Raw genomic sequence first — 57,671 nt, 5'->3', positions numbered from 1 at the left:
AACTGAATAAACGCTTATAGTTCTTCAAATGGTCATCCATACTTTCCTGCTGAATCATAATCGTCCCTGTCAGCTTCCCTCTCATACCAATCATCGTTTTCATCAACGTCGATTTGCCTGCTCCATTATGACCGACCAGAGCAAGGATTTCTCCGCGTCCGGCCTGGAGACTTACGTGTTGTAAGATCGGATTTCCGGCGATTTCCACTGAACAATTCTCTACACGAAGTACCAAGTATATCCCTCCTCGTATAATGGTTTACGTAATTTTCCAGTAAAAAGTTTCAAAAAAATAAGCCCTCTCCTGTGTTAAGAGCGGGCTTACGATTATTGATTCATCCTTGAAAGAAAATCTCCGAGCAGGTCATCATCCTCTTCCTCGGCTTCCCCCGACGACTCCGCATCACGGAGGTCGTCCTGGAAATGGCCAAGGTCCAGTCCATCCAAATCATCGTCTCCGGTTGTATCCAACACCGGCTCCTTCAGCTCTTCTCCTTCTTCCTCTTCATCAGGAATAACAGGAACTTGAGGCTCATCGGATGCAGCGGTTTCTTCCTGAAGATACAGGGCGTCGTCTATATCATAGGCGCGGCTGTTCAGGGAAGCCAGTAGTGTTGTAGCACGGACGGGATCCATAATGAGTTGATGGAGGATACTGCCGATCAATGCTTCGGAATGTTCATGCTTCATCCAGTTTCTCTGCTCTTTCGACAAGGCTTTCGGAAGGGGGACTGTAATCGTTTCTTTATCCTTGGAAAGAGATTCATTCACTCCGTCCATAACGAACTGAGCAATACGGCTGGAAAAATTGCGCCGTTCTGTCTCTTTCAAGTGCGACAATTGTTTCAATAAATGATCCGGAGTGTCCGAGGGGACACGAAATGTAATGGACTGCCCCCGTTCGACACTTTTTCTAGATGAACTCATGAATGATCACCTTACTTGGAAGATCCGGTCTGTTGTTCCACTTTTTTATTCGCCGGTTCGGCTGGTTTTTTGTTCGTTTTACGGATAAAGTCGGAAATCAGCTTGTAATAAGCGTTTGCCATCATCCAGATGCTTTCTTCCTCATCCTCGAAGAATTCAATATTAAATCCGTCCAGTTTATTGTTCAACATCTTGATGTATTCCTTAAGAACGGCAGAGCCTCCACCAACAAAATAGCAGATTTCCGTCTGGGAATTTTTCTGCCACACGTTGCGCAGGTATCGGTATTGTTTCTTAGCCAGTTCAAGGAGAATACGATCGGTTATGTCATGGACACTTGTACGGCTCCCGCGAACCATAATGTGGTGACGGTCGTTCTTCCTCGTAATAATATCGACTACGTCCCGGCGGCTGTCGAGTTCCACTCCATGCTTCGTCAAAATTTCATCACGAATCATTTCCAGCGATTCAGAAACACCGAGGTTGAATCCCTGTGCCTTGTCATCATCCACATTACGGTTGCGGATGACCGCGATATCTGTGGATAATCCACCAATATCCTGAATAAGAATCTGCTTGTCCACAAGCTCCTTGTTGATAATGTTCAAATCATTATCCATAACAAGGTTGACATAGGCGGCGAAGCCTTCCGGATAAACTTTCACTTCGTCAAACTTAAGGTTGACTTTCATCCCCTGATATTTAGGGGTTACTAAAAATTCAATCTGGTGGACAGATCCGAGGAGCTGGGAACGGTATCCTACGTCCTTCCCTTCTTTGACTTCACGCAGGGGAAGACCCGTACCGAGCGTATAGTTGGCTTCTACTACATTATTTTTAGCTTGCTGAGATCCTTTTCCAGAAACCGCATCAAGGGCAAGGGACGCAAACAGCATAATCAGGGTCTGATCTTCTTCCGATTTATAGCTTCCTGGATCAAGCTCGGTGGAGTTTGTTGTTTTTGTCGCCAGATTACCTACGCGGTAAATCGCATTATTTTCCCTGAGGGCAGGGGAATGCACCCGAATATGTAGATTATCGAGTGGATTTTTATCATCCAGATCCTCAATCCCGATAACCGGGCGGTCCTCCAAATCTCTCGCTACTACGTTAGGAATATAAAGGGAAGATTCCAGTTTCCCGAAGTTTGCTTTCAAAGCATCATTACCAACATCAATGGCTGCAATTCTTGAATGTGTCATAAACAGTTCTCCTTTTATAAGTTATTTAAATAACCTCTCCTTAGTTAGAATCTATTAAACTATCAGAGAATAGTCAATCCTCCTTTTTTCGTGTTCATTTATGCACACAAGTAAACAATACTGTGTACTTGCACACATAATTGCACACTTCCTTTTATGACGGCATGTACACGCTTTTGCACGCATGCAATCATAAACGCAAACGAAACGTTTTCTTTTTGTACACTTGCAAACATTTTTGTATACATAAGATCATTTTTACGTTTTTTACATTTTTCTACACAAAATCACGGACTGAGTTTTCATCACTGTTTCTATTACATGGACTGAGATCCATAAAAAGAAGACGATGCTATCTGCATCGTCTTCTTTTTACTGCTTCATATAAGTACTGAACAAATCCTCCAACTTCTTCGTTAAAGCCAAAGTCATCAACCCATTGCCCTCTGCTGTTTTTGAATATCCAAGAGGAGTCGTACGTTTGATAAGCTGGGAGAATATTTCTGATTCTGTCATCGATCGATTGAATTGCTTCTCAACTAATGGAATAAGGAGAGCGAGTCCCCCGGAGACGTGAGGCGTGGCCATTGATGTACCAGAGAGCCTCGCGTATTTTCCTTCTAAATAGGTGGAAAGGACATCCACTCCGGGAGCCACAAGATCAAGCTGGGTGTTCGTATTCGTAAAATCAGCCAGTTCCCGCCGTTCATCTACGGCTCCTACTTGAATGACTTCATTATATGCTCCAGGGTAACCGTACTCCATCGTGTCTTCCCTGCCATCTCCCTCGTTACCAGCAGCACAAACGACGGATACATTATGGCTGACAGCGTTTTTAACAGCTTCTCTCAAGGCTTTTGTATCTTGAGGACCTCCAAGTGACATGGATATGACTCTCACCCGTTCCTGATTGGGTCCTCTCCAGTTAACGGCGTAATGAATGGCATCAATAATCCATTCATACTCCCCTCCCCCATCCTCTGATAAGACCTTTAAGATGAGAAGTTTTGACTTGGGTGCCGTTCCTATGACACCTTCCCCATTCTCTACGGCAGCAATGGTCCCTGCTACATGTGTCCCATGGCCATTGTTATCTGAGTAATTATCAGGATCCCCTCCATAATCATCCGTAAAGTTATGTCCACCCAGGATGTTTTCTTCAAGATCAGGATGATCAAGCTGACAACCTGTATCAATGATCGCTGTAACGCTTCCATTTCCTTGATCCGATTCTTCCCAGAGGCTTTCAGCTTCCACCATCTGTATACCTTTCGGCCGCTCGTTTGTTGTTTCTATAATCGCTTCTGTACGGTACGGAATCAATTTCATCCGACTCATGGACATCCTCCTCCATTATGGTAAAGGGTGTTGGTGTACAATCTTGGAGTCATTCTTCCTTTCATTATAACATCCAGATATACCCACCTCGGACAGGTTTTTGAAATAAGGACCTTAGAATCACAAATGATATAAAGAACATATGTATTTTATATTGAATCCAACGCGCAATGGAGTATAATGAAAGAAAGTTCTTTATAAAGAACAACTATTCAAGGAGTGACCTTGCCTTATGTACAGGAAAATATGTCATCATTGCCACAGGGCATCCTACAGCTGTCAGAACGAACATTGGACCTGCCCCTTATGTGGCAGAGATTTAAGCCGTCAGGCACGCTTACCAGTTCCATTACATACATCAGGCCACCGAGGCATCAAGCAGTATAAGAAGCAGGCAGCAATGACAGGGTCATCACCGGTTTGAAAAGTATAAAAAAGAGCTGCACCGATTCATATCGATACAGCTCCTCTCACTTATGGGAGATACTTTCTAGGGTTTACAGAGTTTGAACGGCTTCCATTCCAGGAACCTTCGTGAATTTCGAAGTGAAGGTGCTGTCCTGTAGAATCACCGGTACTCCCCATATTACCTAGGAATTGGCCTTGAGAGACCGTTTGACCGGCAGATACAGCCGGTGTACTTCTCAAGTGTGCATAAACAGTTGTGAACGTCTGACCGTTCATATAGTGGGAAATCATAACCACGTTTCCGTAACTGGATGAATAGTTTGCCCGGATAACTGTACCTGATGCGGATGCATGAATCGGAATCGTGCCTCCGGCAGCTAAATCAATCCCTGAGTGAAGACGAGGCGTTCCGTAAATCGGGTGGATTCGGTTACGGTCATATTCAGATACGGCCGGTGCGTTAGCAGGCCAGATGAATCCTGAGCTGTTGCTGCTGGATGACGAACTGGACGTGCTTTCAGACTCACTTGAATCAGATGAGCTGGATTTATCCGAAGATGAAGAATTGGAAGAGGCACTGCTTACAGTCTCCTCTGCTTTTTCTTCCTCAGCCGCTTTTTCTGCAGCGGCTTCTTCAGCTGCGGCTTTTTCAGCTGCAGCCTTCTTTCTGGCTTCTTCTTCAGCTTTACGCTTCCGTTCAAGTTCGAGCTGGCGCTGACGCTCGATTTCCTTTTCAATAGCGGCTTCCTGTGCAGCAAGCGTTTCCTGTTCTTCTTCCACGCTGACCATGTGGTTATGAGCATCTGCTTCTTCCTGCTCAAGTGTGGACATCAAGGCTTCCTTTTCTTCTTTCTTACTTTCAAGCTCCTGCTTTAATGTTTCAAGCTCGGACAATTTACTTTCAAGGGAAGATAATTCCTCTTCCACCTGGGCTTTTTTTTCTTCCACAGCCTGCTTATCAGCAAGATGCTCTTCCAGAATTTCCTTATCCTGTGTAGCAATCGTATTCAGGCTCATGACACGCTCCAGGAAGTTTCCGAAGCTTTCAGCGCCCATGAGAACATCAAGGTAATCCACGCTTCCACCATTTTGATGCATGGATTTCACCCGTTCTTTAAGAAGTTCATCACGCTCTTCAATCCGCTTTTCAAGCTCCGCAATTTCTTCTTTCAGCTGATCGATGTTCTCTCTTGTCTGTGCGATTTCATTTTCCTTCGTCTGGATCTTATCCAGTGTATCCATCGTCTGCTCGTCCAGACGTGCAATCTCAGCATCTACTTCATCCTGATCTTCCTGAAGCTCAGCGATTGTATCTTCTTTTTCTTGAATTTCCTGCTCATTTTCAGACTGCTGTTGTCTATTCTCTTCCAGTTTCTCCTGATTTGTTTCAGCATTCACCGTTGTTGAAACAGGTAAACCGGATAGAATCAGACCGGCAGTAAGAGCGGCAGTTATGATTTTTGATTTCACTCTTCTTCCTCCCCCGATTCCTCACCTGTGTGTATGATTCATCTATTTTTTAAACCTTCAAATACTTACGGATGGACGTAAAGCTTCCCCAAAGTCCAATGGTGACCCCCATCAGGACAAGCAGGGCAGATACTTCAAAAACAAACGGATAAACCGGCAGTAAGTCTATAAATAAAGTAGGATATCTGGCCGTAATCTCATTGTAGAGAGCCTCATAACCAAAGATCACAAAGGCGATAGGTAAAATCGACCCGAGAATTCCGATTAGGATACCTTCGAATAAGAAAGGCCAGCGTATGAACCAATTGGTCGCTCCTACCATTTTCATAATCTCGATTTCACGTCCCCTGGCTACGATAGTGATCCTGATTGTATTCGCAATCAAAAACATCGCTGTAAACAAAAGTCCTGCGATAATCGCCAGTCCGACGTTTCTGGCTACATCCATAACGCTGAACAAACGTTCTACGGTCTCTTTGGCATACTCGACTTTGTCCACGTTTTCAAAGCTTTCAATCGATTCAGCTACCTGAATCGTATCCTGTGGATCTGCCGTTTTTACTACGTAAACGTCATTCAATGGATTTTCATCTTTGAGAGATTCAAAGGCTTCCCCTTCATCTCCCATGCTGTTGATCAGGTTATCCAGGCCTTCATCCTTCGACTGGAAATTCACACTGGATACACCCGATACGTCTTCCAATTGACCCTGCAGGTTCTCACGGCTTTCCTCATCTGCGGTACGGTCGATGAAAACACGGACTTCGACGTCTTCCTCGATTTGTTCTCCCATATCATTCAAGTTCAGGAGAAGTGTCGCGAAAACTCCTACAAGCAGAAGGGTTACGGTTACCGCTGAAATGGAGGCTACCGACATCCACTTGTTTCTCGTTATGTTTTTGACGCCTTCTTTTCCGTGCCGGCCGAACGTTTTAAATTTCATAATTCCTGTCACCCCGGCACTTCTGATTTATAACGGTTTGAAAGTCCCTCATCCTGCCTGCGTCTTCGGTTATACGGTGATGTGTTTCAAACAATTTCTATCACTTCCTACCAATCTTTCATATTTGTTGATCTATGTTGTAAAAAATTATGTAGTCTCAGTCGTCTCGTTCAATTACCCTACTAATTATATCAAATATATTCGCTAAATAAAGACAAATTATTATTACATTTGTGTTTCATAAGTTTACAGAACCCTGTAATATCAGGGTTTCTTTTCGACATCATCCGTCATATTCACGAGTCTTTACAGGTAAATATAATCAGGTCCATAGACCCTGAATAAGCATAAAAAAATAAGCTGTCCTTGTAGAAAGACAGCTTATTTTTTCAGGTGATGATTCTTTAATTTTTCAATTTCCCTCTTGAGCCGGAGGTTTTCCAGTACAACGGAATCGTACGACTTCCTCGTCCGGGCGTCCGGATCCAGGTTTACTTCGTACCATGATTTTCGGAGCACGGCATCCACCGGGCTCGTCTGTTTAATCTCAGCCGAAGGGTAGAGTTTCTTGAGACGTGTCACCTCTTTTTCAGACAAGCGGAGTTCCCTGAAGAAGATACCTTCTTGAAATGACTCGAACAAGAATCGCTCAAACGCTTTTTTTGCCAATGCCTTTCCCCCTCGAGTGAATCGTCTTAGTTATATATAAGACGAAACGGGAAGGTTCATGACTTCTGGAATACAGATTCTTTTACTACGGCATGGGCTACGACTTCCATGGGATCAAGCAGCGGCACAGGAAGATGGTAGGGTTTTAGAACCAGACCGATTTCTGTGCAGCCGGAGATGATCACTTCTGCGCCCTGATCGAGCAGTTCCTCAGCAGCAGCTTTTAAAAGGGAGAGCGGTTCTGCATCCGTGTTGCCGCTTTTAATGCCATTGCTTCCATAGATGGATTCCATCACTTTCTCGTTCTGTGTCACCGGGCGCGGTTCAATAACATCAAGGTGCCCAAGGTGCTTTTTGAACAATCCGGTCTGCAGTGTGCCGGACGTTGCCAGCACCCCGATTTTACGAACCGCGGGATAATGATCCTCGATGTATTTTTTCAACTCTTCAAAAGCATTCATAAGTGGGAAGGATACGGCTTTTTGAACATCTTCGATAAAATAATGGGCTGTCATACACGGAATACAAGCCACATCCACATTTACTTTTTCCAGATTTTTAGCGGCATCGATCATTTGCGGGACAGGATTTTCCCCGCGCCCGGATATGGCCGCAGTACGGTCCGGGATTTTAGCATTGCTGTCAATAATCACACGGTAATGATCCTGATCCTTTTCGGCCTGTGTCGCGCGGATAATCTTCATATAATATTCAGCCGTAGCCTCAGGTCCCATCCCCCCGAGTATGCCGATAATTTTGTCGTTCATCGTCTGCCTCCTTACAAAAGACCCGATACGTGGCTGAGAAGCCATTCACAGAACACCGGCCACCCGGTTTTTCAACGGTTTGAACAGCTGATCTTCGTCGATGTCTGGTCTTTTTGTACTTAACTGTTCTAAAGCAATCTTTGCGCCGGGATCCATGCCCTGACATCCTGCAAGCAGCAGCACATCGTTTTCCTTCACTTCAGATATAGCGTGGTTCACAGCGTCATCAAGCTCTTTATAAAGATGGACTTTGATGCCGGCTGCATCCATTGCTTCTTGGAACACACGGACCTCTTCGTCCGTCACAACATCCTTCTCAGTCACATGAGAATGGCTCACTGTAGCAATGATTTCCGTCAAGCCAAGACGCGGAGCCCATTCAACAATGGCATTCGCGTTCTCTTTGTTCACTGTGACCCCGCGGCTTCCACGGATAGCATAAACAAGTTTCAAGTCTGAGTAGTCCATCTGCTGCAGCGTACTCAGTGTAACGTTGATATTTCCATAGTTGGCGAAGTGATCATCCAGCATTTTGAAGTCATCTTCAAAAACCATTTCAAAGCGGCGCTCCACCCCGCCAAAGCCTTTAATCCCGGACTGGATCGTTGGAATCGGTACCTCATTCAGAAGTGCAGCTGCAATGGCCACCATGGAATTGTAAACGGAATGATAGCCCGGCGTGGACAATTCAATATCGAATTCCTGTGGAGCGTACCCGGTATTCCCGACAGAGAACGGGCGGCGGATTTCCACTGTGAACTTAGCTCGTCCCGTTGAAAGATCAAGATTCTTACAGACGAGATCCCCATCGGCGGTTTCCACACTGAATGTAAGGACATTGGCTTTCGTTTCTTCAACTAAGGATGCCGAATAGGAATCATCCAGGTTCAGGACTGCCCAGCTCCCTTCAGAAGCGTTCCGGATCAAGCTGGCTTTACTGTTAAAGTATTCCTCAAAAGATCCGTGAAGATCAATATGCTCTCTGCTGATATTGTTCAATGAGACGATATCAAAATCGACACTGCCCACCCGGCTTAAATCAAGGGCGGAGGATGAAACCTCCATCGTTACGTGGGAAACATCCTGGTTTCTCATTTCTGCAAAATATCTGTGCAGATCCAGCGATTCAGGTGTCGTCAGCTTGGTCGGTTCGGAATAGTCGCCGTATTTCACGACTACGGTCCCGATCAATCCTGTTTTCAAGCCGTGCTCTTCCAAAATGGCATCAGTCATAAAGGAAGTGGATGTCTTTCCATTCGTGGCTGTAATCCCGATGGTTTTCATAGCCTGGGAAGGGTGGTTGTAGTAGGCATCGCTTAACGCAGCCAGAGCCTGACGGCTGTCCGCGACGCGGTATTGAGGAAGATCGCCCCATCCGTCCTGGTAATCTTCTACAACTATTGCTGCTGCACCACTCTGGACCGCATCTTTCACGTAGCGGTGCCCATCCGTCTTAAAGCCTTTAATGCAGACGAAGACGTCCCCTTCGTTTACGTTTTTAGAATTGTAGGCAAGTCCCTGGACATATATGTCTTTATCATTCCAGGCTTCCAACACTTCAATCGATGATAATAACTGATTAAGCATAGCCATTGTTATCTACCTTCCCTGCTCATTTTTGACTGATTTCCATTTCGATGATCATCCGCATATATGTTTCGTACACCGCAGAACGTTTCCTGCTGTCCCCCGGCATATATTTCCTGTTTTTCTACGCTTTTTTCGTCACACGTCCAGCGACGAGGCGTGCCAGCTTCTTCCCGAAAGCAAAGGCCGGTTTCGGGTCTTTCGGGTCCCAGATTGCATGGGCTTTCGGTCTGAAATAGGATTTCATCACACTTTTCGGGGAAAGCTGACCCGTCTTGATATATTCCCTTACGGCAAGAAGATCCTCATAGGCATACCAAAATACGATGTTTTTATCCTCACGTACAGCTTTCGGCTCAAGTGGACGGCCTGTAAGCTCCCGGTAGGTGATATAAGGAATATTGATTCCTGTCTTCTGCAGCAGGTGGTTTAAGTTTGTAATCCTCACATTGATTTCAATCAAATAATACTGCCCTGTTTCGGCATCTTTTTTGAACTCGATTTCGGCAAATCCTTTGTACTGGATCCCTTCGAGGAATTTCGTTCCAAGCTCGTACAATTCCGGAACGTATTTCTGCTGAGTGTAGACAGAGGCCCCATAATTCACAGGAAACTGCCGAAGCTTCTGGCAGGTCACCCAGTGGGTCACTTTCGAATCCTGATCCAGATAAGCATCAAATGTGTACATATGATCGTCAAAACCAGGAATGATGCGCTGTACAATCACTTCGATATCTGCCGCTTTCGCCTCGTTGACTTTCTCCAGCAGTTCCTCCTGATTGTGTACCGTGAAGAGCTTTCTTCGGAACTTGGCCACAAATGCCGGTGAATCCACCGGTTTGACAAGGCACGGATACTGAATGTCCTTTTCCACACGCTCTACGAAATTCTCTTCATCGACATTGACGGTCTCAGGAACCGCCACCCCATGTTCAGAAGCCAGGGTATGAAGCGTTCCTTTGTCCATTATCTTAGTATATAACCCCTGTTCCTTTTGAGGAATAAGGAAATGTTCCCGTAATTCCGGCAGATGTTCATCGACGAACTCCACGTACGGATCGGCTGTCGGAATGAGAACAGGAGGACTGTCCTGTTTCTTAGCATAATCCACGAGGAAAGCAGCAAGTCCAGCCGGATCTTCTTTATAGTGAGGTCCGATCAGCGCTTCCGAACAATATTTAGATTCCAGCCCGTAAGCCCCTTCCCACGCGTAATCCACAGCAGCAACATGGACACCATGAATACCCAGACACCGGATTGTACTCAGTCCAATATAATAATTCGCACCTAAAACGACCGCTTTATTCGTCATGAGATATCCCCTTTTACCTTTTTATTAACTATACACGACCCGTAATCTAAGGCGTGAATCTTCCGATATGTAAACATATATATTTTACCACAATCCACGGGGGAACAAAACGCAAACCGGTTCCCGGCATAGAAAAGGCGGCCCGGACACGGGACGCCTTCAATCTTTCTATCTATTTGGCAGATGGCGGCTGAACATCCAATGGATTGGACGGAGCAGCGGCTGTTTCCTGTCCGCTTTTGCGAAAACGGCGCACCCACGTATCAGCTGCATACATCACTAAGAACAGAAGCAGGACGGTCAGTGACAACATCGCAAATGATGTAACCATTGTTTTTCCCCTTTATTCGTTAAATTTCCTCAAATCACTACAAATCCTTATATATAATACCAAATATACGGCTGTTGTAAATGTTTATTTCTATTTTCTCCAATATTCTATGGATTCTTCAAAAAAGCCGCCTTCCATGTAAAGGAAAGGCGGCCTGGAATCAGGACCATTCAAACTCCCAGTCTTCTTTTAAAATCAGGTAGGAGGCAAAAAGGCGGTCCTCTCTGTCCAGATGGTCTGCAAGGTCTTCCAGCTGCAGTTTCGGTAAAAGAATTGCTGCAACATCTTCCGTTAACTCTTCCTGTTCCACGGCATTCAAACCAGGGTAGCGGTGAACATACGTCCGAAGCAGTTTCCAATCTTCTTTTGAAAACCGCTGGCGTTCCCAATCTCCTATGTGCACCGTCTGCGCCGTAATGTTCCTTTCCCTGAGAAGCTTGTTCAGCTTTTTATCCGAACTCTTCTCTGCCTTTTTCTTCTTCTCATGGATGACAATCGTTCCAGCTACCACATCACCAAGACGTTTGTGGGACGGATGGAAAAAGACCATCAGCATACCAAGCAGGTAATAGAAAGGAAGCATATCAATAATCCGGAGCAGATTTCGAATGAGAACAGAAAGAGCGGTCGGACGTCCGCCATTCTCCCTGACCACTCGCAGTCCCAGAAGCATCTTGCCCGGCGTCCTTCCGTTTGCAAGCCATTCAAATAAAAAGAAGTACCCCCAGTTAATAATAAAAACGATCACAATGATGACAGCAACGATCACGCTCTCTGCCTGCCAGAAGTAAACACCCATGTAGTTATCCATCAGCAGGATGACTGTCAGCAGACCGGCATTCATCAGCGTAGTAATCAACGTATCTGTAATCTGTGCCGCTCCCCGGCTGCCCAGTCCAGCCAGTCTGAAATTAAGAGTCACATGCTCCGGTGTTTTCACTTGTACATTTTCCTGCATACGCCATCTCCTCTCCCGGGTTTCCATTAAAGGCAATCTTGCTTATAATTAAACTACGTTGTAAAAAATTTCCGAGCGGCAGGTGACCCTATGAATTATCGTACATTTATCTCGCAGAACCGCCAGGATTGGAAGCGGCTGGAGAATCTGATCCATACGCTGCAGCAGAATAAGAAAAAATGGACAGCCGGGCAAGTGGAGGATTTCCAGCGGACATATCAGAAGGTTACCCAGCACCTGGCCTTCAGTCAGACGTACTTCCCTGAAGAAGAGAGCACGGATTACTTGAATACGCTGACATCAAAAGCCCACAACACCCTGTATCAGGAGCAGACCTCCAACTGGAAACAGGTGAAGCATCTGTTCGGCCACACCTTCATCCATCTTCTTCGTGAGCAGTGGGCGTTTGTCATCATCAGCATGTGCCTGTTTCTTCTTGGAGGAACGGCTGCGTTTACAGCCGTCTACCAGGACCCAATGAGCCTGTACACGATACTGCCCGCCAACATCGCTCAAAACGTGGACCCGTCACAGATCGGCAGTGACGGTGGGGTGAATTCACCAGTGATGTCGGCTGAAATTCTGACCAACAATATACAGGTGGCCTTCCTTGCGTTTGCCGGTGGTGTAACCTTTGGTCTGGTCACCGTCTATGTGCTTATTTTTAACGGCATCATCGTCGGCGCGCTGGCCGCTCTTTTCTTCACCTACGGAAAATCCTATGATTTCTGGGCCTATATCGTCCCTCACGGAATCATCGAGCTGACAGCCATTTTCATTGCCGGCGGAGCCGGACTTCTGATGGGCTTTAAATTATGGGTCCCCGGCTCACGAACCCGTGCCTATCAATTGAAAACGAACGCCTACCGCTCCGTGCTGCTGTTAATCGGAACGCTGCCCTTGTTTATCATCGCCGGGATTATTGAAGGATACATCACGCCTTCTGCACTGCCGCTTGAAGCTAAGTATGCTTTTGCTGCACTGACTGTGATCGGACTACTCGTCTATATCGTTCTTGGAAGCCGACCGCTTAAAGCAGCCCGCGGTTCATAATATCAATGTAATAGGATACCGAGGCGGATGCGAGAGCCTCTTCCGGAGCTTCAACCATCGGAAGCCCACGGCTCTCCCAGCGTCTCATTTCCTCCTTTTTATCCATCAACTGCTTCTGTGCCATACTTTTCACCATTGTGGATGCAACATCTTCCGGGATGCGCCTCGCAGCCTCATCCACTGTCCTGTCCTCAATACCAACCATAAGAAATAAATGGGAACGCCTTAACCTCATCAAGTAATGCAGCGCTGTTTCTTCATATAGAAACGTGGTGACATCGCTGAACAAAAGATAAAGGCTGCGCTTATTTTGGACGGATTGTAAATATTGAAAAGCGGAGGCGTAGTTCGATTCATAACCTTCCACCTCCAAATGATAGACTTCCTGTAGAATGGTCTGCATATGGGCCATTCCTTTTCCAGGAGGCACATAGACATGAACACGCTTTGAAAAAGCAGCCAGAGAAACATAGTCGCCTCGCTTTAAAGCCGCCGTTGTTACAGTAAGAGCCGCTTCCAAGGCTTTTTCGAGGCGGTTATTTTCTTCAAGCTCCACTCCCATCATTCTTCCGCAGTCAATAAGGATCGTCACATACTTCCCATGTTCCGGCTCATATTCATTCATCATGAGCTCCTGCTGTTTCGCCGTCTGGCGCCAGTTAATCTTTCGAATGTCATCGCCTGTCACGTACGACCGGATCTGACTGAACTCTCCTGAGCCGACCCGGTCTTTCCTAATGCGGGTTCCTTCATAAAGCAGAAAACGCTGGGCATCTTTCAGAAAGTGCCGGCTGCCGCTTAAGTCCGGGATGACACGCACCTTCATTTCCTGATCGACACGTCCCTGTCTCGCCCACAGGCCGATGGATGAACACCAGCGATAGGAAATGGACGGAAGTCTATAATCGCCCCGTTGTCCGGCCGTAAACGAAAACGGGAGGTCTTTTCTTTCTCCTCCCTTGATCCATCCTTCCAGTGGAAAAGGTCTGGAGAACGATGGAGGAAAATGATCGATCACTTCTACAAACATCCGGTGATCCGAGTTGTTTTTTATGACAAGGGCAGCTTCACTCTCTAACCCACGTTCAATCTCCTCCTCCATTGAACGATGGAAGTGAATTTGTTTTTTCCCTGGCATCAGCATCAAATCCAGAAGGCTGAGGAGAAAAACGACAGCATTTAAGGAAAGCAGATACGGCCAGGGAACACCCAGGGCCGCCAGTCCTGTCACTAAAACCAACAGCACAGCTGCAAGAAGGAGCAGCCTTCGCGTTGGTACGATCCCCCTATCGCGGAACAGGAACAGATCCCACCAGCTCCTGAATGATCTGGTCATAGGTGGCTCCCTCCAATTCCATATGAGGCGCAAGTAAAATCCGGTGCCTCAGTGCAGGTACGGCTACTTTTTTCACATCGTCCGGTGTCACATAATCCCGCGACCCTAAATAGGCCCAGGCTTTTGCCGCACGTGCCATCGCTATAGCCGCCCGTGTACTCGCCCCGTTCCGGATCGTATCCGTCTCTCTTGTTTTCCTTACCAGCTGTGTGATGTACTCATAGACGTCATCCGTTACGGTAATCGCTGCAATCTCCCTGCTTACCTCCTGGAAGATATCCATAGACAGAACGGAAGTGGTCTCAGCATCAGCTGTCCCACCACTGACGATACTCTTTATAACATTCACTTCTTCTTCGAGAGCAGGGAAATCGACAGTCAATTTAAACATAAAGCGGTCCTGCTGCGCTTCCGGGAGTGGGTACGTGCCTTCAAACTCGACCGGATTCTGTGTAGCCACAACAAAAAACGGAGCAGGAAGCGTATAGGTATCCCCCTGGATGGTCAGCTGTTTTTCCTCCATCGCCTCAAGCAGTGCCGCCTGTGTTTTAGCGGGCGTACGATTGATTTCATCTGCCAGAAGAACGTTTGTAAAAACCGGTCCCTTCAATGTTTCAAACATGCCGGACTTCATGTTGTAGATCATGCTCCCTGTGATATCACTCGGAAGCAGATCGGGTGTGAACTGAATGCGTTTGAAATCGCCGCCAAGCAGGTCAGCGAGCGTCCGGATCATTTTCGTCTTCCCTGTACCCGGCACACCTTCCAAAAGGACATGGCCTCCGGAAAATACCGCTGCCAGCATCAGGCGGAGATTTTCCGACTGTCCGATGACTTTACTTTCGTAGGATTCGATTAATTGATGGATCTGCTCTTTCATCTGTCCTGCACCTCTTTCCTCATCTGTTCAAGTACACCTGACCATTCCAGGTAGGATTTTTTATCGACATGACTTTGATGTTCCAGCGGTTCAATCCGGCGGGACATCGTCGTCCACCTTTCCAACGAATCCGGGTCGATCCGTCCGTCCAGACGCTCTCTCGTTTCTTCCCATGATATGTGGACCGGTACACCGAAGCGCTCCTGCAGCAGCTGGCGGATATAGGATTCCTGGATCGCCAGCGACTCCCGGTAAAACTCCCCTTTTTTATACCAGCTTGCAACGGCCTGAAGACGTTCATCCCCAAAGCGGACGACATCCTCCCGCGGTGTGAAGAATGGGCCGAAACGCTTCCCTTTCCACCACAGCCAGGCCAGCGTCAACAAGGCCAGCTGAAAAGTGAAAAACAAGAGCCAGGAAGGGTAAACACCTGCTTTATCAGCGAACCCGTTCCGGGTATGTATGTATTCATCAAACCAAAGACTTCCGCCGCTGCCCGCTGTATCCATAAGTTTCGTGACAAGGGTAAAGTGATCCTTTTCTATTATCCGGTCGTTAACAAGCCAGGAGGGCGTTAAACCGACAATCAGCCTCCCCTCGCCGTAAGATCGTTCAATGGCAACCGCTCCACTTTCGTCCTTCAGCAGTATTTTATCTGCTTCCCCGGTCCGCAGCCGGTGGGGAGCAGGGATATCTGCCTCATACTGATTTCCGCCGGCATCTGTGATGAGCGAAGATCCCTGGTCGGAATCCGGATACTCAACAGCCACATCAAAATAACCGGCCGGATGTTGTTTCATCAGCCAGATGGTGTTGCCTGCCTCCATCCACTCCTTGTACCGCTGCATCTCCTCCCCACTCACCGTCGTCACAGGCTCCGCCATCAAGAGGGTCTGGGAGGTACCGGCCGCCGGAAGCTGTCCAGGGGCTGCATTCCAGCGCGCGGCATCCTGATCCCGCTCTTCCAACAGCGTGTAGAACCCCTTCAATCCGTTTGGTGCCGGAGATTCGGATGTGTACGGAGGATAGACTTCCGGTTCTTCTTTTGAGCTCCAGTAAATGACCCCGGCAAACAGAAGGAGAGCCGCTCCGATTCCCAGCCATGTTTTCCTTTGGTTCATCAGGCCTCCTCCTTTCTTCCTTCCTTCACATACCATGCTGCATCAGAACGGAAGGTATGGTAGTCCTTTTCATTCAGCAGCCGCTCTCCGTAGGTCATCTGGTCATACATTAAGGCCAGACGGCGGAACGCTTCCACATAATCCGCTCCGGTATGAGCTTTCAATTCCTTTTCATAATCCCCATTGGTTTTCCATGACTGCACATCTACAAACCCTTGATCATCAAAATGAAGCAGGAGCCCCAGAAAAACCTGACGGGCCGCAGCAGTCCATTGTTGCTGTTCCGCCCATTCATCTGCCTGCCGCCAATGACTATCGAGCGAAAGCGGTCCTTCTTCACCTGGAAGAAACGTCCGGTTTCTACGGGCATGCTTTTCGCCCGAGAGTCTGCTGAACAGCCGGAAAGCCAAAAACACGAGAACACCGAGGCCGATGGCTCCAATGAAATACAGCACACCATCCACCGCAGATCCTGTGATTTCCGCCCCGGGAAAAAGAGTTTCCAACAAGTCTCTGACCCATTCGGAAAGCAGTTCGCCGATCCGGCTGCCTGCACGCTCCGGCTGTTCTTCATACGCTTCATATTCCGTCCTGCTCAAAATATCGCTCAAGTATTCCTTTTCCTGCTGTATTGCGCTCATACTGCCACCCACCTTCAGCCCTTCGCAGATTACATGTTTTTATAGGAAGCAATCATATCCTTCAAGTCTCCGCCCTCATTCCGGGTCTTCAAATCGTACAACAGGACCGTGTAACCAACCATTAAAAACAATGTTCCGAGGAGTGTAGACAGGTCGGTCAAAAGTTTGCCGGCTACACTTCCTCCAAGAAGAATAATGGAAACCGCATCAAATATAGAAGTTAGCAGGAATATGATGATGCCGAAGACAACAAATAACCCGAGCGTCGCCCAGAATCTTCCTTTCGTTAATTTCCAGCTTTCTGTGAACCCAGGCGCTGCTTTTTTGTAAACAACCGATCCGAAGAACATACTCAGTCGTGTTCCAAAAAAAGCGAGCAGCGCGATAAAACCGAGGACGAGGAGAATGATCGGAATAAATCCAGCTCCGTCTCCAGCCGCAAGGGTCAGTCCGATCCCGCCAAATCCAATGACAATAAAGAAAACGAAAAAGACTCCAAAGACGATGACCCCAAGCAGCAAAGAGCTTCCAATCAACGGCCAGAACCTTGAAAAGGCCCCTTTTACTGCTGTTTTTTTCGTCCAGCTTTCTCCTTTGATGACTTTGCCGGCTGCAATGATGACCGCAGCCTGAGCCATTGTATAGAGCACGAGATTCAAGATGGTGTTCAACCCCAGGTACACCATTTCCATTCCAATTCCCAGGTTAGCAGCAACCGAAGCTTGTATGTTTCCCGCACTGTCCAGGTTGTTCATCAGCTGCTCTCCGAATCCTCCGCCGGATGTTTCGCGGAAAAGATCAATACCGCTTACAATCATGAACAAGTAATCGACTATGAAAATCGGGCCGATTAAAAATAACAGCATAAGAAATAAAGACGGGAAATGCTTCTTCGATATGCTGAACGATGTATCAAGAATTTCCCCAAATGATTTAGGTTTCAGCTGTGTTGGTTCCATAACCTTCCTCCTCTATAAGCATTTACTATTAGTTTAACACGGAGAAAGGGTTATTTTGACAAAAAAAGACAATGATCTCGTGATAGAATCATAGGAACGTACCCGTAAAGGAGGAAAAGGATGGGCGATATCCAGCTGCACAACTACCAGCACGTATGGCCTGAGATATTTGCTGAAGAAAAGGCTGAAATCTTGAGCTTTCTTGATCAGGACTACCCTGTCGAGCATATAGGGAGCACAGCTGTCCCCGGGATGAAAGCAAAGCCGGTGATTGACCTGATGCTCGGTCTTCCCCGCCTTGATCTAAATGGTTCCTTCATCCATGCTCTGCAGAAAGCCGGCTATACATATGTGCCAAAGCTCGAATGGAAGGAGCGGTACTTTTTTCGTAAAGGAGAGCCGGGGAACGGAACGTGTCACCTTCACATCACAGCGTATGAAGGAAACGAGTGGCGGGATAAGCTTGCCTTTCGCGACTATCTCATGAAACATCCGGAAAAAGCCATGGACTATCAGAGGTTGAAAAGCCGCCTTGCCGTCACACACAAAAAGAACCGCTCCCGCTATACCGCAGCGAAGGAACCGTTCATTCAGCACATCCTCCATCTCGCTGAAAAAGAAAGCTGACACCCGTGTGGGTGCCAGCTTTCTTTCATGATAACTTCTGAAGATATTGGGCGGCCGTTTCGATTCCTTTTGTGAAATTATCCAGATGGAAGTGTTCATTAGGGGCATGGAGATTCTCTGTCGGAAGACCAAAACCCATCAATACGACAGGGGCATCCAGGACACGTCCAAATACTTCCACGATGGGAATGGACCCGCCTTCTTTCGGAAACAGCGGACGCACCTTGTAGACATCCTCATAAGCCTCTGCCGCAGCCTGGATAAAGGAGTTTTGAGAATCCATGGCGACAGGGTCCGCTTGAATGAATTTCTCCAGACTGACTTTGGTCCCGGCAGGCTTATGCTGCTTCACATGGCGTTCTATTGATTCATAAACCGCCTGTGGATTTTGATCACCAACGAGACGGCAGCTGATTTTGGCGGAGGCTTCCTTTGGAACAATCGTCTTCAGTCCCTCGCCCTGGAAACCGCCTGTCATGCCATTGATCTCGAGCGTCGGGCGGATGCCTGTTCTTTCTTTAAATGAAAACCCGGCTTCTCCGTAAAGGTCGTCTATATCCAGTGCGCGTTTCGTTTCTTCTTCGTCAAAAGGAACGGCAGCGACTTCCCGGCGGAGTTCTTCGGTCGGTTCCGGAACGCCTTGATAAAAGCCCTCTACAGAGACTCTCCCCTCTGAATCATGAAGGGAATCCAACAGGTTGACGAGCGAATGAACCGCATTCGGTACGCCGCCTCCATATGTACCAGAGTGAAGATCAGAGTTTGCGGTCCGGACCGTCATTTCCATCGCCAGCGCCCCACGAAGGGAGGTGCAGATCGCCGGCTGGTCTTTGCCGCTGAAGGAAGTATCACTAATCACGACAGAATCACAGGATAAACGCTCTTGATTTTCCTCAATGAAAGGACCGAGATGCGGACTGGCCACTTCTTCCTCCCCTTCGATGATAAACTTCACGTTCACAGGCAGCGCTCCATGCTCTTTCATCAGAAGCTCGGCCGCCTTGATATGAATGAACAGCTGGCCCTTGTCGTCGGTCGCTCCACGTGCATAAATCCTGCCGTCTTTGATGACCGGCTCAAACGGCGGTGTGTCCCAAAGGTCAACAGGGTCTTCCGGCTGGACGTCATAGTGACCGTACACCAGCACGGTCGGCTTATCAGGGGCATGGAGCCAGTCACCATAAACAAGTGGATGACCATTCGTTTCGATGACTTCCACATGCTCCATTCCGGCCTTTTCCAAAGCTTCGGCGGTCCATTCCGCCGCCCGGCGAACCTCTCCTTTATATGCAGACAGCGACGAAATACTCGGTATACGCAGATACTGCTTGAGTTCTTCGATAAATTGTTCCTTATGTTGTTCCACAGCTTCTCTCACTTTATTACCTCCCTTTTTCAAACCATATCCTCATTATACATGATGCAGACGGCTGTCCTTCTTTCTCCCATTGTCATCCTGCAGAAGAAAACGGACGGTGCAAGTCGAATGCACCGTCCGGATGTACTTCCTATATAAGAGAGATAATAAAGCTGATTACTACTATTAAGCCGATAATCATCAGGATCGTACGAATCATGCGATCACCTCATTGTGTTTGGATTTTCTTTTACTATTCCCTTAATCCTGCATTTTTGAAACAACGAAGAAAAAAAAGCTGCCGGAAAAATTCCCCGGCAGCCTGAGAACGGACAAATCCATCCTCCATTTTATTTTTTTACATGACTTCACGATCCCAGAAGCGGTGGGCGGCAACAGCTTCACCAAACTGTTTGGCGAACTGCTCTGCGTTGTCTCCTGTAATGACGCCGCTTTGGCCGTCCATATCGTTCTGCTGCACATATTCCACACCTTCGTGAGTCGCTCCAATTGGTTTGAAGTGCATGAACGCTTCAGACAGGAAGTTACCGGACTGCTTGGCGAACGTTTGATCCGCATCAGCACCTCCGACAGCATAAATCGCATCATAAAGAACGGAATCCACCGTGAGGAACGTATGGTCCACTTTCAGTTCTGAATTATCATCACCTTTCAGCATCCCTTGACGGTTACTGATAATGTTTGTGATGATCCCTTGGGATTCCAGCTGCTCCAATGTCTGTCTCACATCCTGACCATTAAAACCGTCAGCAAGAATGACACCGACCGTCCTCGTTGCCGGAGAGTGAACCGTATTCGCCTGGCTGAGCGCCGGGGAAGATTTCGTCACGTTCGAACCACCGGATTCCGGAGGGGTTACACCGATGTTCTTCGCAAAAGACTGGGCGAGCTCAAGGCTTACGTTGGAGAACATCTCTACGATTTTCTCACGCACATCCTCACTCTGTACTTTTCCAAGTTCAAAGCTGAATGCATTGATGATGTGATTCTTTTCATGATCACTCATGCTGTTCCAGAACAGGGTCGCCTGGGAGAAGTGATCCTTAAAGCTTTCACTTCGTGCACGGACTTTATGGCCGTCCACTTTTTCCTGATAATGCTCAAAGCCGCCTTCTGCTTTGCTCGCAGGTGCCGGCGTGTTGCCAGCCAGACCATTTTTGTGATAAGCCACAGGTCCTTTATTGATCGTCTGACGTCCATAGCCGTCACGCTGATTGTTAAAGAACGGGCAGACCGGACGGTTGATCGGCAGTTCGTGGAAGTTCGGGCCGCCGAGGCGGATCAGCTGCGTATCCGTGTAGGAGTGAAGACGCCCCTGTAGCAGCGGGTCATTCGTAAAGTCGATGCCTGGTACAAGATGGCCCGGGTGGAAGGCGACCTGTTCGTTTTCAGCAAAGACGTTATCGACGTTGCGGTTCATCGTCAGTTTACCGACGATTTCGACAGGTACGTCTTCTTCCGGCCAAAGCTTCGTCGGATCAAGAAGGTCGAAGTCAAACTTATATTCATCTTCTTCCGCAATCACCTGGAAGCCAAGTTCATATTCCGGATAATCCCCGTTTTCAATAGAGGTCCAAAGGTCACCCCGGTGGAAGTCCGGGTCTTTTCCATTAATTTTCTGAGCCTCGTCCCAAACGAGGGAATGCGTTCCAAGAACAGGTTTCCAATGGAACTTCACAAAGTGTGCGACGCCTTCTTTGTTCACAAGGCGGAAGGTATGTACACCGAAACCTTCCATCATACGCAGACTGCGTGGAATGGCACGATCGGACATTGTCCACATCACCATATGCGCAGATTCCTGGTTATGGGCAACAAAATCCCAGAACGTATCATGGGCGGATGCCCCCTGCGGCATACCGTTATGCGGTTCAGGCTTAACAGCGTGAACTAAATCGGGGAATTTGATTGCGTCCTGGATGAAGAAAACGGGAATGTTGTTTCCTACAAGATCAAAATTCCCTTCCTGCGTATAGAATTTCGTAGCAAAACCTCGGGCGTCACGAACAGTCTCCGCAGAGCCCTTGGACCCCTGCACGGTAGAAAAACGTGTAAACGTCGGGGTTGTCTTCGATGTATCCGTCAAAAAGTCAGCACTCGTGTATTTTTCAAGTGATTTATATAATTGAAATTCTCCATGAGCAGAAAAACCTCGGGCGTGCACAATACGCTCAGGGATACGTTCATGGTCAAAGTGGGTCATTTTTTCGCGAAAGTGAAAATCCTCCATAAGAGTAGGGCCGCGCTCACCAGCTTTGAGGGAGAATTCATCCTCAGATACTTTCACTCCCTGGTTGGTGGTCATATGTTTACCAGAATCATCTACTCTGTACTGATCCAGCTGCTCATCCTTTTTTGTACGCTTGTCGCTCATTGTGCTCCTCCTCTGATTATGTTTAGAATGGTAAGTAAAAAATAACCATTACAATCTAAAAGTACCCGAGGGTTCGACAACTTAAACGACATTATTATTATTTTTAGAAAACAAAAACAATGAATCAGGTAGACCATAAAAAAAGGGGGACATCGTTGTCCCCCCTTTTTTGATAGTTAAGGCAGCTGCGTCGTACCCATCAAGTAACGATCACATTCACGGGCTGCTTCACGGCCTTCATTGATTGCCCACACAATCAAGCTTTGTCCGCGTCGCATGTCGCCCGCTGCAAACACGCCATCTACATTGGTCGTGTATCTGCCATATTGTGCAGCTACATTGGAGCGGACGGTCGTTTCTATGCCCAGCTTCTCAATGAGATCCTGCTCCGGCCCGCTGAATCCAATCGCAAGCAGGACAAGGTCCGCCTTCCACACTTTTTCCGTCCCCGGAATTTCCGTACGTACTTTGTTCCCTTTTTCATCATAGGAAAGAGCGACATCAATGGTATGCACTTCCTTGATGCGGTTGTTCTCGTCACCGACGAATTTTTTCGTCATGACTGCATAAGCTTTCGGATCTTTACCGAATTCAGCTTCCGCTTCTTTCTGCCCATATTCCACACGGTGGATAATTGGATACTGCGGCCACGGGTTTGTTTCATTATCGCGGACGCTGCTCTTCTTATCGTAGATATCAAATTGGGTCAGACTTTTACATTCATGGCGCATGGATGTGGCCATACAGTCTGTTCCTGTATCTCCCCCGCCGATCACGATCACATTCTTACCCTTGGCACTGATATAGTTGCCGTCTTCATGGTCCGAATCCAAAAGACTTTTCGTATTGGAATGAAGGAAATCCATCGCATAGTGAACGCCTTTCAAGCTTCTTCCACTTACGTCGATGTTCCTCGGTGTCGTAGCACCGCCGCATAGAATGACCGAATCATATTCTTCATTCAAGCGGGAAACAGGGTAGTTACGCCCTACCTCTGTGTTGGTCAGGAATTGAATGCCTTCCTGCTTCAGAATGTTCACACGGCGTTCCACGACGGAGTACGGAAGCTTCATTTCCGGAATGCCGTAGGTCAGCAGTCCGCCGACACGGTCATTCCGCTCGTATACCGTCACCCAGTGCCCGGCTTTGTTCAACTGCGCAGCGGCAGCAAGGCCGGCCGGACCGGAACCGACAACCGCCACTTTTTTACCTGTGCGGGAGGCCGGCGGCTGAGGAGTTACCCAGCCTTCCGAAAAACCTTTTTCAATGATTGAACGCTCTACACTACGAATCGCAACAGGCGGCTCATTTATGCCAAGCACACAGGCGCCTTCACATGGAGCCGGACAGGCAAATCCGGTAAACTCCGGGAAATTGTTCATTTCATGTTCTTTCTCAAGAGCTTCCTTCCATTTCCCTCGATAGACGAGGTCGTTCCACTCGGGAATCAAGTGATAGACCGGGCATCCAGTCGTAATGCCGTTGATTTCCATTCCGGAATGACACGTCGGAACGCCGCAGTCCATGCAGCGGGCCCCCTGCTTTTGTACTTCTTCATCTGAAAGGGGAAGCGTGTAATCTTCCCAGTCTTTCGTTCGAACTTCAGGATCACGCTCAGGTATAGCCTGGCGCGTATATTCCATAAATCCAGTTGACTTTCCCATCAGGTCTCCCCCTCCGCTGTTATTTGACGGTTTCCACCGGTTTGTTTCTCTCTTCAAAAGCTGTCATTTCTGCGTCAAATTTGTCCAGTCCGCTCTCTTTCAGGCGCTGAATGCGTTCCTGCATGTGCAGGTAATCTCTTGGAATCACTTTGACAAATCGGCTCACGTACTGCGGCCACTCCGCAAGGATCTTCTGTCCCAACGGGCTGTTTGTATACGATACGTGACGATCGATCATATCATAAAGCTCCTGGATTTCCTGTGAATCCTGCAATTGCTGCAGAAGCACAAGCTCCTTGTTGCACTTCGTTTCAAAACGGTGGGCTGTTTCATCAAGAACGTAGGCGACGCCTCCGGACATACCAGCAGCAAAGTTACGTCCGGTACCTCCAAGGACGACGACCCTTCCACCCGTCATATATTCACAGGCGTGGTCCCCGACACCTTCGACGACGACATCCGCCCCACTGTTCCGTACACAGAAGCGCTCCCCGGCAAGACCGTTGATATAGGCTTCTCCAGCGGATGCTCCATAGAAAGACACGTTTCCGATAATCGTGTTTTCTTCCGGACGGAACGAAGACTTGGATGAAGGGTGGACGATGATCTTCCCTCCGGACAGTCCTTTACCGACATAGTCATTGGAATCTCCGATCAGGCGCAGTGACATCCCTTTAGGAATGAAAGCTCCGAAGCTCTGTCCTGCTGAACCTTTGAATGTCAGGTTGATCGTATCTTCAGGCAGGCCTTCTGCGCCGTAGCGGCGGGTAATCTCACTGCCCAAAATCGTCCCTGTCACCCGGTGGATGTTGCGGATCGACCCGGTATATTTCATCGGTTTACCCGTTTCGATCGCATCTTTACATAACGGGAGCAGTTCTTCCATATCGAGGGTCTTATCCAGACCGTGATCCTGCTTACGCACAGCAAATAAACCATAGTTGTCCGGTACATCGGGCTGGTAAAGAAGCGCAGACAAGTCCACACCCTTCGCTTTCCAATGATCGATGGCTTCGTTTGTTTCAAGCACATCCGTCCGTCCGATCATTTCGTTGATCGTACGGAAGCCGAGTTCTGCCATGATCTCCCTCGCTTCCTGGGCAATGAAGCGCATAAAGTTTTCAAGGTGATCGGCTTCACCGGTGAATTTCTTCCGAAGTTCAGGATCCTGGGTGGCTACACCAACAGGACATGTGTTCAAATGGCAGACACGCATCATGACACAGCCTAGGACAACAAGAGGGGCTGTGGAAAATCCATACTCCTCCGCTCCAAGAAGAGAGGCGACAACGACATCTCGGCCGGTCATCATCTTACCGTCTGTTTCAACGACAATGCGGTCACGAAGCCGGTCGAGCACAAGTGTCTGGTGGGTTTCAGCCAGACCGATTTCCCACGGAAGACCGGTATGCTTAATACTTGTACGCGGCGCAGCCCCTGTTCCACCGTCATAACCACTAATCAGAACGAGATCGGCACGGCCTTTCGCTACACCAGCAGCAATGGTTCCTACACCGACAGCCGATACAAGTTTCACGCTGACACGAGCCTTTGGATTGGCATTTTTTAAGTTGTAGATCAACTCAGCCAGATCCTCGATGGAATAAATATCATGGTGCGGAGGCGGTGAAATCAACTCAACGCCTGGCGTGGAGCCGCGGACTTCGGCTACCCACGGGTACACTTTCTTACCAGGAAGGTGTCCACCTTCCCCGGGCTTCGCCCCTTGGGCGACCTTGATCTGGATTTCATCGGCATTCACTAAATAGTGACTATTTACGCCAAATCGTCCGGAAGCTACCTGTTTAATAGCGCTTCGTTTCAGGTCACCATTTTCTTCCGGTTCAAAACGGGCCGGGTTCTCCCCGCCCTCTCCGGAGTTACTGCGGCCTCCGATCCGGTTCATCGCGACAGCAAGCGCCTCGTGGGCTTCCTGACTGATGGAACCGAAGGACATCGCACCGGTTTTAAAGCGCCGGGTAATGTCTTCAACCGATTCCACTTCATCCAACGGAATGGACGGCCGTTTTTTAAAGGATAAAAGTCCACGCAGGGATTGAAGGTTATGCTTTTCATCCGTCAGCATCTGCGAGTACTGCTTGAAAAGATCATAATCATTGGCACGGCAGGCGTGCTGCAGTGTCGCGATCGTCTGCGGATTGTACTGGTGATCCTCACCATTTTTGCGGTATTGATAATCATCACCCGCATCAAGCGTACGGTTTCCGCCACGGTCCTCACTGAAGGCTGTTTCATGACGCATCAATACTTCTTTTTCAATGATGTCCAGACCGATTCCGCCGAGACGGGAAGCCGTCCGGGTAAAGTATTGATCGATCACATCCATCCGAATACCGACAGCCTCAAAAATCTGGGCTCCCCGGTAACTTTGGATGGTTGAAATCCCCATTTTGGAGAGGACTTTAATAATACCGTCTGTTGCCGCTTTAATGTACGTCTGTACAGCTTCGTTATGGGAAACGGCTTCAAACTGACCGGTTTCAAGAAGGTCACGCAGCGATTCATAGGCAAGGTAGGGGTTGATCCCTTCTGCCCCGTAGCCCAGAAGTGTTGCAAAATGATGGACTTCACGCGCTTCCCCTGTTTCCACAAGCAGACTGACTTTCGTTCTCGTCCCTTCGCGGATCAGATGGTGGTGGAGACCTGAAACAGCAAGCAGCGTCGGGATGGCTGCATACTCACCATTCACACCGCGGTCAGAAAGGATAATCAGTGTCGCTCCGTCTTCCACCGCTTGATCGGCCTCTTCAAATAAACGGTCGAGCGAAGCTTTCATTTCATTTTCTTCCGCTTTAAATAACGTCGACAGTGTGACCGGTTTGAATCCTTCCACCGTCTGCTGGCGAAGCTGTTCGAGCTCTTTATTCGTCAGAATCGGTGTCTTCAGACGAATTTGACGGCAGCTGTCGGGTTTAGGATCCACCAGGTTCCCTTCGGCACCAATGGTCGTTTCCACCATCGTAATCAGTTTTTCACGAATGGCATCGATCGGTGGGTTGGTCACCTGGGCAAACAGCTGCTTGAAATAGCTGTAAAGCAGCTGAGGTTTCTTGGAAAGGACAGCCAGCGGAGAATCATATCCCATCGAACCGACCGGATCTTTTTTATCCGTCACCATCGGCATGAGGATCTTATTCAATTCCTCTGTCGTGTATCCGAAAGCGAGCTGCTGATCGATCAGATTTCCGATCGGTCGGTGTTCTGCAGCCGGCTCAGGCAGGTCTTCCAAATCGAATTTATGATCATCAATCCATTCCTGGTACGGATGCTCACGGGCAATCTGAAGCTTGATCTCTTCATCCGGGATGATTTTCCCTTCTTCAAGATCGACGAGCAGCATTTTGCCAGGGTGCAGTCGATCTTTGTACAAAATATCATCAGCGAAAATATCGAGCGCACCAACTTCAGACCCGAGCACGATCATGCCGTCCTTCGTTACATAGTATCGGGCAGGACGCAGACCATTACGGTCCAGACAGGCACCAATCTGCTTCCCGTTCGTATAGGCAAGGGCTGCCGGGCCGTCCCATGGTTCCATCAGCGTACTGTGATATTCATAAAAGCTCTTCTTATCTTCCTGAATCGTCTCATCATTGGACCATGGCTCAGGGACCATCATCATAGCCGTGTGGGCCAGAGAACGACCGGATAAGTAAAGAAACTCAAACGCATTATCGAACATGGATGAGTCACTTCCGTTGGCATCAATGACCGGCAGAAGCTTATCCAGATCTTCTTTGCTGAAGTATTCAGACTCACAAAGCTCCTGCCTCGCTCTCATCCAGTTCACATTTCCGCGGAGGGTGTTAAACTCTCCGTTATGGATGGTATAGCGGTTTGGATGTGATCGTTTCCAACTCGGGAAGGTGTTCGTACTGAATCGAGAGTGTACTAAGGCGAGGGCGGTTTTAAAATCAGGATGGTTCAAATCAATATAAAAGGAGTCCAGTTGTTCAGGAATCAGCATGCCCTTATACACAATCGTATTGGAAGACAGGCTGCTGATATAAAAGTCATCATACTGGTCCAAGGAAGCAATTTCGCTTTCCGCACGTTTGCGGATGATGTATAAACGGCGTTCCAGATCCATCTGCGTCTGGATATTTGCAGAAGGAGCTACAAAAGCCTGACGAATGAATGGCTTCGTCTTTTTCGCATCTTTTCCTACGAAGGAGTCGTTGACGGGTACAGTACGCCAGCCAAGGAACTGCTGTCCTTCTTCCTCAACGATACGCTGAAAGCGCTGCATGCAGTCGACTCTCAAGCCATGATCTTCCGGGAAGAACACCATGCCGATCCCGTATTTCCCAGCCTCCGGAAGGTATATATCTTCTTTCTCACATTGTTTTTCAAAGAATTTATGAGGAATCTGGGTTAAAATACCGGCACCATCCCCTGTACTGATATCCGCGGACTGACCGCCCCGGTGCTCCAGATTACATAAAATCGTGATGGCATTTTCTACAATACTATGACTCTTTGTCCCATCGATGTTGGCAATAACTCCGATACCACAAGCTTCATGCTCATTTTCCGGATGATACAGCCCCTGCGGAACAGGATATCCGTGTTTTTGCATTATCTTTCCCCCTAGCGGACTTATTCTTGAAGGTTGCAGGCAATAATAGAAAAATTCTGTCTTTTCAGTTTCTTACTAGTATAGCATGAACATATGGAAGAATCACGCCCTCATCAGGCATAACCGCTGAATTTTCATGCAAATACGACAATGACAATCCTTTACAAATCCACTTATAAAAACGATGTAAGCGCAACCAAATATTTTTTGAGATTTTTCAAAAGAAAATTTATTTTATTCACTTTTCCATACAAAAAACCTTTATCTACAAGCGTTTGAACGTATATTAAAACCGAAGGATGTATTTTCATACATAAAAAGGAATTTCATCTCTTCATTTAGAAAGTAGTAGGAAGGCAGGGAGGGTTTATGGATGGGAACAAAAACAAGAACATACGGAATTACAATTGGAGAGATGCAGACGGGGAGACGAAATCAAATTACCGATGTACCCGGTGTCAAAGTCGGTCATCAAACACTGACAGACGGAGACACACGCACAGGCGTAACGGTCATCCTTCCTCATGAAGGGAACCTTTTCAAACAAAAGCTGCTGGCCGCCTCGCATGTCATCAATGGCTTCGGCAAAACCACCGGATTAATCCAGATCGAAGAAATGGGGACGTTGGAAACCCCTGTCGCCTTAACCAATACGTTCGCAGTCGGCCGGGTTTACGATGCCCTCGTTGATTACAGCTTGGAGCGGAACCCTGAAATCGGACGGACGACAGGGACGGTCAACCCCGTCGTCGGGGAGTGCAATGATATGCATTTGAATGATATCCGAAACCGCAGTGTAGCGAAGGAGGATGTATGGCATGCGCTGCAAAGAGCGGAAGATGAGTTTGAAGAAGGAAGTGTGGGAGCGGGGACAGGCATGGTATGTTACTCCATGAAAGGCGGCATCGGGTCAGCTTCGCGTAAAATCGACCTCGCCTACGGATCGTATACCCTCGGCGTTCTGACATTGACCAACTTCGGGACGCTGAGTGACCTGCGGATAGATGGAAGAGCGGTTGGGAAAGAGCTGAACGAAGCACATCAGGTACAGGAGAAGGACCGCGGTTCGGTGATGGTCATCTGCGCGACGGATCTCCCGGTCACAGAGCGGCAGTTGAAGCGGATACTCAAACGGGCAGCAGCCGGATTATCGAGGACGGGGTCTATTATCGGTAACGGCAGTGGTGAAGTTGTCATCGGTTTTACAACCGCTGGAACCATTCCGCATGACAAACCGGACCAGCCCCTGTCTTTAGAAATGCTTCATGAAGAGGATATCGATGCGGCATTCCGAGCTGTACGCGAGTCCTGCGAAGAAGCTGTATTGGAATCACTGCTTTATGCAGTTCCCGGGAAAGGAAGAAATGGACATGACCGGCCGACGCTGCCTGAACTTCTTGAGAAATTCAACCTTTCCCTCCATTAAAAAAGGAGGTCTCCTCATAGGACGGGAGACCTCCTTCACATTTAAGCCGCTTTTGATTTCCTGCCTCCGTGGCGTCGGTGATAGACGACATTGATTTCCGCACCGACCATTAAGATGATACCGGTCAGGAAGAACCAAAGCATAAGAATGATGACACCACCGAGACTTCCATACGTTGCAGAGTAGTTTCCAAAGTTCGTTACGTAAAACGAGAAAGCCAGGGAAATGACCTGCCAGAGAAGCGCAGTAATCACTGCCCCCGGAAGAATATGCTTGAATGGAATGTTCTTGTTTGGGGCGAAGTGATAAAGGGCCATCAATACGAGACCGATGACCGATATACTGATCACCCAGCGCAGCACCTGCATCAGTATTTCCGTCTGAGCTGGAAGGTTGATGAAATCAATCAAGACTTGTCCGAACACTGGGAGCGCAAGAGCGACGACAATCGCTACTATCATGCCTATCGTCAACGCGACCGCCAGCAGTCTCACTTTGATGAACGACCTCGTTTCTTCTACTTCATAAGCTTCATTGGCCGATTGTATGAACGCATTGATGCCACTGGAAGCGGACCAGAGCGTACCCAGAATACCAACTGTAAGAAGCCCCCCGTTCGGCTGTTCCACTACTGCAACGATATTTTCACGGAATACATCAACGGTGCCGCTCGGAAGAACGTTGCCCATGGCCTGGATCGCCGTTTCTGAATCAATATTCAAATAGGGGAGTATAGATAATAGCAGAATCAACATCGGAACAATGGATAGTAAGTAATAATAAGCCTGGGCAGCCCCAAGCAGAGGGACGTTATCTTTTTGAAATTCCTTGATGACCGCTTTCGTATAATCAATGATCTTCTTCAACGTTTCTCTCCTCCTTCACTCCACTTTAATAGTCTATCCCCCATTCAGGAGAATATTAACCTAGGAATGTAGGAGGTGAAGCTTTTTGGACGTGTCCTTCCTGCGTGAGGAGGATGGAATTTTCATAGTTTCCCTGTATTTGGCTACCGTCCTTCTGGATATGTGAAGACCTTCCTGTTGAAGCAGGAGGCGGCTGATGCTTTGGTCGGAATATGGTTTCCTTTTATTTTCCCCCTGGATCATCCCGGTGATCCTTTCTTTCACATAACCCGATGAATATCCTCTTCCGTCCTCCCCTTGATACCCCGTGACGAAAAAGCTTTTCAAGGGATACAGTCCTTTTGGTGTCTGCATGACTTTATTGGCAGCCGCACGACTGATGGTGGACTCATGCACACCGAGCTGACCTGCCACATTCTTCAGCGTCAACGGCTGCAGCGAACGGCCCCGGAAAAACTCCTGCTGATGACGGACGACGACCTCGGCCGTCTGCAGGAGAGTGTTCTTCCTGCTTTCCAGGCTTTGAATCAGCCATCGGGCCCGTTTATAGTCTTCTTCAAAAAAACCGGCGGCCTCTGCTTTGGTATCGTATAACTCAAGGAGTTCGTGGTCCCACCCAAGGTATTTCGTCATGGAATAAGGGTCGTGAAGCTGATACCCTTCTGCCGTTTCTTCCAATATTAAATCAGGCGGGAGAGATGGAATGGATGGAGATAAAGTGGAAGCCGGCGGTCTCGGATTCAACTGCTTTAACCGCAAAAGTGCTTCCTCTCCTTCCTTCCGCTGTATGCCTGCAGACTTTTCAATCTCCTCCCAGTTTCCAAGGGCCAGATCATCCAAGTGATGCCGGATGATCAGCGGCAGTTTTTCATCCTCAGGAAAGCGCCGGGCAGCCTGAAAAACCAAATACTCCCTTATGTTCCGGCAGCCTACACCTTCGGGATCCAGGTTGAACATAGACATGCGTATGCTCCTCGCTGATTCCACCGTCGTAAGAAAGGTTTCTGCTGTCTCCTCGTCCGATGCTTCACAAAAACCGTCATCATTCAGATGCCCTGCAAGAAAAATCAGCATCTCTTTCGTCTCTGCAGGCACCTCCAACAGCCGGATCTGGTCCTCTATATTATTCCTCCATGATGCTTGATCAGGAGTCATCTCTTCCATAAAATTCATCGATGCACCTTGCTTGTAGAACATGGATGAAGCGTCGACAGAAAAATGAAGGAGCGGGTTTTCATCAACCTCCCGCTGCACATACTCCCATAACTCACCCGCTGAATATTGAAGCATTTGAACGGCCTGGCGCATTTCCGTTGTCATAAATAAACCTGTCGTTTGTTTCTGAACAAGCTCAAGCTTCATGAGAACACCTCTTTGGTAACGCTTTCATAATAATGTACTTCTATGATGCTTGAACGGCAGTCATTTTTCAATAGCAAAAGCCTTCTTCCTTTATACGGAAGAAGGCTGCAAAGGTCATAATACATGTTCAGCCAGTGTTTGTTGAACGGATTCGATCGGGCTGTCCTTCTTGAAAAGTTTTCCGATCGGCTCGGATGACCCTGAAATCCATATCTTCAGCTCAGCATCCATATCGAAGCTGCCCGCTGTTTCTACGCTGAAATGGGTGATGCTTTTATACGGGATGGAGTGGTACTCCACTTTCTTCCCCGTCATGCCCTGCTTATCCACGAGAAGCAGCCGTTTGTTTGTGAAGATAAACGAGTCGCGGAGCACTTTATAACCGCTCTCTACCTGCTCTCCACCGGCAAGGATATCTTTCAAATCCTTTTCAAGCTTCGTTACGTCCACTTCGGACGCGTTTCCCATTAATCCATCTAAGAAACCCATTGGTTACGCCTCCTATTTCATTAACCTTAGAATCATATTCTCTGACGGATCCAGTTTGATCGTCAGCCAGTTATTTTTCGAACTGAATATACTTTTCTTGTTCTCCAGCTGCTGCCATTTCCCTTTTTGAATGGGGATATTAATCTCCCGATTTTCCCGGAGGTTCCGGTTGAACAAAAAGAGAATCCGCTCGTCCGCCGCTTCATTTCCAAAATGGTCGACATTGTTTTCATTCCATCTCTCAAATCCGATAACATCATCATCCAGGGCAAAGGACTTCCAATGCCCTGTACGAAGAACATCATGCTCTTTCCGCCAACTCCCGATTTTGGTATACCAGTCAAGCAGTTCCTGGTTTTCTCTTCCCCACGGATAAGGTTTACGATTATCCGGATCTGCTCCGCCTGTCAGCCCGGCTTCATCGCCATAGTACAGGGAAGGCACACCCGGAAAAGCATAGATCCATAGACTGAGAGCCTTGATCTGCTTGAAGATGAGCTGCTCTTTCTGCTCATCGGAAAAGTCATCCGGCAGAAAGTCTGCCAGCATCGTATAAATTCTTTCGACATCATGACTGGAGAGCATGTTCATGACGGCATAGAAGTATTCTTTCGGATAGTGCTCACATAAAGTCATCAAGCGCCTGTGCACCGTGTAGGCATCCATGTCCCCTTTAATAAAGTCGAGCAGGATCCGCCGCATCGGGTAATTCATCACTGAATCCAGGACGCCCCCGAGAAAATAGTCGCGGCGTTTTCCATAGGCTGATTTGTTGGACGCATCCTCCCACACTTCCCCAAGCAGCACACTGGATGAATCCTTCTTCTTCAGCTGGGTGTAAATCTGCCGGATCAAGTCATCGGTCAACTCGTCCGCTACGTCAAGACGCCAGTGCTTCATCCCTGACTTCTGCCACGTTTTGATGACACTGTCTTCATCGTGAATCAGGAAGTTCTGGTAATCTTCATTTTCCTTCCGGAGTGTAGGGAGAGTCCCTACTCCCCACCAGGCATCATATTCGTTGGGATAGTTGTGGAATGTATACCAGCTGTAATAAGGGGAATTTTTGGATTGATAGGCACCAAGGGAGTCGTACTTCCCTTCCCGGTTGAAATAAATACTGTTGCTCCCGGTATGACTGAACACCCCGTCCAGCATAACTTCCATGCCTCGTTTTTCCGCTTCTTCAATCAGCACCTCGAAGTCTTCCTTTGTACCGAGCAGTTCATCAATCTTATGATAATCCCCCGTATCATACCGGTGATTGCTTTCGGCTTCAAAAATTGGATTCAAGTAAAGAACGGTAATGCCCAGTGTCTCGAGGTAATCAAGTTTTTCCGTAATGCCTTTCAGGCTGCCACCGAAAAAGTCCCAGCGGATGACTTCTCCTCGCTCATTGCGGATATAAACAGGGTCATTCTCCCAATGGGCATGTACAAGGCTCGTTTCCGGTGCTTTTTTCATATCAATGTCACCGGCTGCATAAAAACGGTCGGGAAATATTTGATACATCGTAGCATTCTTCCACCATTCCGGCGTTTCGTAAACAGGATCATAAACCGTAATCTGCCAGGAAGGGGGGATATGATCATAAATCCGGCCTTCCCCGCTCTCATTACTCCGCTCCCGTCCGTAAAAAAGGGTGCGGTCTTCGGAGATGATTTCAAAGAAATACCAGATCAGCTGTGGACTTTCCGGCATTTTTATAGTCGTTTCATATGTCGTGCACTGGTGTTCCTCGCTGCATACGTCCATTTCCTTCGTCTTTTCATGATCCGTACGGTCAAGGATATAGTGAAGGATGACATGGGATACACGATGGCGGTTGAGCACATCCAGTTTCAGTGTAACAGCAGAACCTTTCGGCGCAGCACCGAAAGGCTCTCTATAGGATTCCTCAAAGCTGTTATGATACATTTCCTTTTGTCTCACAAATCCGTCCCCCTATATAACTACTTCAGCGCCCCGACACGATTGATTTTCCAAATCTCCTCTGCGTATTCCTGGATCGTGCGATCACTGGAAAACACACCGGATTGGGCGATGTTTACGAGACTCTTCAAGTTCCACTGACGCTTTCGCTGATAATCCTGACTGACTTTCTTCTGAGCCAGCAGATAATCTGGAAAATCTTTCAGTACAAAGTACTCGTCATTATAGGTGACCAAAGCATCGTAAATGGCCTGGAATTCCGTTTCGCCTTTAGAAAAAGGACTGTAGTGAATCAATTCATCGAGAATACGGCGGATCCGGTCGTCATTATGATAAATCTCACTGGAAGAGTAGGAGCCTTGATTGTAATACTCCCAGATCTCCTCAGAAGTGAGACCGAAAATGTAAATGTTATCATCCCCGACGTGGTCGTGGATTTCGACGTTCGCCCCGTCCATCGTCCCCACGGTCACTGCGCCGTTCATCATGAATTTCATATTCCCTGTACCCGAAGCTTCCTTCGTAGCCATGGATATCTGCTCACTTATATTGGTCGCTGGAATGATTTTCTCTGCCATGGACACGGAATAGTTCGGAAGGAACACCACTTTTATATAATCGTTTACAGCAGGATCATTGTTGACCACTTCTGCAATACGGTTGATCAATTGGATGACCGTTTTCGCGAAATGATAACCCGGGGCAGCCTTGGCTCCGAAAAAGAAAGTCCTCGGTACCATTTCCATGGCAGGGTCTGCCTTCAATTCATTGTATAAATGCATAATATGAAGAGCATTAAGCAGTTGACGCTTATAACCGTGGAGCCGTTTAATCTGGACATCGAATATGGAGTGCGGATTGACGGTGATTCCCTGCGTCTGCTGCACCCACTCTGCAAATTCCACTTTATTCTGGTGCTTGATATCGTGAAGCTGATCAAGGAAGCTTAAATCATCTTTCCGGCTCATCAGCCGGCTTAACTGCTGCGGCTCGTGGATCCAGGTGTCGCCGATCGCTTCCGTAATGAGTGACGTCAGTTTACGGTTGCTGTGCATCAGCCACCTGCGGTGAGTAATTCCGTTGGTTTTATTGTTGAAGCGATCCGGGAATGTATGGAAGAATCGTTTCATTTCGCGATGTTTTAAAATTTCTGTATGGAGTTTTGCCACACCATTAATGCTGTGACTTCCGACAATGGATAAATGGGCCATTTTCACCTGACCGTCCGCTACGATGGCAAGGTCGGCAATGCGGTCGAAATCGCCTGGGTAAGTGCTCCACAGCTCCTGACAGAAACGCTCATTGATTTCATTGATGATCATGAAAATCCGTGGCAGCAGCGAGCGGACAAGACCTACAGGCCAGGACTCCAGCGCTTCACTAAGGGTTGTATGATTCGTATAGGAAACCGAGGACCGGGTGATCTCCCATGCCTCCTCCCAGCCGATTCCTTTCTCATCCATAAGGATCCTCATCAGTTCAGGAATGACGAGGGCCGGATGGGTATCGTTGATATGGAGGGCTGCTTTTTCAGGGAAGGAGGACCATGGCACTCCCAGTTTTTCAAAATAGCGGACAACCGACTGGACACCGGCGGAAACGAGGAAATATTCCTGCTTTAAGCGGAGGCGTTTACCGTCTTCTGTAGAATCATCCGGATATAGGAAATCCGAAATAGATTCCAGCGAACGTTTATGGCCGAGAAAATGACCGAACTCCCCTTCTTTTTCAGCACGGGACATTGTGTCTCCGACAGATGGTTCTGCGGACCACAACCGGAGCGTATTCACGGTTTCGTTTTTATATCCGGCAATCGGGACATCATAAGGCACCGCCTGGATCGGTTCGTAGTGCTCATACTTAAAATGCAGCTTTCCGTCCTTGTCACGTGTGGAAGATACCTGTCCGCCAAAACGGACTTCGATTGCTTCATCCGGGCGCCTTACTTCCCAGACGAAGTCTTTGGAAAGCCAGTAATCAGGAAATTCCACTTGTTTCCCGTCGATGATATGCTGATCAAACATGCCGTACTTATACCGGAGGCCATAGCCGTGACCAGCCATCTCCAAAGAGGCCAGGGAATCCAGAAAACAAGCCGCCAAACGGCCGAGACCGCCGTTGCCGAGTCCTGCGTCACTTTCCTTCTCTTCCAACCCGGACAGGGACAAACCAAGCTCCTCCAGTCCTTCTTCTACAAGTGTCAGAACATCCATGTTTAATAGATTGTTCCCAAGCAGACGCCCCATAAGGAATTCCATCGAGAAATAAAACACCTGCTTCGTTTTATTACGCTTGTAATGCTGCTGGGTGTGAAGCCATTTGGCATTGATTTTCTCCTGAATCAGCGTCCCTAACGCGCGGTAGGTATCATACTCCGAAGCTGTCTCCAGCGTCCGCCCATACCGGTCCTCCAACTGCTCCTTAAACGCGGCCTTGAATTCCTCTTTGCTACTGAACATCACCATAAAGGTTCCTCCTATCAGCTCTACCGGAACATCGTTTGATACAAATCCATGTACTGCTCCGCAGAGTTTTTCCAAGTGAACTTACTCTTGCAGATGTTTTTTACAAGATTCTGCCAAGAAGCAGGCTCCTGATAGAATTCGACGGCCCGGCGGATCGTGTACAGCATGTCGTGGGCGTTATAGTTTGTAAATGAAAATCCGTTCCCTTCCCCAGTCTCTTCATTATATGGCTGGACGGTGTCCACAAGTCCCCCTGTTTCCCTTACGATTGGAGCAGACAGATACCTTAAGGCAATCAGCTGACCAATCCCGCACGGTTCGAAACGGGAAGGCATGAGGAACATATCACTGGCCGCATAAATCTGACGGGATAATGGTTCTGAAAAACGGATATTCGCTGACATTTTTTCGGGGTGTCTGTGCTGTACCCATTGAAGCAGCTGCTCATATTGATATTCACCCGTACCAAGCAGGACGACTTGAACATCATCATGATAAAGCAGCTCGTCAATCACCCTTCCGATCAAGTCGAACCCTTTTTGTTCCACCAATCTGGAAACGATGCCAATCATCGGTACTTCCTTACGTACAGGCAGACCTAATTCAGCCTGCAGCCACATCTTGTTCTGAGCCTTCTTGATCAGGGAGCTGCGATACGGAAAAGCAAGGGCTTCGTCTTTCATAGGGTTATAGTTATGCTCGTCGATGCCGTTGACGATTCCGATTAATTCGTCAGTCCGTTTTCTAAGTACTCCGTCTAGGTTTTCCCCATAATAGGGCGTTTGAATCTCTTTTGCATAAGTTTCGCTGACCGTTGTAATAAAATCGGCGTAGTTCAAAGCACCCTTCATGAAGTTGATGTTCCCGAAAAATTCGAACGCATCATCTCTCATCATGCTTTCATCAAAGTCCATCAGATCATGCAGGACAGACTGCGGATAAATCCCCTGATACTTCAAATTATGGATCGTGAAGACCGTTTTCATACCTTGAAGCTTTTCCACATCCTTATAATGGGTATGTAGGTAGACAGGGATGAGACCGGTCTGCCAGTCATGGCAGTGCAGGATATCCGGAGTCCATTCCAGCGTGCAGATAAAGTCCATAACCGCTTTATTGAAGAAAACGAACCGCTCGGCTTCATCTCCATACCCATAAAGATTGGAACGTTTAAAATAATATTCGTTATCTATGAAATAGACGGGAATGCCCTCATAGTTGATATATTCGATTCCTGCATACTGGCTCCGCCACCCAAGCGTGATATCCAGTTCATCCAGGTGGGTCAGCTGTTCCTTCCAGTGATCATCCATGTTCTCATATTTCGGCAGGACGACACGGACATCGGCGCCCTGTTTCTTCAAGGCATGCGGCAGAGTACCGAGCACATCAGCAAGACCACCGGTTTTTACAAAAGGGGTGCATTCTGAACCAACCATTAAAATATTCACGTATATCCACTCCTTATCTTTGTTCAATCCATCACTTAACCATTGTTAAAGAAAAAGGACTGCCCGAGCGGTAAGGTCCAGACAGTCCCTGACAAAGGGGATTACATTGATCGCCGCTTCGCTAGTACGTACGGCTTTTCAGGTGCTCCAATCAGCGTCTTGCCACTGGAAATGGTGCAATCCTTATCAAGAATGACATTTTCCAGGACCGCTCCTTCTTCAATCTCGCAGCGCTGCATGATGATGGAGTTTTTAATGACCGCCCCTTCTCCTACTTTGACACCGCGGAACAGGATGCTGTCCTCGACTTCCCCTTCAATGACACACCCGTTGGCCACCATTGTATTTGTCACGTGTGATGACTGGGTATAATTCGATGGTGCTTCGTTTTTCACCTTCGTGAAAATCGGTGCATCCTCTTTAAATAACTCATCATGCTCAGAGGCATTCAACAACTTGGAGCTGTTGCGGTAATAACTTTCCACCGAATTGATCAGCGCATGAGTGCCGTGGTACTCATAAGCATTGATATGAATGTTCGGAAGCTTTCCTTTGATCCCATCCAGGAAGAAGTTGGAGCATCCATGGGCAATGCACTTCTCAATCAGATTGTATAGAAATTCCTTGTCAATGATGTACATATCCATATAGACGTTATGGCTGCTTCGATCATTGTGAATATTCGTCACACGGTTATTCCCATCGATATCGAGCTTGTGAGCGCGTTCATGCTCGGAATACATTTCGTCTACTTTTTTATAAATGACCGTTACGTCCGCCCCTGATTCCTTATGCTCCTGCAGGACATCCTGATAATCGATGTTGCAGATGTGCTGGGAACCGGAGATGACGATATAATCCGCCAGCGTCCGGTTGATGAAATCGATGTTGTTATGGAAATGCTGCAGATCCCCGCGGGAAATATCGGTCGGATCATTCCAGTCAGGGGGCAGGATGAAAAGACCGCCCCGTTTGCGGTCCAGATCCCAGGCTTTTCCTTGTTCGAGATGGTCCATCAGCGAACGGTATTTTCTTCTTGCAAAGACAGCTACGGATTCAATCCGGGAGTTGGTCATATTGGAAATAGCGAAATCAATCATCCGGTAGCGTCCAGCAAAAGGAACCGCTGCCCCGCAGCGGAAGTATGTGAGTTCATCGAGCATATCCTGCTCATGGTCCAGGTTAATAATTCCAGCGATACGATCCATAATATCCTCCTCAAAAATCAGTTTGTAGCATAGCTTGTTGCCAGAACACTTCCTTCATCTGCCACCAGCGTGATTTCGCTGTCTGGTGAAGGATCACCGATCACGGCTCCATCCTCAATCACCGTTCCTTTGGAGATGATGGCACGGTTGATCGTGACATTTCTGCCGATTTTGACATCCGGCATGATGACAGAATCTTTCACAACGGAGGATTCACAAACGTGAACACCATAGAAAATCACCGATGTATCCACCTTGCCGTAAATCCGGCACCCTTCATTAATCAGCGCATTTTTCACAGAAGCTGACGGTGCAATATACTGCGGCGGCTGGTTTGGATTTTTAGAATAGATCCGCCATCTGGAATCACTGAGGTTCAATTCAGGATTCTTCTTAAGCAGGTCCATATTGGCTTCCCAAAGGCTGTCGACCGTTCCGACATCCTTCCAATAGCCTTCGAATGTATAGGCCATCATCTTTTTATAATCGTTAAGAAGAGATGGAATGATATCCTTCCCGAAATCATGGGAGGAATCTTCTTTTTCCGCATCATCAATCAAGTACTGCTTCAGTACATCCCAGCGGAAAATGTAGACGCCCATGGAAGCCAGGTTGCTCTTCGGATATTCAGGTTTCTCATCAAATTCTGTAATCTTCCCGTTATCGTCGGCGTTCATAATTCCAAAACGGCTCGCTTCCTCCCAAGGAACTTCAATAACAGAAATCGTCACGTCCGCATCCGTTTCCTTATGGTAATCAAGCATCGCACCGTAATCCATCTTGTAAATATGATCTCCGGACAGGACCAGCACGTGCTCCGGATCATACTGGTTCAGGAATTTCAGGTTGCGGTAGATGGCATTCGCCGTTCCTGTATACCATCCTCCGCCTTCCGACTGCATGAATGGAGGGAGCACCGACACGCCTCCGAATTTACGGTCCAGGTCCCATGTATCTCCAATGCCGATGTAATCATTTAAAATAAGCGGCTCGTACTGTGTAAGTACGCCGACTGTATCAATGCCGGAATTCGTACAATTGCTCAGCGGAAAATCAATGATCCGGTATTTACCGCCGAAATATACGGCAGGTTTGGCGATCTGTTTCGTCAATGATTTCAATCTGGTCCCCTGCCCACCAGCTAGAAGCATCGCTACACATTCTTTATTTTTCATGATTCTCCTCCTTGATTTACTGATGTTCTTTTCAGGAAGCTCACACCGAGCGGGGGAACCGTCATGGTGACATGCTGGTTCTGGCCCTGCCATGGAGAGGATATCGTGTCCAGGGGCAGTCCATTTCTCTGCCCGGAACCACCAAAGTGCTCCGCGTCACTCGAGAAAATTTCCTCGTATGAGCCTTGTTCAGGCACTCCGACTTTATAATCGTGGTAGACCTCCGGAGTGAAATTGCATACAATGACTAATTGATCGTTTGATGTCCGGCTGTTCCGTACAAAAGATATAATGCTCTGCTCGTAGTTATTCGGATCGATCCATGTGAACCCTTCTGGTTTATGATCGAGCTCCCATAATGCAGGCATCTCCTGATACATCTGGTGAAGCTGTTTCGTGTACTCCAAAATGGAGGAGTGGGAATCGTATTCCAGCAGCTCCCAGTCCAGGTCCTCCAAGTCCTTCCACTCGTCGAATTGTCCGAATTCACCTCCCATGAATAGAAGCTTCTTACCGGGATGGGCGTACATATAAGCGAGAAATGCACGCAGGTTGGCGAATTTCTGCCAATAGTCGCCCGGCATTTTATTTAATAACGATTTCTTTCCATGGACGACTTCGTCATGAGAAATCGGTAATACAAAGTTCTCGGAAAAGGCGTAATGAAGAGAAAAGGTAATTAAATTATGATGGTACTTCCGGTGGATCGGGTCCATTTCCATATACTTGAGCATGTCATTCATCCAGCCCATGTTCCACTTATAATTGAACCCGAGTCCGCCGATATGTGTCGGGGCACTGACAAGCGGCCAGGACGTCGATTCCTCCGCCATCATCAGCGTATCCGGAACTTCTTCAAAAACGGCTTTATTCATTTTTCTGATGAAGTCGATGGCTTCAATATTTTCACGCCCGCCGTATTCATTCAGCTCCCACTCTCCGTCTTCCTTACCGAAATCGAGATAGAGCATACTGGCAACAGCGTCCACACGCAGTCCATCCAGGTGATACTCTTTCAGCCAGTACACAGCATTGGAGATGAGAAAGCTCTGTACTTCGTTTCTGGCAAAATCAAACGTAAGCGTCCCCCACTGTGTTTTCTCAGCTTTACTAGGGTTGGCATATTCATAAAGCGCTTCCCCGTCAAACCTGCGAAGCCCGTGTTCATCCTTGCAGAAGTGGCCCGGTACCCAGTCCAATATGACACCGATTCCAGAATTGTGACATTGATCGACAAAATATTTGAAGTCATCCGGGGTGCCGTAACGGGAGGTCACGGAAAAGTATCCGGTCGCCTGATAGCCCCAGGAGCGGTCAAACGGATGCTCCGTCATGGGTAGAAGTTCGATATGGGTATAGCCGAGTTCTTTCACATAAGGAATCACCATATCTGCATATTCACGGAAATTGTAAAAAACCTCCGACTCTATGTACTTCCAGGACCCTAAATGAAGTTCATAGATCGACATGGGTGATTCATAGGGATTACGTCCTTTCCGCTGGTTCATCCAGTCATGGTCTCCCCATGCATAATCATCCAGCGGATAGACAACCGAAGCGGTATTTGGACGGAGTTCGCTTGAAAATGCATACGGATCAGCTTTCAAGCGGAGATGTCCGTGAGGAGTTAAAATTTCGTATTTATAAATCGTTCCTTTTTCCAGACCGGGAAGAAAGGCGATCCACACGCCGTTGTCATTGATCTTTTCCATTGGGTGTTCCCGTCCGTCCCAGTTGTTAAATGGACCGACGACACTGACCTTAACGGCGTTCGGAGCCCAGACCGCAAAACGGATGCCCTGCTCTCCGTTTCTCGTATCCGGATGAGCCCCCAGCAGTTTGTGGCTGTACCGGAGGTTCCCCTCATGGAATAAATAAATATCATGTTCTAAAGATGTATCCTGGACCACACCATCACTCCTCGTCTCAATAATCAAACTTTATGACTAGACCTGCTGCCTATCAATCAATTCGGAAACGTTTGTTATCTCCTATATTCATCATAAAATCACCTGTATAGATTTACAATTACAATTGATAAAAATATTCTGAAAAGTTTTGTCGAAAAATGTCGAATAACCATGGCATCCGTCCATTTGTTAATTTTTCGTTAAGAACCTTTATAAGTAAGCGTTTACATATTTTGTTCTATTCCCCGGCTCACAAAATTAGAAACCACCGATTCTCTGAGTCTATGGGCCCCCTCCTTTTATCTTCTATCATGGACTGGAAGATATTTTCTTTTCCAGAAGCGTTTCAGCAAAAAAGAATAGTGGTATAGCTTTTACAAACCGAATTTAAGAGAGGTGGAACGAGATGTCATTAGCAGGACTTGGACTACTCATCATCGCAATTGCATTTGCCTTCATCAGTATCTTTGTTGTGAAAACATTAAAGACAGCATCCCATACGATGTCCAGTGTTTCCAATACATTGGAGAAAGTGGAAGGCCAGATTCAGGGGATTACATCTGAATCAGAGAGCCTGTTGAAAAAAACCAATTCAATGGCGGCTGATCTTGAAGAGAAAACCCAGAGCATCAACGGCTTGATGGATGCCGTCAACAATGTGGGCTCGACCGTAGGAAATGTGAACAGTTCCCTTCAAGGGGTTTCAGAAAGTGTGGCCCACGCCTCCCACGAGCGTAATGAGAATGTCATTAAAGCCATGCAGTGGGGCGATGCAGCCATTGATTTATATGTGAAATGGAAACGAAAGAAAATAAAGGAGTGAGGTTGGCATGGATTTTCTAGGAATCGGCGTACTCATCATCGGAATCGCTTTTGCTGTGGTCTCTATTTTTCTTATTAAAGCTCTTAATAACCTTGCCGGTGTTTTAAGCGGGGTCCGCGAAACCGTGGATCAGCTCCCGGAACAGTTGGACTCCGTCATGAAGGAAACGACCGGCGTCCTGCATAACAGTAATGATACACTGGCCGATGTGAATGAAAAGATTAAAGCATTGAGCCCGTTATTCTATATCGTTGGAGATATTGGGGAATCCTCCAGGAAGCTCACTTCTTCTCTTGTAGATATGACCTCTTCCTTGAAGAATACCACCTTTGAAGGCGAACAAAAAATTAATGAAGAAGGCTGGCGGGGCATTTATGGAGCGCTTGCCATGACCTATTACCTGTCTCAGAAAAGAAAGGCGCTCAAATCAGCCGCCCAGCTGGACCGTACGACATCATGAAGACTCTTGAATGGATATCAGGATTGACGGCAGGAGCTCTGACAGGCGTACTTATCCACTCCCTTACGCGTGATCCATCCATTGCCAAAATGAAGGTGGAGCGTAAAAAGGGTGAATTTTACCAGGCAGGCAGAATTCAGTATGAAGACATTCAGACCGCCAGAGAAACAATGAGGAATGAAGCTCAAAAAAATATAAGGATAGAAAGGTGATTCAATTATGACAACTCAACAGACGACCAAAAAAAGCGGGAGCAAAAAGCTTCCTATCGCTATTGTAACCGGAGCTCTTATCGGAGGTGCGATCGTTCTGGCGAAAGACCCTGAACAACGCCGCCGTTTGAAAGAAGGATCCCGTGCCAAGAAGGATTCTGTAACGGAATACGCTTCCGAGGTAAAAGAAAATCCATCAGAGAAAAAAGATGATCTTGTTACACGTGTCCGCAATATCGTCAATATCGCATCTGAAGCCGCTGCCACAGTACAGGAGGTTTTCAACAACCAAGGCAGAGAAATCACCGACAAAGTGAAGGACATTAAAGAAGAGTCTGAAGAAATTGTTTCCACAGCTAAAGACGCCGGTGAAGAACTACAGGAAGTCGGAGACAAAGCCAGAGAAGCGAAAGAAGAGCTTTCCAGCGATGAGGAAGAGCAGACCACTCCAACAGCAGGAAAAACCTTCACCCCTTCCAACACACAGGACAACGTCACTGAAATCAATACACGCTCTTAATAGAAAAAGTCCCTGAGACAGCCGTCTCAGGGACTTTTTTTAGGAAACGCTGAGCTTCCCTTTACGAACAAATCATTCAATCAGCCATCGCTGTCAACTGCTGGGAAGAAGCCGCTACTTTACCAACGGCATCATTGATTTCATCAATAACGTGCGAAAAATGCTGCAGCTCCTCTTCCATACCTGCATTGTAGGCTTTGTTCTGCCCCATCGCCGTAACAATTTCCGTAAAGAAGTGATTGATCTGTTCCATACTGTCCGCACCCTCTGCAATCATCTCATCGATACTGCCTACATGACCAGACACGTTATGGATCTGTCCGCTTGTAGAATGAATCAACTGGGAAACTTCTGCAGCAGAGGTTTGTGTCTGCTCCGATAATTTACGTACTTCAGCGGCTACAACCGTAAACCCTGCTCCATGCTCCCCTGCGCGCGCAGCTTCAATCGAAGCGTTCAGGGACAACAGGTTGGTCTGTTCAGCGATGGAAGAAACGATCGTCACAATTTTACTGATTTCTTCAGCGATCCGGCTCAATTTTTCCATATCCCCGGAGATTTCCCTGATGGTCTGTTGAATCTGATTCATCTGCCGCTGGTGTACTTCCAACTGCTTCTTACCATCAAGCGACTGCTGCTCCACTTGGCGGGCTACCGCTGTTCCATTTTTAGAGTCGGTGACCATTTTTTCCGTTTGATCGGTCAGCTGTTCGGTAGAAGCACTGGCTTGCTGGGAAACAGCAGCCACTTCTGCGGACATCTGATCCACTTTCAGGTAAGCTTCTTCTCTTTTCTCTATTTCTTTTTCCCGTAAAGCATCCGCTTCTCTTTGAAACATTTCCAGGACGAGCTGCTGTTCGATGCTCAGTATTTTTGTCGTCGCTGCAACCGCCTGCCGGTAATCGTCTTCTTCCAAATGCCTGTCGTATACCTCCAGGAAGGAGAGCAGTAAATCCTGAAAAGCAGACATGTACCATTTAGGCTCCAATCCGATTTTCAAGTGTACCGCGGCAATACGCTTCCTTTTTTCAATATATGACTCATCGATGACGCCCGAAAACATCTCTTCCATATGAACAGCCAGTGTTTTCCGCAGGCGCTCAACGGTACTGTGTTCCTCAATCATTTTTTGAAGCGCCGGCTCACTTTCAAGATTCACGTAAAATTTCTTCACAACCGCTTCCATTTCCACGCTTACCAGCGGCTGCAGGTCCTGCAAAACAGCGAGGTCATCTGTCGTCAGCTGAATCATTTCACATTGACGATGAACAGCCGATCCTTCCGGGACGTCGATCACCCCTGTTCTTCCCTCTCCCAGCTTCTTACGCACGGCCTCTTTTCTCTTATTCCACCAACCCATTCTAAATCCCCCTGCATGTCTTTTTTTCTTATATCGTCGTCTTAGTAACAACAGTTAAGGGGGAAAGGGCTGCACTACTCCTCCAGATGGTTTTTGATTTTTTGCAGCATCTCCTGCATCTGCTTGATTTCTGTGGGTGTCAGCGGATGGGTCACTTCGCTTTCTAAATCGTAGCGGATATGCTGAAGCTGCTCCTTCCGCTCCTTACCAAGAGACGTTAAATGAATCAGTTTCGTGCGGGCATCCTTTTCAAGCGATGCTTTATAAACCAGATCCTTTTGGATAAGTATATCAATCAGCTTGGACAAAGAAGAAGCTTTGATTCCAAGCTCTTTTTGCAGATAGGACTGCGTCACCCCGTCCTTCTCATAAAGAACGAACATGACATTCACATGAGAAACGCTCAAATCTTCCTTTTGGAGCCTCTCGTTCTGAAGCTGTTTGATTGAATGGGATATTTTCTGAATCTGATAGCCAATATCCTCATTGTGTGATTCATTCATCGCGTTCACCCTTTCTGCCGCTATTTTATCACAAACCGACTGCATTGGATGATCATTTAATTAGTTTCCTAACTAAATATGTGTTATGATGATTTCCGAATGGCTAAAGGAGGTATGTACGATGAAACCATTATCCAAAGCGGGAGTATTTGCCTTAATGCTCGCGGCCAGTCTGACTGTCATGGTCGGCAGCGCCATTACTCCCGCCTTACTTGATATATCCCAGCACTACAATATGGAGGACTCAGCCGCCTGGTTGACGACACTCCCTTCGCTCGGCGTTGTCCTGTTCGCTCCGCTCGCCGGTAAATTCATCGACAAGTCCGGACCCTACAGGGCTTTGTGTACCGGGCTGATTTTATACGGAGCATTGGGGATAAGCGCCATCTGGCTGGACGGGACGGTGTTGGTCTTCGCCGACCGCATTCTCCTCGGCGGGGCAACGGCTGTCGTGATGTCTTCGGCTACCGGGCTGCTTGCCGAATTTTTTGAAGGAGAGCAGCGACTGAAGATGATGGCTCTGCAGGGCATGTCCATTGAAGCTGGAGGTATCATCTTCCTGAGTATCGGAGGCATCCTCGGAAGCTTCGGATGGCAGTTCCCATTCCTGTTGTATCTTCTCGGTTGGATCGCTCTTGTTTTTCTATTATCTTTCGTGCCCTTTACAAGAAAAGAAACCGGAGGGGAAGAGGAAGCCGATGGTGGAACTTCTTCCGAAAAAATCTGGCCGGTGCTGTTATCCGCTATGCTCGCCATGACCATCTTTTTTGTAACGATGGTCTCTGTGCCCTTTTACCTGGCTGAGCACTTTCACATGACTTCCACAGGAACGGGATACTTTTTGGCGATGATCTCTCTTGTGGCCGTCATATCAGCCAGTCAGATGCCTAAGGTGGTCAATAAAATCAGTGACTACTCCACGCTGATGACCGGGTTCTTTTTATTCGGAGGCGGCTATCTGCTGCTTGGGCTGAACCAGACCTCCCTCCTGCTTGCCGCAGGGGCGGGAATTTTGATTGGCTTTGGCTTTGGCTTTACCATTCCACTTGCCAACCACATGACCGTGGAAAAAAGCAGCGCCGCCAAGCGCGGGAAAAATCTCGCCTACTTTTCTTCCGCTGTTTTTCTTGGACAGTTTTTATCCTCTTTTGTAGACAGTATTTCCGACGATCTGTCCGTCGTCTATCTTTTAACGGCTTCGGCCGGATTGTTGATCAGCGCCATTTACTTCATCACAATGAAAAATGTGCGCACGGGAGTGCAGAAAAAGAAATCCCCTTCTGAAGGGTGACAGCAAAAGGCCTGTCCATGAATGGACAGGCCTTTACTTATGCGTCGCCTTTATAGCCAAGGCGGGCACGGTCGATATATTCATCCGGCTCGGAACCGAATTCAGTACTGTGATTCTTAAATTGAGCCAGCCGCCCGTTACGGTGCTCACCGTGACTATTGCGTTCCTTGAACTGCCGGTCGTGCTTCTTGTCCTTCTTGCTCATCCCAATCACCTCATGCAAGCTTAAGTGTTACACGCTTAGTTTGGGAAAAGCGGGCATCGCTTATGCATGGTGAAGAACGGTGGAACTTCCCCATTTCTCCAAATGCTTCCTGAATAAGGCCATCACCACAAGGTGTGCTTTCGCCTGGGTGTATTTATAGAAAAACCAGGGCAGCGAAGGCATGTAGTCGTGAATTGCTACAATGGCTTCCTGACGGCCGGGGATTTTCCTGAATTCCAGGCGGCCGCGCACATTTTTTCCGCTGTCGGCGAGCATACCTCCGGAAATGTAATAAAGAGCACGGTCCCCGGTACTTCTGTCTTTGGCATAATCGAAGGATAAAAGCGGAGACTGTTTAAAGACGACCCCGATTTTACAGCAGTTGTCTTCATCCACTTCCGTTTTCACCCACGGATTGAGTGTGTTTTCCAGCCATTTCACATAGTAACGTCCAACCCAGTCTGCATCATATCCTTCTGGAATCGGAATACGCTGGACAGACCGGACATCCTGCTGCATCGGTTGAAACATCGGAAGGGCTCTCTTTCCATCTTTGTTCTCTTCTTCCTTTGCAAGAGCTTCCCTGGCCGCCTCTTCAAAAGAAATGCGGCCTTCACTTAACCCTTCCACTTTATTTTCCTCTTGTGTGACCATAGGATGGGTCAAGCTTTCAATCAGGGGATAGACCATTTCCTTCGGCGAGCCCGTGACAAGACGCACCCACAATTTGGAGAGTTCAACGGTTAAAAAAGGAACGTTAATGGTGAGCGGCTTTCTACCCATCACAGCAGCCGTCCGTTTCATCATCGTCTCGTAGGTCATGACATCCGGACCGCCCACGTCTACCGGACGTCCTTTCACCTCTTCATTTCCAATGCTGCTGTCCAGGGCATGCAGCACATCCGGAAGGGCGATCGGCTGGGTCTTCGTCCGGGTCCATTTTGGCAGAATCATAAACGGCAGCCGTTTAACCAGCTTTTTCAGAATCGGGAAGGAAGATCCTTTCGGCCCCACAATCAGCCCGGCCCGGATCGTGGTCACGGGTACTCCGTAGGCTCCAAGAATTTCTTCCACTTCCAGTCGGCTCTTCAAGTGTCGGGACAGCTTTTTTTCCTGCTCCGGGATGATACCGCTCAAATAGATGATTTGGCGGACCCCTTGTTTCTTTGCAGCCTGGGCAAAGTTATCAGCTAAAATGACATCCATATCTTCAAACTTTCCCTGGGTCAGCTTCGCAGAAGGCAGCATGGAATGAACGAGGTAGACCGCGATGTCCGCCCCCTCCAGGCCTTTTTCAGCATCCACCATGGAGTAAAGGTCACAGGAACGCCATGTTACCTGCTCCTCATCTTCTTTTTGGTCACCACTTCTGGAAAGGGCAATGATGTCGGCGTGCTTTCTCAACTTTTCCATCAAGTTCTGTCCTATATATCCACTCGCGCCTGCAAGCGCAATGACCGGTCTTTGTTCTGCCATGCTCGTCACGTCCTTTCAGGTATAATGTACGTGTACCCCGTCTGTCATCACTCTTAACCCTTCAAGAACGTATATAAAAAAGGTGAACCACCCACACAGGCGGTCCCCCCTTCTCACATTGTCCAGATTCGCATCCAATTTTCCCACTTTGGAAAGAGCATCCACTTTTATCTTCCCTGAATGAAATAGCACACCGGTACTGTAGAGACACCTTTCCGCCCCCCCTCGTGTTACGTGGAGCGTTCGCTGGTGACGCCTGCGGGAACAGCGCGAGCCGAAGATCCACTGGATCAAGTGTTCTTCTTGATCCAGTTAGCTGAGGCCGTGCCCGCGGCAAGCATCCACCGATAAGCGGAGCGTACCCATCACTCTTATGTGCAGATCGGTCACGACCTTAGTGCTGACTGGTAACGTTTGTAGTAGTGTTCGACGTTATTCAGGAGCAGGAGTTCAGTATAAAGGTACGCCTTCATGTTGAAGTCCTGGAAATCGATGGTCGTCATTTCCTGGATCTGTTTAATCCGGTAATTGAGTGTATTGGGGTGGATAAACAACTCGCCGGCGGTCTGCTTTCCTTTCCCATTGTTAGCAAGATAGGTTTCCAATGTGAGCAGAAGTTCCGTCTGTTTATCCATATCATTTTTCATCAAGGCCAGCAGATCTTCACTGTAATAATCCTCGGAACTGTTTTTTTCATAAAGGGCGGCCAGGTATCTGTACAGGCCGAGTGTCGCGAATTCCCGCGGCATCGTTTCCGGGCGCGGGTTAATGAAGTTGGCCGTTTCAATGACCTCGAGCGCCTCCAAAAAACTTTTCCTCATCAAGGACAGTGTTGTATATTCCTTGCCGACGCCAATCAGGAAATGATAAAACGCTTCTTCCCCTGTTTCTTTTTTGACTTCCTCAATAAAATCCCTCGCTGTCGTTCTTGATGAAAAGCGGTCGGACGCCCTTCCCTCCACGAGCAGAATAAGCTGGAATTCTGTTTTCAGCACATACATCGGACGCGTGATCCGGAAGCGGTGCACCGTTTGTAGAAGATCATCAAGCATGCTCTTATATTGAGGTGCGGTGACCGAAAAAACGACGACGGAAAAACGTTCGGCCAGATTCAGTTTGGCGAGGGCGGCTTCGTGACGGAACTGGCTTTCACTGCCGTACTCATGCTGCAGCAGCTGCCACAATAGCTCCTCTTTCCGTCCTTCCTTAGCATTGTCTCTCATGAACTGATCATAAATGAGTCTGCCTATATGATTGGTGATGTCTTCAAGGAACTGAAAGTCCGCGTCATCCAGCAGCAGACCGGCCTCCTGCACCCAGACATACCCCATCGTATGATTCAGGTGCCTGGCTGCCACGACGACACGCTGCTGGAAGCCAAGCTCTTCCATCGGATGGACACGGATCGGGTCCGGCTGCATTTCCAGGCGCTGGACGATGCCCTCTTTTTTCAACCGGTCAATAATGAAGATCGGGCATTTTTTGGATAGAATGGTTTTCTGCTGAGTTTGATCGAAATCATCATGAGTGGAGCTGTAGGCGATCAATTCAAAGTTTTTGTTTTCAATAATCACAGGCTTACCGAGTCTGGAGCTCAGCAGCTCCGTCGCTTTATGGATATCTTCTGCCTGCAGAATCCTATCTTTAACTTCCATGGGAATCCTAACCTTTCTAAGTAGGCTGAATGTCTTCATTCGTTACCCTCCATTATATCGGTTGTCACTGGAAAGAAAAAGAAAATGGTCAAAGGGGCGGGAAAAAGAGCCGACTTCCTTCAAATAAAAAAGGCTCCCCTGAACGGAGAGCCTTTATGAGCATGGTTTAAAACATCTCGGAAATGGTTTTCGCCTGCATGTGAAGGGCAATATAATCAGGCCCGCCGGCTTTAGAATCTGTACCGGACATCTTGAAGCCGCCGAACGGCTGGTAACCGACAATGGCACCTGTGCAGTTACGGTTGAAATAAAGATTTCCGACGTGAAAATCGTATTTCGCTTTTTCAAGGTGGTCGCGGTTATCGGAAATGACAGCACCTGTGAGGCCATATTCGGTGTTGTTGGCAATATCAATCGCTTCATCAAAGTCTTTCGCTTTTGTAAAGCAGACGACAGGTCCGAAGATTTCCTCCTGCTGCATGCGGGAATTTGGATCAAGATCGGCAAAGATGGTCGGGTTGATGAAGTACCCTTTGGAATCGTCTCCTTTGCCGCCGGTGACAAGGCGACCTTCCTCCTTGCCGATTTCCATATAGCTCATGATCTTGTCATAAGCTCCCTGATCGACGACAGGCCCCATGTAGACATTCTCTTCAGAAGCGTTGCCGACCGTTAGTTTTTCAGTGGCTGCTTTGACTTTCTCCAGTACTTCGTCATACACATCTTCGTGAACGACGGCACGGGAGCCGGACGAGCATTTCTGTCCGGAAAAGCCGAACGCCGAAACGACGATGGCATCGACAGCTGTATCAATGTCTGCCTCTTTGTCAACGACAACCGTATCCTTACCGCCCATTTCAGCAATCACCTGTTTCAAGTGATTCTGGCCTGGCTGGCGTACGGAAGCCCGTTCCATGATACGCAGACCGACATCGCGGGAGCCCGTAAAGGAAATCAATGCGGTTTTCGGATGATCGACGAGATAGTCGCCGACTTCGCCGCCGCTTCCCGGCACAAAGTTCAGGACGCCTTTCGGCAGACCGGATTCCTCCAGGACCTCTACAAACTTAGCAGCGATGACGGCACTGTTACTGGCCGGTTTCATAACCACCGTGTTTCCGGCAACGAGCGGAGCGACGGTTGTACCAGCCATGATGGCGAGAGCCAGGTTCCAAGGAGGGATGACGACCGCTACTCCAATCGGCTGGTAGACATAGCGGTTTTCCTCTCCCGGGCGGCTTTCTATTGCTTTTCCTTCTTTCAGTTCAATCATCTGACGGCCGTAATACTCAAGAAAATCGATCGCTTCAGCTGTATCTGCATCGGCTTCCTTCCAAGGCTTACCAACTTCATAAACGAGATAGGAAGAGAACTCGTGCTTACGGCGGCGGATTTTGGAAGCAGCGCGGAATAGAATTTCTGCACGTGCCCTTGGATCCCATTTTCTCCAGTCTTCAAAAGCGTCGGACGCAGACTGTACCGCTTTTTCCGCCAGCTCCTGATTCGCTTTTGAAATCGTACCCACAACCTGCTTCGTGTTCGCCGGGTTGGTGGACGTAATCGTATCATCGGTCCGGACACGCTCTCCGTTAATCAGAAGGTCATGGTGCTGCCCCAGCTGCTCCTTGACCTGCTTCAATGCATCTTCAAAGGCTTTCTTGTGCTCCTGCTGTTCAAAATCCGTGAATGGTTCGTGTTTGTAAGGCTGTACCATAATAATATTCCCCTTTCTGATTGTGTGGTTTTATTTAGAGAAAATCCCTTTAACGGCAAAGGCAATGTTGGCCGGACGCTCGGCTAAGCGCCGCATGAAATATCCGTACCAGTCCTCACCATAGGGAAGATACACGCGTACTTTATATCCTTCTTCCACCAGATCCTTCTGCATTTGGTTTCTCATGCCGTACAGCATTTGAAACTCAAACTGTTCACGTGGGATGTTGTGCTCTTCTGCGAGAGCCTTTGTATACTCCACAATCCGGTCATCATGACTGGCCACAGCCGTGTAATGTCCGTTCAGAAGGTTTTTCTTGATCAGGTGCTTCAAATTATCATCCACCAGCTTTTTCTCGGAAAAGGCGACTTTCGGTGATTCTTTATAGGCCCCTTTTACAAGACGAAGATAAGGATCGCAGTCATTCAGGGCATCCAGATCTTCATCAGAACGGTATAAGTAAGATTGAACGACCGTGCCGAGATTTGGATACTTCTCCTTCAATTCTCTATAAATATCAAGTGTCTCCCCGCATCTGGAGGAGTCCTCCATATCGATGGTGACCGTAATATCGTGCTTCTCCGCTTCCTTCAAGATCAGGGACAGATTCTCGATAACGAGGTCCCGGCTGATATCAAGCCCGAGGGAAGTAAGCTTCAGTGAAACTTCCGATCGGAGTCCTCCGGAAGCAATCTGCTGGATGGTCCGGATACACTCCCCGGCGCGGTCTCTCGACTCGTCTTCACAATCAACAAATTCCCCTAAATGGTCTACAGTGACCTCGAGCCCGTCATGGTTTAACTGCTGTATAATTGGAATTGCGTGGGAGAACGTCTCTCCCCCCACGATCTTGTCAGCCCCGAACTTAGCGCCAAAACGCTTTGCAAAGCGATCTAACAGCTTGTTGTTGGAGAGGTATAAGAAAAAATTCTTGCTGATGGCTTCCAAGAACACCACACCCTTTCATCATTCTCCTATCGATTACCATGCGGGCCGTTTAGGTGGAATGTCGTATTTTAATTGTTAAGAAAATTGTAACGAATAACGCTTACATTATACAACGTGCACCAACCACAAAGATAAGCACGGTAATTTAGTGTTTAAACACAACGGATGGCTTTTTACACTCCATATATTATATTGATAAAATAAATAAGACCCACCGGATGAATCATTCCGGGGGTCTTATTCACTTTTCATGCTACGCTTTTTTCCAATAGGCCGCTTCCTTGTTGGAGCGGATCGGCGGGAACTGATCCCCGTTTTCCAGTTCAATATGTTTTTCATCTTCGGTTACGTCGTTCTCACTACCCCCATCAACTAACCCATCAAATTGATATGTTCCTTTTTCAGGTGCTTTTTCGCCAGTCTTAAAACGGTCTGCCATCTTAAAAAACTCCTTTCAAAAAGTTGGTTGTTGTTGTGTACACATCCTTTATATATCACAGAAATTCCCATGATAAACATTTTTCTCATATAAAAAAGTGTAAAAGTCTTACAAATTATAGAGGACCCTCTCCCAACCCGCCCGGAGTTGGATTGGTTTACATGGACACAGGCCGGATACTACCGGCGATGTCACAGACACCTCCGATATCAAACGGGTGGTCGAGACCATCTACAATGACTTCGGACAAATCGATATTCTTGTAAACAATGCAGGAACAGCCGCGTTCAAAGATATCAACAATCTGACCGAAGAGGATTGGGACACAGTGATGAACACGAATGCCAAATCCATCTTCTTCATGACTCAGGCCGCTGCCCCTTATATGAAAGAACAGGCATACGGACGCATTATCAACACAGCGTCTGTTGCCGGTGAAGTGAGCCTGTCCTTCAGCTCTGTGTACGGCACAAGTAAGGCAGCAGCCATCCACCAGACGAAGCAGCTCGCCCTTGAGCTTGCGCCTTACAACATTACGGTGAACGCCATCAGCCCATGGTTCTTCAAAACGGATTTGAACGAAGAGGCACTTGCCGATGACAGCTTCCGTTCTGCCATTGAAGATCGTTCTCCAATGAAACGTCTCGGACAGCTGGAAGAGCTTCAGTCCTCCATTCTGTACCTCGCTTCTTCAGGTTCCAGCTATGTATCCGGCCAGAATATATTCATCGACGGCGGGATGACGTCCTACGGTTTATAAGAAGAAGCGGAAAATAGAACTCATAGAAACAAAAAGACTCTCCTCTGTGTATGCAGAGGAGAGTCTTTTTTCATCCATTTGTTATTTCATGACAAGGACCGGACACGAGGCCTGTTGGACGACTTTGCTGCTCACACTTCCGAGCAGCATTTTTTTCATGTTTCCGAGACCGCGGCTTCCGATAATAATGAGGTCCATGTCGTGCTTATTGGCATAGGCAACAATCTGGACGGCCGCGTTTTCTTTCACAGGGCTGACTACAACTTCTGTAATGACATCGATGTTGTGAGATTTGAATTCCTGTTTGAGCTCTTCCATTTCCGATTGAAACCGGTCGGCCATTTCCCGGCCAAGACTTTTGGATACGGCAGCGTTTGTAGCCGGCCCTGTTGGTGTGACGACAGCAAGCAGGTGAATCTCGCGCTGTGGAGCTTCCACCGCCTGAAGATTCGCCTCGGCCACAGCTCTTTTACTCATTTCACTTCCATCATAGGCAACAAGAATGCGTTTTGTAGTCATAGAAAAACCCTCCCGATCAAGATGGTATTCACACTTCTATCATACCACGTTGTAAGCGCTCGCTTAAGAGGATAGGTCTATTTTCTATCCGTTATGACCAAAATGATGGAAGAAACGTAACAAGGAGCTGAAATTAATGAGCCGCTTTGATATTGTTATGCACTATTCCTATTCAGCCATCATGTTTATTGGAGCTGTCACCTTTTTTATATGGAGCCAAAAGCCACGCGGAGTTTCCAAGGGAGAATACATCATTGCGATGATCATTCCTCTTTGGTCAGGAACCGCCTACTTATCCATCGCCCTCGGTCAGGGGGTTTTACTGGAGCCGGATCAAACCATTTACTTTGCCCGCTACCTGGACTGGGTGGTCACGACCCCTCTCCTGCTGCTGGCGCTTGCATTGACAGCGATGTTTTACGAGCCGAAAAAAGATAAGGCCCTGATCGGCGGTCTGATTACAGCCGATGTGTTTATGATCTTAACCGGACTGATCGCTGATTTTTCGAACGATACGCTGAAATACGTCTGGTACGGACTTGGAATAGCCGCCCTTTTCATTGTTTTGTATATCATCTGGTATCCCCTGCGGAAGATGGCTGCCAAGAGCGGGGATGGTCTGAAACGTCATTATGGGCGGATGGCCGCCTACTTGACGTCTTTCTGGGTGCTCTATCCGACGGCGTGGGTTCTCGGCCCTTCAGGTGTAGGGGCATTTGAAGAAGTCATGGAGATTACAGCATTCATCGTGCTACCAATCCTCTCCAAGCTTGGGTTTACGCTGCTTGATTTAAGAGGGCTCCGCAGGTTGAGAACCCCCGGCGTGGACGCCTGACGACCTGTTCCACGTGAAACACATCCAGAAACAGGGAAACACCCATGACAAGTGTCATATAAAAGTGCTGACGTTTATGTCTTCTGATACGTCTCCTTTTCCCCTATTGTTAGAATTACGAATTACTACGAAGGAGTCGTTACGATGGATAAGGAGAAAGAAAAAGAGCTGAAGAAAAGCGTCGCCCGCTTTGCAGAACCAGATCGAAACGCCGGCATCCGCCAGCTGATCAATACACTCGTTCCATTTCTAATCATATGGGCCGCAGCCTATCTAAGCATGGCTGTCTCCCCTTGGCTCGCCGGCGGACTCGGTGTGCTTGCCGGAGGTTTTGTCGTCCGTCTGTTTATCATTTTTCACGACTGTACCCACCAGTCCTTTTTCAAAAATAAAAAGGCCAACCGCGTGATCGGGACGATTACAGGGATCCTGACGCTGTTCCCTTTCGATAAGTGGAAGCGGAGCCACTCCATCCACCACGCGACAAGCGGCAACCTCGATAAGCGTGGAACAGGTGATATCTGGGTCATGACCGTAGATGAATATGTACAAGCGTCCTTCAAAGAACGCCTCATCTACCGTCTGTACCGAAACCCTGTCATCATGTTTGGTCTGGGACCGATTTATTTGTTCCTCGTGTCCAACCGTTTCAACCGCAAGGGCGCAAAGCGAAAAGAGCGTGTGAACACCCACGTGACAACGGCTGCTGCCGCATTGATATACGGAATGATCATCTGGATGGCCGGATGGGAAGCCTTCCTGATTGTACAGCTGCCGATCCTTTATATATCCGGTGCACTGGGCATCTGGTTGTTTTACGTCCAGCACCAGTTTGAAGATTCCTATTTTGAAGAGGAATCCGAGTGGAATTTCGTAAAAGCAGCTGTTGATGGAAGCTCTTATTATAAACTTCCGAAAGTCCTGCAGTGGATTTCCGGCAACATCGGCTTTCACCATGTGCACCACTTGAGCCCGAGGGTTCCCAACTATGCACTGGAAAAAGCACATGATGCAACACCGCCGCTCCAGTATGCAACAACAATCACGCTGAAAACGAGTCTTGAGTCCATCAAATTCCGGCTCTATGACACCGAGAACAAAACGTTCCGGACGTTCAGGGAA

At 47.9% G+C, this 57,671-nt stretch carries 50 protein-coding genes (2 of these 50 only partly in view); 11 read left to right on the top strand and 39 right to left on the bottom strand.

Annotation, left to right across the window (positions count from 1 at the left end):
* The 12 genes from ACXADP_RS02605 to ACXADP_RS02550 form a co-directional block, all read right to left on the bottom strand.
* On the bottom strand, nt 1-235 hold the start of the coding sequence (locus ACXADP_RS02605; protein WP_474969959.1) for an ABC transporter ATP-binding protein. Its footprint begins 455 nt before the window's first position; 235 of the gene's 690 nt are visible here — the first part of the coding sequence; it begins with the start codon at nt 233-235; its stop codon lies beyond the left edge, outside the window.
* A gap of 92 nt (nt 236-327) precedes the next feature.
* On the bottom strand, nt 328-927 hold the full coding sequence (locus ACXADP_RS02600; RefSeq protein WP_474969960.1) for a hypothetical protein: 600 nt from the start codon (nt 925-927) through the stop codon (nt 328-330).
* 11 nt (nt 928-938) lie between these two features.
* Nucleotides 939-2,129 (bottom strand): Alp7A family actin-like protein, encoded by a 1,191-nt coding sequence (locus ACXADP_RS02595; RefSeq protein ID WP_474969961.1) that lies wholly within the window; start codon nt 2,127-2,129, stop codon nt 939-941.
* A 372-nt stretch (nt 2,130-2,501) separates the two neighbouring features.
* A complete protein-coding gene (locus ACXADP_RS02590; protein ID WP_474970753.1) occupies nt 2,502-3,467 on the bottom strand; it encodes a S8 family peptidase in 966 nt (321 codons plus the stop codon).
* Nucleotides 3,468-3,941: 474 nt separating this feature from the next.
* Entirely contained in the window at nt 3,942-5,345 is a 1,404-nt protein-coding gene (locus ACXADP_RS02585; RefSeq protein WP_474969964.1) for a murein hydrolase activator EnvC family protein, read from the bottom strand.
* 49 nt (nt 5,346-5,394) lie between these two features.
* Complete coding sequence (ftsX, locus tag ACXADP_RS02580) at nt 5,395-6,288, bottom strand: permease-like cell division protein FtsX (RefSeq protein WP_474969965.1); 894 nt, start codon at nt 6,286-6,288, stop codon at nt 5,395-5,397.
* Nucleotides 6,289-6,669: 381 nt separating this feature from the next.
* Entirely contained in the window at nt 6,670-6,957 is a 288-nt protein-coding gene (locus ACXADP_RS02575) for a hypothetical protein (RefSeq protein WP_474970752.1), read from the bottom strand.
* A 56-nt stretch (nt 6,958-7,013) separates the two neighbouring features.
* On the bottom strand, nt 7,014-7,724 hold the full coding sequence (gene cuyB, locus ACXADP_RS02570) for a cysteate racemase (protein ID WP_474969967.1): 711 nt from the start codon (nt 7,722-7,724) through the stop codon (nt 7,014-7,016).
* 45 nt (nt 7,725-7,769) lie between these two features.
* Nucleotides 7,770-9,317, bottom strand: a complete 1,548-nt coding sequence (locus ACXADP_RS02565; RefSeq protein ID WP_474969968.1) for a Mur ligase family protein — start codon at nt 9,315-9,317, stop codon at nt 7,770-7,772.
* A gap of 118 nt (nt 9,318-9,435) precedes the next feature.
* Complete coding sequence (locus ACXADP_RS02560) at nt 9,436-10,623, bottom strand: carboxylate--amine ligase (protein WP_474969969.1); 1,188 nt, start codon at nt 10,621-10,623, stop codon at nt 9,436-9,438.
* Nucleotides 10,624-10,795: 172 nt separating this feature from the next.
* Entirely contained in the window at nt 10,796-10,954 is a 159-nt protein-coding gene (locus ACXADP_RS02555; protein WP_156896539.1) for a hypothetical protein, read from the bottom strand.
* Nucleotides 10,955-11,114: 160 nt separating this feature from the next.
* The gene (locus ACXADP_RS02550; RefSeq protein WP_474970751.1) at nt 11,115-11,912 is read right to left on the bottom strand and encodes an RDD family protein; all 798 of its coding nucleotides are present in this window, start codon (nt 11,910-11,912) and stop codon (nt 11,115-11,117) included.
* Nucleotides 11,913-12,002: 90 nt separating this feature from the next.
* Between ACXADP_RS02550 and ACXADP_RS02545 the strand changes: the two genes are divergently transcribed.
* Nucleotides 12,003-12,965, top strand: coding sequence for a stage II sporulation protein M (locus tag ACXADP_RS02545; RefSeq protein ID WP_474969971.1), 963 nt, complete (start codon nt 12,003-12,005; stop codon nt 12,963-12,965).
* On the opposite strand, the gene ACXADP_RS02540 is transcribed toward ACXADP_RS02545, so the two are convergent.
* The 5 genes from ACXADP_RS02540 to ACXADP_RS02520 are packed head-to-tail and all read right to left on the bottom strand — an operon-like array spanning nt 12,943 to nt 17,902.
* Nucleotides 12,943-14,301 carry a DUF58 domain-containing protein gene (locus ACXADP_RS02540; protein WP_474970750.1) on the bottom strand — a complete coding sequence of 453 codons (1,359 nt, stop codon included), beginning with the start codon at nt 14,299-14,301 and terminating at the stop codon, nt 12,943-12,945. The two genes, ACXADP_RS02545 and ACXADP_RS02540, sit on opposite strands and share 23 nt — an antisense overlap.
* Nucleotides 14,252-15,181 carry an AAA family ATPase gene (locus tag ACXADP_RS02535; RefSeq protein ID WP_474970749.1) on the bottom strand — a complete coding sequence of 310 codons (930 nt, stop codon included), beginning with the start codon at nt 15,179-15,181 and terminating at the stop codon, nt 14,252-14,254. Before ACXADP_RS02535 ends, ACXADP_RS02540 begins: the two co-directional genes overlap by 50 nt.
* Nucleotides 15,178-16,302: a DUF4350 domain-containing protein gene (locus tag ACXADP_RS02530; protein WP_474970748.1), complete on the bottom strand. Its 1,125-nt coding sequence runs from the start codon at nt 16,300-16,302 to the stop codon at nt 15,178-15,180. Before ACXADP_RS02530 ends, ACXADP_RS02535 begins: the two co-directional genes overlap by 4 nt.
* Nucleotides 16,302-16,943, bottom strand: coding sequence for a hypothetical protein (locus ACXADP_RS02525; protein ID WP_474970747.1), 642 nt, complete (start codon nt 16,941-16,943; stop codon nt 16,302-16,304). The genes ACXADP_RS02530 and ACXADP_RS02525 overlap by 1 nt, the downstream gene beginning before the upstream one ends.
* 29 nt (nt 16,944-16,972) lie before the next feature.
* Nucleotides 16,973-17,902 (bottom strand): hypothetical protein, encoded by a 930-nt coding sequence (locus ACXADP_RS02520; protein ID WP_474970746.1) that lies wholly within the window; start codon nt 17,900-17,902, stop codon nt 16,973-16,975.
* A 120-nt stretch (nt 17,903-18,022) separates the two neighbouring features.
* Between ACXADP_RS02520 and ACXADP_RS02515 the strand changes: the two genes are divergently transcribed.
* Nucleotides 18,023-18,529 carry a GrpB family protein gene (locus ACXADP_RS02515; RefSeq protein ID WP_474970745.1) on the top strand — a complete coding sequence of 169 codons (507 nt, stop codon included), beginning with the start codon at nt 18,023-18,025 and terminating at the stop codon, nt 18,527-18,529.
* A gap of 25 nt (nt 18,530-18,554) precedes the next feature.
* On the opposite strand, the gene ACXADP_RS02510 is transcribed toward ACXADP_RS02515, so the two are convergent.
* The 4 genes from ACXADP_RS02510 to gltB form a co-directional block, all read right to left on the bottom strand.
* Nucleotides 18,555-19,907, bottom strand: coding sequence for a dipeptidase (locus ACXADP_RS02510; RefSeq protein WP_474969978.1), 1,353 nt, complete (start codon nt 19,905-19,907; stop codon nt 18,555-18,557).
* A gap of 337 nt (nt 19,908-20,244) precedes the next feature.
* Nucleotides 20,245-22,281, bottom strand: coding sequence for a catalase (locus ACXADP_RS02505; protein WP_474969979.1), 2,037 nt, complete (start codon nt 22,279-22,281; stop codon nt 20,245-20,247).
* Nucleotides 22,282-22,457: 176 nt separating this feature from the next.
* Nucleotides 22,458-23,945: a glutamate synthase subunit beta gene (locus ACXADP_RS02500; RefSeq protein WP_474969980.1), complete on the bottom strand. Its 1,488-nt coding sequence runs from the start codon at nt 23,943-23,945 to the stop codon at nt 22,458-22,460.
* A 19-nt stretch (nt 23,946-23,964) separates the two neighbouring features.
* On the bottom strand, nt 23,965-28,545 hold the full coding sequence (gltB, locus tag ACXADP_RS02495) for a glutamate synthase large subunit (RefSeq protein WP_474970744.1): 4,581 nt from the start codon (nt 28,543-28,545) through the stop codon (nt 23,965-23,967).
* A gap of 373 nt (nt 28,546-28,918) precedes the next feature.
* Between gltB and ACXADP_RS02490 the strand changes: the two genes are divergently transcribed.
* Nucleotides 28,919-29,971 carry a DmpA family aminopeptidase gene (locus ACXADP_RS02490; protein ID WP_474970743.1) on the top strand — a complete coding sequence of 351 codons (1,053 nt, stop codon included), beginning with the start codon at nt 28,919-28,921 and terminating at the stop codon, nt 29,969-29,971.
* A 41-nt stretch (nt 29,972-30,012) separates the two neighbouring features.
* On the opposite strand, the gene ACXADP_RS02485 is transcribed toward ACXADP_RS02490, so the two are convergent.
* The 9 genes from ACXADP_RS02485 to glgB form a co-directional block, all read right to left on the bottom strand.
* A complete protein-coding gene (locus tag ACXADP_RS02485; protein ID WP_474970742.1) occupies nt 30,013-30,837 on the bottom strand; it encodes a YihY/virulence factor BrkB family protein in 825 nt (274 codons plus the stop codon).
* A 60-nt stretch (nt 30,838-30,897) separates the two neighbouring features.
* Complete coding sequence (gene rpoN / locus ACXADP_RS02480) at nt 30,898-32,199, bottom strand: RNA polymerase factor sigma-54 (RefSeq protein ID WP_474970741.1); 1,302 nt, start codon at nt 32,197-32,199, stop codon at nt 30,898-30,900.
* A 114-nt stretch (nt 32,200-32,313) separates the two neighbouring features.
* Nucleotides 32,314-32,688, bottom strand: a complete 375-nt coding sequence (locus ACXADP_RS02475) for a PH domain-containing protein (RefSeq protein ID WP_027956766.1) — start codon at nt 32,686-32,688, stop codon at nt 32,314-32,316.
* A 12-nt stretch (nt 32,689-32,700) separates the two neighbouring features.
* Nucleotides 32,701-34,620, bottom strand: coding sequence for a glycoside hydrolase family 13 protein (locus ACXADP_RS02470; protein ID WP_474970740.1), 1,920 nt, complete (start codon nt 34,618-34,620; stop codon nt 32,701-32,703).
* A gap of 20 nt (nt 34,621-34,640) precedes the next feature.
* On the bottom strand, nt 34,641-37,079 hold the full coding sequence (locus ACXADP_RS02465) for a glycogen/starch/alpha-glucan phosphorylase (RefSeq protein ID WP_474972286.1): 2,439 nt from the start codon (nt 37,077-37,079) through the stop codon (nt 34,641-34,643).
* Nucleotides 37,080-37,105: 26 nt separating this feature from the next.
* Nucleotides 37,106-38,536, bottom strand: coding sequence for a glycogen synthase GlgA (gene glgA / locus ACXADP_RS02460; protein WP_474969986.1), 1,431 nt, complete (start codon nt 38,534-38,536; stop codon nt 37,106-37,108).
* A gap of 101 nt (nt 38,537-38,637) precedes the next feature.
* Entirely contained in the window at nt 38,638-39,744 is a 1,107-nt protein-coding gene (gene glgD / locus ACXADP_RS02455) for a glucose-1-phosphate adenylyltransferase subunit GlgD (RefSeq protein WP_474969987.1), read from the bottom strand.
* Nucleotides 39,745-39,761: 17 nt separating this feature from the next.
* Nucleotides 39,762-40,919: a glucose-1-phosphate adenylyltransferase gene (locus tag ACXADP_RS02450; RefSeq protein WP_474969988.1), complete on the bottom strand. Its 1,158-nt coding sequence runs from the start codon at nt 40,917-40,919 to the stop codon at nt 39,762-39,764.
* Entirely contained in the window at nt 40,916-42,829 is a 1,914-nt protein-coding gene (glgB, locus tag ACXADP_RS02445; RefSeq protein WP_474970739.1) for a 1,4-alpha-glucan branching protein GlgB, read from the bottom strand. Before glgB ends, ACXADP_RS02450 begins: the two co-directional genes overlap by 4 nt.
* Nucleotides 42,830-43,235: 406 nt before the next feature.
* Here glgB and ACXADP_RS02440 point away from each other — a divergent pair, with 406 nt between their 5' ends.
* Genes ACXADP_RS02440 through ACXADP_RS02425 form a run of 4 tightly spaced genes read left to right on the top strand, consistent with a single transcriptional unit; the run spans nt 43,236 to nt 44,844 of the window.
* On the top strand, nt 43,236-43,652 hold the full coding sequence (locus ACXADP_RS02440) for a DUF948 domain-containing protein (protein WP_474969990.1): 417 nt from the start codon (nt 43,236-43,238) through the stop codon (nt 43,650-43,652).
* A gap of 7 nt (nt 43,653-43,659) precedes the next feature.
* Nucleotides 43,660-44,112 carry a DUF948 domain-containing protein gene (locus tag ACXADP_RS02435; protein WP_027956774.1) on the top strand — a complete coding sequence of 151 codons (453 nt, stop codon included), beginning with the start codon at nt 43,660-43,662 and terminating at the stop codon, nt 44,110-44,112.
* Complete coding sequence (locus tag ACXADP_RS02430) at nt 44,109-44,324, top strand: hypothetical protein (RefSeq protein ID WP_474969991.1); 216 nt, start codon at nt 44,109-44,111, stop codon at nt 44,322-44,324. Before ACXADP_RS02435 ends, ACXADP_RS02430 begins: the two co-directional genes overlap by 4 nt.
* 7 nt (nt 44,325-44,331) lie before the next feature.
* Complete coding sequence (locus ACXADP_RS02425; RefSeq protein WP_474969992.1) at nt 44,332-44,844, top strand: hypothetical protein; 513 nt, start codon at nt 44,332-44,334, stop codon at nt 44,842-44,844.
* Nucleotides 44,845-44,920: 76 nt separating this feature from the next.
* Here ACXADP_RS02425 and ACXADP_RS02420 read toward each other — a convergent pair whose 3' ends face one another.
* Entirely contained in the window at nt 44,921-46,204 is a 1,284-nt protein-coding gene (locus ACXADP_RS02420; RefSeq protein WP_474970738.1) for a protoglobin domain-containing protein, read from the bottom strand.
* A 74-nt stretch (nt 46,205-46,278) separates the two neighbouring features.
* Complete coding sequence (locus ACXADP_RS02415) at nt 46,279-46,707, bottom strand: MarR family winged helix-turn-helix transcriptional regulator (RefSeq protein WP_474969994.1); 429 nt, start codon at nt 46,705-46,707, stop codon at nt 46,279-46,281.
* Nucleotides 46,708-46,828: 121 nt separating this feature from the next.
* Between ACXADP_RS02415 and ACXADP_RS02410 the strand changes: the two genes are divergently transcribed.
* The gene (locus tag ACXADP_RS02410) at nt 46,829-47,998 is read left to right on the top strand and encodes an MFS transporter (protein WP_474969995.1); all 1,170 of its coding nucleotides are present in this window, start codon (nt 46,829-46,831) and stop codon (nt 47,996-47,998) included.
* A 37-nt stretch (nt 47,999-48,035) separates the two neighbouring features.
* Here the strand turns inward: ACXADP_RS02410 and ACXADP_RS02405 are convergent, their stop codons facing one another.
* The 6 genes from ACXADP_RS02405 to ACXADP_RS02380 all read right to left on the bottom strand — a co-directional run bounded on the left by ACXADP_RS02405 (nt 48,036) and on the right by ACXADP_RS02380 (nt 54,435).
* Nucleotides 48,036-48,203: a hypothetical protein gene (locus ACXADP_RS02405; RefSeq protein WP_474969996.1), complete on the bottom strand. Its 168-nt coding sequence runs from the start codon at nt 48,201-48,203 to the stop codon at nt 48,036-48,038.
* Nucleotides 48,204-48,263: 60 nt separating this feature from the next.
* Complete coding sequence (locus ACXADP_RS02400) at nt 48,264-49,679, bottom strand: NAD(P)H-binding protein (protein ID WP_474970737.1); 1,416 nt, start codon at nt 49,677-49,679, stop codon at nt 48,264-48,266.
* 386 nt (nt 49,680-50,065) lie between these two features.
* Complete coding sequence (locus tag ACXADP_RS02395; protein ID WP_474970736.1) at nt 50,066-51,373, bottom strand: PucR family transcriptional regulator; 1,308 nt, start codon at nt 51,371-51,373, stop codon at nt 50,066-50,068.
* A 127-nt stretch (nt 51,374-51,500) separates the two neighbouring features.
* Nucleotides 51,501-53,048 carry an L-glutamate gamma-semialdehyde dehydrogenase gene (gene pruA, locus ACXADP_RS02390; RefSeq protein WP_474970735.1) on the bottom strand — a complete coding sequence of 516 codons (1,548 nt, stop codon included), beginning with the start codon at nt 53,046-53,048 and terminating at the stop codon, nt 51,501-51,503.
* A gap of 30 nt (nt 53,049-53,078) precedes the next feature.
* Nucleotides 53,079-53,996, bottom strand: a complete 918-nt coding sequence (locus ACXADP_RS02385) for a proline dehydrogenase family protein (RefSeq protein ID WP_474970734.1) — start codon at nt 53,994-53,996, stop codon at nt 53,079-53,081.
* Nucleotides 53,997-54,249: 253 nt separating this feature from the next.
* Nucleotides 54,250-54,435 carry a YjzC family protein gene (locus ACXADP_RS02380; protein ID WP_027956040.1) on the bottom strand — a complete coding sequence of 62 codons (186 nt, stop codon included), beginning with the start codon at nt 54,433-54,435 and terminating at the stop codon, nt 54,250-54,252.
* Between the two features lie 151 nt (nt 54,436-54,586).
* On the opposite strand from ACXADP_RS02380, the gene ACXADP_RS02375 reads away from it, so the two are divergent.
* On the top strand, nt 54,587-55,195 hold the full coding sequence (locus ACXADP_RS02375; RefSeq protein ID WP_474972285.1) for an SDR family NAD(P)-dependent oxidoreductase: 609 nt from the start codon (nt 54,587-54,589) through the stop codon (nt 55,193-55,195).
* Nucleotides 55,196-55,276: 81 nt separating this feature from the next.
* Here the strand turns inward: ACXADP_RS02375 and ACXADP_RS02370 are convergent, their stop codons facing one another.
* Nucleotides 55,277-55,714: a universal stress protein gene (locus ACXADP_RS02370; protein ID WP_474970001.1), complete on the bottom strand. Its 438-nt coding sequence runs from the start codon at nt 55,712-55,714 to the stop codon at nt 55,277-55,279.
* 136 nt (nt 55,715-55,850) lie between these two features.
* Here ACXADP_RS02370 and ACXADP_RS02365 point away from each other — a divergent pair, with 136 nt between their 5' ends.
* Both ACXADP_RS02365 and desA read left to right on the top strand, forming a co-directional pair.
* Entirely contained in the window at nt 55,851-56,549 is a 699-nt protein-coding gene (locus ACXADP_RS02365; RefSeq protein WP_474970733.1) for a bacteriorhodopsin, read from the top strand.
* A 144-nt stretch (nt 56,550-56,693) separates the two neighbouring features.
* Nucleotides 56,694-57,671, top strand: the 5' portion of a protein-coding gene (gene desA / locus ACXADP_RS02360) for a Delta(5) desaturase DesA (protein ID WP_474970732.1). It continues 66 nt past the right edge of the window; 978 of the gene's 1,044 nt are visible here — the first part of the coding sequence; it begins with the start codon at nt 56,694-56,696; its stop codon lies off the right edge, out of view.

The organism is Halobacillus sp. AWH4_228 (assembly GCF_056158365.1).
The sequence above is the reverse complement of the archived record's forward strand: the minus strand, read 5'-3'. Positions and strand labels throughout refer to the sequence as shown.

Excerpts from the sequence above, each read along its gene's own strand:
- ACXADP_RS02600 (WP_474969960.1), bottom strand. The coding sequence starts at position 927 with ATGAGTTCATCTAGAAAAAGTGTCGAACGGGGGCAGTCCATTACATTT.
- ACXADP_RS02595 (WP_474969961.1), bottom strand. The coding sequence starts at position 2,129 with ATGACACATTCAAGAATTGCAGCCATTGATGTTGGTAATGATGCTTTG.
- ACXADP_RS02590 (WP_474970753.1), bottom strand. The coding sequence starts at position 3,467 with ATGAGTCGGATGAAATTGATTCCGTACCGTACAGAAGCGATTATAGAA.
- ftsX (WP_474969965.1), bottom strand. The coding sequence starts at position 6,288 with ATGAAATTTAAAACGTTCGGCCGGCACGGAAAAGAAGGCGTCAAAAAC.
- cuyB (WP_474969967.1), bottom strand. The coding sequence starts at position 7,724 with ATGAACGACAAAATTATCGGCATACTCGGGGGGATGGGACCTGAGGCT.
- ACXADP_RS02565 (WP_474969968.1), bottom strand. The coding sequence starts at position 9,317 with ATGGCTATGCTTAATCAGTTATTATCATCGATTGAAGTGTTGGAAGCC.
- ACXADP_RS02560 (WP_474969969.1), bottom strand. The coding sequence starts at position 10,623 with ATGACGAATAAAGCGGTCGTTTTAGGTGCGAATTATTATATTGGACTG.
- ACXADP_RS02555 (WP_156896539.1), bottom strand. The coding sequence starts at position 10,954 with ATGGTTACATCATTTGCGATGTTGTCACTGACCGTCCTGCTTCTGTTC.
- ACXADP_RS02550 (WP_474970751.1), bottom strand. The coding sequence starts at position 11,912 with ATGCAGGAAAATGTACAAGTGAAAACACCGGAGCATGTGACTCTTAAT.
- ACXADP_RS02545 (WP_474969971.1), top strand. The coding sequence starts at position 12,003 with ATGAATTATCGTACATTTATCTCGCAGAACCGCCAGGATTGGAAGCGG.
- ACXADP_RS02540 (WP_474970750.1), bottom strand. The coding sequence starts at position 14,301 with ATGACCAGATCATTCAGGAGCTGGTGGGATCTGTTCCTGTTCCGCGAT.
- ACXADP_RS02535 (WP_474970749.1), bottom strand. The coding sequence starts at position 15,181 with ATGAAAGAGCAGATCCATCAATTAATCGAATCCTACGAAAGTAAAGTC.
- ACXADP_RS02530 (WP_474970748.1), bottom strand. The coding sequence starts at position 16,302 with ATGAACCAAAGGAAAACATGGCTGGGAATCGGAGCGGCTCTCCTTCTG.
- ACXADP_RS02525 (WP_474970747.1), bottom strand. The coding sequence starts at position 16,943 with ATGAGCGCAATACAGCAGGAAAAGGAATACTTGAGCGATATTTTGAGC.
- ACXADP_RS02520 (WP_474970746.1), bottom strand. The coding sequence starts at position 17,902 with ATGGAACCAACACAGCTGAAACCTAAATCATTTGGGGAAATTCTTGAT.
- ACXADP_RS02515 (WP_474970745.1), top strand. The coding sequence starts at position 18,023 with ATGGGCGATATCCAGCTGCACAACTACCAGCACGTATGGCCTGAGATA.
- ACXADP_RS02505 (WP_474969979.1), bottom strand. The coding sequence starts at position 22,281 with ATGAGCGACAAGCGTACAAAAAAGGATGAGCAGCTGGATCAGTACAGA.
- ACXADP_RS02500 (WP_474969980.1), bottom strand. The coding sequence starts at position 23,945 with ATGGGAAAGTCAACTGGATTTATGGAATATACGCGCCAGGCTATACCT.
- gltB (WP_474970744.1), bottom strand. The coding sequence starts at position 28,545 with ATGCAAAAACACGGATATCCTGTTCCGCAGGGGCTGTATCATCCGGAA.
- ACXADP_RS02490 (WP_474970743.1), top strand. The coding sequence starts at position 28,919 with ATGGGAACAAAAACAAGAACATACGGAATTACAATTGGAGAGATGCAG.
- rpoN (WP_474970741.1), bottom strand. The coding sequence starts at position 32,199 with ATGAAGCTTGAGCTTGTTCAGAAACAAACGACAGGTTTATTTATGACA.
- ACXADP_RS02475 (WP_027956766.1), bottom strand. The coding sequence starts at position 32,688 with ATGGGTTTCTTAGATGGATTAATGGGAAACGCGTCCGAAGTGGACGTA.
- ACXADP_RS02465 (WP_474972286.1), bottom strand. The coding sequence starts at position 37,079 with ATGTTCAGTAGCAAAGAGGAATTCAAGGCCGCGTTTAAGGAGCAGTTG.
- glgD (WP_474969987.1), bottom strand. The coding sequence starts at position 39,744 with ATGGATCGTATCGCTGGAATTATTAACCTGGACCATGAGCAGGATATG.
- ACXADP_RS02450 (WP_474969988.1), bottom strand. The coding sequence starts at position 40,919 with ATGAAAAATAAAGAATGTGTAGCGATGCTTCTAGCTGGTGGGCAGGGG.
- ACXADP_RS02440 (WP_474969990.1), top strand. The coding sequence starts at position 43,236 with ATGTCATTAGCAGGACTTGGACTACTCATCATCGCAATTGCATTTGCC.
- ACXADP_RS02435 (WP_027956774.1), top strand. The coding sequence starts at position 43,660 with ATGGATTTTCTAGGAATCGGCGTACTCATCATCGGAATCGCTTTTGCT.
- ACXADP_RS02430 (WP_474969991.1), top strand. The coding sequence starts at position 44,109 with ATGAAGACTCTTGAATGGATATCAGGATTGACGGCAGGAGCTCTGACA.
- ACXADP_RS02425 (WP_474969992.1), top strand. The coding sequence starts at position 44,332 with ATGACAACTCAACAGACGACCAAAAAAAGCGGGAGCAAAAAGCTTCCT.
- ACXADP_RS02420 (WP_474970738.1), bottom strand. The coding sequence starts at position 46,204 with ATGGGTTGGTGGAATAAGAGAAAAGAGGCCGTGCGTAAGAAGCTGGGA.
- ACXADP_RS02415 (WP_474969994.1), bottom strand. The coding sequence starts at position 46,707 with ATGAATGAATCACACAATGAGGATATTGGCTATCAGATTCAGAAAATA.
- ACXADP_RS02410 (WP_474969995.1), top strand. The coding sequence starts at position 46,829 with ATGAAACCATTATCCAAAGCGGGAGTATTTGCCTTAATGCTCGCGGCC.
- ACXADP_RS02405 (WP_474969996.1), bottom strand. The coding sequence starts at position 48,203 with ATGAGCAAGAAGGACAAGAAGCACGACCGGCAGTTCAAGGAACGCAAT.
- ACXADP_RS02400 (WP_474970737.1), bottom strand. The coding sequence starts at position 49,679 with ATGGCAGAACAAAGACCGGTCATTGCGCTTGCAGGCGCGAGTGGATAT.
- ACXADP_RS02395 (WP_474970736.1), bottom strand. The coding sequence starts at position 51,373 with ATGAAGACATTCAGCCTACTTAGAAAGGTTAGGATTCCCATGGAAGTT.
- pruA (WP_474970735.1), bottom strand. The coding sequence starts at position 53,048 with ATGGTACAGCCTTACAAACACGAACCATTCACGGATTTTGAACAGCAG.
- ACXADP_RS02380 (WP_027956040.1), bottom strand. The coding sequence starts at position 54,435 with ATGGCAGACCGTTTTAAGACTGGCGAAAAAGCACCTGAAAAAGGAACA.
- ACXADP_RS02370 (WP_474970001.1), bottom strand. The coding sequence starts at position 55,714 with ATGACTACAAAACGCATTCTTGTTGCCTATGATGGAAGTGAAATGAGT.
- ACXADP_RS02365 (WP_474970733.1), top strand. The coding sequence starts at position 55,851 with ATGAGCCGCTTTGATATTGTTATGCACTATTCCTATTCAGCCATCATG.